This is a genomic window from Streptomyces sp. NPDC097640 (genome assembly GCF_040302705.1).
GTDB lineage: Bacteria > Actinomycetota > Actinomycetes > Streptomycetales > Streptomycetaceae > Streptomyces.
Genome location: NZ_JBEOSB010000006.1, coordinates 111,135 through 166,473, shown reverse-complemented (window position 1 = coordinate 166,473; position 55,339 = coordinate 111,135). Strand labels below are relative to the sequence as shown.

56 protein-coding genes, 7 tRNA genes and 1 pseudogene (2 of these 64 only partly in view) are annotated in these 55,339 nt (G+C 70.4%); 41 read left to right on the top strand and 23 right to left on the bottom strand.

All coding sequences use genetic code 11. The features are described from left to right. On the bottom strand, positions 1-8 hold the beginning of the coding sequence (locus ABTY62_RS11395) for a serine/threonine-protein kinase (protein ID WP_352129193.1). It extends 1,393 nt beyond the left edge of the window; the window shows 8 of its 1,401 coding nt (coding positions 1-8); it begins with the start codon at positions 6-8; its stop codon lies off the left edge, out of view. 253 nt (positions 9-261) lie between these two features. Between ABTY62_RS11395 and ABTY62_RS11390 the strand changes: the two genes are divergently transcribed. Beyond that, complete coding sequence (locus ABTY62_RS11390; protein ID WP_352129192.1) at positions 262-528, top strand: DUF8836 family protein; 267 nt, start codon at positions 262-264, stop codon at positions 526-528. 186 nt (positions 529-714) lie between these two features. Further along, positions 715-921 (top strand): hypothetical protein, encoded by a 207-nt coding sequence (locus ABTY62_RS11385; protein ID WP_352129191.1) that lies wholly within the window; start codon positions 715-717, stop codon positions 919-921. Positions 922-1,241: 320 nt separating this feature from the next. On the opposite strand, the gene ABTY62_RS11380 is transcribed toward ABTY62_RS11385, so the two are convergent. The 4 genes from ABTY62_RS11380 to ABTY62_RS11365 form a co-directional block, all read right to left on the bottom strand. Next, positions 1,242-1,598: an ASCH domain-containing protein gene (locus tag ABTY62_RS11380; protein WP_352129190.1), complete on the bottom strand. Its 357-nt coding sequence runs from the start codon at positions 1,596-1,598 to the stop codon at positions 1,242-1,244. After that, positions 1,595-2,710 carry a hypothetical protein gene (locus tag ABTY62_RS11375; RefSeq protein ID WP_352129189.1) on the bottom strand — a complete coding sequence of 372 codons (1,116 nt, stop codon included), beginning with the start codon at positions 2,708-2,710 and terminating at the stop codon, positions 1,595-1,597. Before ABTY62_RS11375 ends, ABTY62_RS11380 begins: the two co-directional genes overlap by 4 nt. Positions 2,711-2,892: 182 nt before the next feature. Beyond that, a complete protein-coding gene (locus ABTY62_RS11370) occupies positions 2,893-3,318 on the bottom strand; it encodes a hypothetical protein (RefSeq protein WP_352129188.1) in 426 nt (141 codons plus the stop codon). A gap of 47 nt (positions 3,319-3,365) precedes the next feature. Continuing rightward, positions 3,366-3,806, bottom strand: coding sequence for an ATP-binding protein (locus tag ABTY62_RS11365; protein ID WP_352129187.1), 441 nt, complete (start codon positions 3,804-3,806; stop codon positions 3,366-3,368). A gap of 153 nt (positions 3,807-3,959) precedes the next feature. Here ABTY62_RS11365 and ABTY62_RS11360 point away from each other — a divergent pair, with 153 nt between their 5' ends. Beyond that, entirely contained in the window at positions 3,960-5,318 is a 1,359-nt protein-coding gene (locus ABTY62_RS11360; RefSeq protein WP_352129186.1) for an NsdA family TPR-like regulatory protein, read from the top strand. Positions 5,319-5,383: 65 nt separating this feature from the next. On the opposite strand, the gene ABTY62_RS11355 is transcribed toward ABTY62_RS11360, so the two are convergent. From ABTY62_RS11355 to ABTY62_RS11345, 3 genes are all read right to left on the bottom strand, one after another. After that, entirely contained in the window at positions 5,384-5,719 is a 336-nt protein-coding gene (locus ABTY62_RS11355) for a hypothetical protein (protein ID WP_352129185.1), read from the bottom strand. Further along, the gene (locus ABTY62_RS11350) at positions 5,716-5,973 is read right to left on the bottom strand and encodes a hypothetical protein (RefSeq protein ID WP_352129184.1); all 258 of its coding nucleotides are present in this window, start codon (positions 5,971-5,973) and stop codon (positions 5,716-5,718) included. Before ABTY62_RS11350 ends, ABTY62_RS11355 begins: the two co-directional genes overlap by 4 nt. A gap of 67 nt (positions 5,974-6,040) precedes the next feature. Next, positions 6,041-6,823 (bottom strand): peptidoglycan recognition protein family protein, encoded by a 783-nt coding sequence (locus ABTY62_RS11345; protein ID WP_352129354.1) that lies wholly within the window; start codon positions 6,821-6,823, stop codon positions 6,041-6,043. Positions 6,824-7,295: 472 nt separating this feature from the next. Between ABTY62_RS11345 and ABTY62_RS11340 the strand changes: the two genes are divergently transcribed. Further along, positions 7,296-7,763 carry a hypothetical protein gene (locus tag ABTY62_RS11340; RefSeq protein ID WP_352129183.1) on the top strand — a complete coding sequence of 156 codons (468 nt, stop codon included), beginning with the start codon at positions 7,296-7,298 and terminating at the stop codon, positions 7,761-7,763. Positions 7,764-7,913: 150 nt separating this feature from the next. Here ABTY62_RS11340 and ABTY62_RS11335 read toward each other — a convergent pair whose 3' ends face one another. Continuing rightward, positions 7,914-8,777 (bottom strand): hypothetical protein, encoded by an 864-nt coding sequence (locus ABTY62_RS11335; RefSeq protein ID WP_352129182.1) that lies wholly within the window; start codon positions 8,775-8,777, stop codon positions 7,914-7,916. A 159-nt stretch (positions 8,778-8,936) separates the two neighbouring features. Beyond that, positions 8,937-9,850 (bottom strand): annotated as a pseudogene (locus ABTY62_RS11330) (IS982 family transposase). A 101-nt stretch (positions 9,851-9,951) separates the two neighbouring features. Here ABTY62_RS11330 and ABTY62_RS11325 point away from each other — a divergent pair. Both ABTY62_RS11325 and ABTY62_RS11320 read left to right on the top strand, forming a co-directional pair. After that, positions 9,952-10,809, top strand: coding sequence for a phosphotransferase (locus ABTY62_RS11325; protein ID WP_352129181.1), 858 nt, complete (start codon positions 9,952-9,954; stop codon positions 10,807-10,809). A 71-nt stretch (positions 10,810-10,880) separates the two neighbouring features. Beyond that, positions 10,881-11,165, top strand: a complete 285-nt coding sequence (locus tag ABTY62_RS11320; protein ID WP_352129180.1) for a TFIIB-type zinc ribbon-containing protein — start codon at positions 10,881-10,883, stop codon at positions 11,163-11,165. A gap of 54 nt (positions 11,166-11,219) precedes the next feature. On the opposite strand, the gene ABTY62_RS11315 is transcribed toward ABTY62_RS11320, so the two are convergent. The 5 genes from ABTY62_RS11315 to ABTY62_RS11295 all read right to left on the bottom strand — a co-directional run bounded on the left by ABTY62_RS11315 (position 11,220) and on the right by ABTY62_RS11295 (position 11,665). Then, positions 11,220-11,291 (bottom strand) — tRNA-Val (locus ABTY62_RS11315). Between the two features lie 34 nt (positions 11,292-11,325). After that, positions 11,326-11,397: transfer RNA gene (locus ABTY62_RS11310), tRNA-Val, on the bottom strand. A 23-nt stretch (positions 11,398-11,420) separates the two neighbouring features. After that, positions 11,421-11,492, bottom strand: a tRNA-Val gene (locus tag ABTY62_RS11305). 1 nt (position 11,493) lies between these two features. Next, positions 11,494-11,564 (bottom strand) — tRNA-Cys (locus tag ABTY62_RS11300). A gap of 28 nt (positions 11,565-11,592) precedes the next feature. After that, positions 11,593-11,665: transfer RNA gene (locus ABTY62_RS11295), tRNA-Gly, on the bottom strand. Between the two features lie 171 nt (positions 11,666-11,836). On the opposite strand from ABTY62_RS11295, the gene ABTY62_RS11290 reads away from it, so the two are divergent. The 3 genes from ABTY62_RS11290 to ABTY62_RS11280 are packed head-to-tail and all read left to right on the top strand — an operon-like array spanning position 11,837 to position 14,626. Continuing rightward, positions 11,837-12,895, top strand: a complete 1,059-nt coding sequence (locus ABTY62_RS11290; RefSeq protein ID WP_352129179.1) for a chorismate-binding protein — start codon at positions 11,837-11,839, stop codon at positions 12,893-12,895. Further along, on the top strand, positions 12,892-13,719 hold the full coding sequence (locus ABTY62_RS11285) for an aminotransferase class IV (protein WP_352129178.1): 828 nt from the start codon (positions 12,892-12,894) through the stop codon (positions 13,717-13,719). Before ABTY62_RS11290 ends, ABTY62_RS11285 begins: the two co-directional genes overlap by 4 nt. Before the next feature lie 58 nt (positions 13,720-13,777). Further along, entirely contained in the window at positions 13,778-14,626 is an 849-nt protein-coding gene (locus tag ABTY62_RS11280; protein WP_352129177.1) for a GNAT family N-acetyltransferase, read from the top strand. Positions 14,627-14,641: 15 nt separating this feature from the next. Here the strand turns inward: ABTY62_RS11280 and ABTY62_RS11275 are convergent, their stop codons facing one another. Beyond that, positions 14,642-15,190 (bottom strand): DsbA family protein, encoded by a 549-nt coding sequence (locus ABTY62_RS11275; protein WP_352129176.1) that lies wholly within the window; start codon positions 15,188-15,190, stop codon positions 14,642-14,644. Positions 15,191-15,379: 189 nt separating this feature from the next. Here ABTY62_RS11275 and ABTY62_RS11270 point away from each other — a divergent pair, with 189 nt between their 5' ends. Next, a complete protein-coding gene (locus tag ABTY62_RS11270; protein WP_352129175.1) occupies positions 15,380-15,808 on the top strand; it encodes a hypothetical protein in 429 nt (142 codons plus the stop codon). A gap of 67 nt (positions 15,809-15,875) precedes the next feature. After that, positions 15,876-16,046, top strand: coding sequence for a hypothetical protein (locus ABTY62_RS11265; RefSeq protein WP_311725771.1), 171 nt, complete (start codon positions 15,876-15,878; stop codon positions 16,044-16,046). A 29-nt stretch (positions 16,047-16,075) separates the two neighbouring features. On the opposite strand, the gene ABTY62_RS11260 is transcribed toward ABTY62_RS11265, so the two are convergent. Together ABTY62_RS11260 and ABTY62_RS11255 are read right to left on the bottom strand one after the other, a co-directional pair. Further along, on the bottom strand, positions 16,076-16,633 hold the full coding sequence (locus tag ABTY62_RS11260; protein ID WP_352129174.1) for a CGNR zinc finger domain-containing protein: 558 nt from the start codon (positions 16,631-16,633) through the stop codon (positions 16,076-16,078). 256 nt (positions 16,634-16,889) lie between these two features. Beyond that, positions 16,890-17,303 carry an SsgA family sporulation/cell division regulator gene (locus tag ABTY62_RS11255; RefSeq protein WP_003959770.1) on the bottom strand — a complete coding sequence of 138 codons (414 nt, stop codon included), beginning with the start codon at positions 17,301-17,303 and terminating at the stop codon, positions 16,890-16,892. A gap of 190 nt (positions 17,304-17,493) precedes the next feature. Here ABTY62_RS11255 and ABTY62_RS11250 point away from each other — a divergent pair, with 190 nt between their 5' ends. The 9 genes from ABTY62_RS11250 (at position 17,494) to ABTY62_RS11210 (ending at position 25,562) form a co-directional block, all read left to right on the top strand. Beyond that, positions 17,494-17,949 (top strand): TIGR02611 family protein, encoded by a 456-nt coding sequence (locus ABTY62_RS11250; protein ID WP_352129173.1) that lies wholly within the window; start codon positions 17,494-17,496, stop codon positions 17,947-17,949. Positions 17,950-18,021: 72 nt separating this feature from the next. Further along, a tRNA-Val gene (locus ABTY62_RS11245) sits at positions 18,022-18,093 on the top strand. Positions 18,094-18,315: 222 nt separating this feature from the next. Further along, positions 18,316-19,593, top strand: a complete 1,278-nt coding sequence (locus ABTY62_RS11240) for an ABC transporter substrate-binding protein (RefSeq protein ID WP_352129172.1) — start codon at positions 18,316-18,318, stop codon at positions 19,591-19,593. Between the two features lie 11 nt (positions 19,594-19,604). Continuing rightward, the gene (locus tag ABTY62_RS11235) at positions 19,605-20,606 is read left to right on the top strand and encodes a carbohydrate ABC transporter permease (RefSeq protein WP_352129171.1); all 1,002 of its coding nucleotides are present in this window, start codon (positions 19,605-19,607) and stop codon (positions 20,604-20,606) included. Further along, positions 20,603-21,460, top strand: coding sequence for a carbohydrate ABC transporter permease (locus tag ABTY62_RS11230; protein WP_311725776.1), 858 nt, complete (start codon positions 20,603-20,605; stop codon positions 21,458-21,460). The genes ABTY62_RS11235 and ABTY62_RS11230 overlap by 4 nt, the downstream gene beginning before the upstream one ends. A gap of 11 nt (positions 21,461-21,471) precedes the next feature. Continuing rightward, entirely contained in the window at positions 21,472-22,089 is a 618-nt protein-coding gene (locus ABTY62_RS11225; protein ID WP_352129170.1) for a DUF624 domain-containing protein, read from the top strand. 68 nt (positions 22,090-22,157) lie between these two features. Next, entirely contained in the window at positions 22,158-24,890 is a 2,733-nt protein-coding gene (locus ABTY62_RS11220) for an exo-rhamnogalacturonan lyase family protein (RefSeq protein ID WP_352129169.1), read from the top strand. A 67-nt stretch (positions 24,891-24,957) separates the two neighbouring features. Beyond that, positions 24,958-25,425 (top strand): SRPBCC family protein, encoded by a 468-nt coding sequence (locus ABTY62_RS11215; protein ID WP_352129168.1) that lies wholly within the window; start codon positions 24,958-24,960, stop codon positions 25,423-25,425. A 65-nt stretch (positions 25,426-25,490) separates the two neighbouring features. Then, positions 25,491-25,562, top strand: a tRNA-Val gene (locus ABTY62_RS11210). 81 nt (positions 25,563-25,643) lie between these two features. Here ABTY62_RS11210 and ABTY62_RS11205 read toward each other — a convergent pair. Further along, complete coding sequence (locus ABTY62_RS11205; protein WP_352129167.1) at positions 25,644-26,369, bottom strand: 3'-5' exonuclease; 726 nt, start codon at positions 26,367-26,369, stop codon at positions 25,644-25,646. A gap of 210 nt (positions 26,370-26,579) precedes the next feature. Between ABTY62_RS11205 and ABTY62_RS11200 the strand changes: the two genes are divergently transcribed. The 4 genes from ABTY62_RS11200 (at position 26,580) to ABTY62_RS11185 (ending at position 31,198) form a co-directional block, all read left to right on the top strand. Further along, positions 26,580-27,158 carry a DUF4365 domain-containing protein gene (locus ABTY62_RS11200; RefSeq protein ID WP_352129166.1) on the top strand — a complete coding sequence of 193 codons (579 nt, stop codon included), beginning with the start codon at positions 26,580-26,582 and terminating at the stop codon, positions 27,156-27,158. After that, the gene (locus ABTY62_RS11195; protein WP_352129165.1) at positions 27,158-28,402 is read left to right on the top strand and encodes a hypothetical protein; all 1,245 of its coding nucleotides are present in this window, start codon (positions 27,158-27,160) and stop codon (positions 28,400-28,402) included. Before ABTY62_RS11200 ends, ABTY62_RS11195 begins: the two co-directional genes overlap by 1 nt. A gap of 165 nt (positions 28,403-28,567) precedes the next feature. Continuing rightward, the gene (gene thrS, locus ABTY62_RS11190) at positions 28,568-30,547 is read left to right on the top strand and encodes a threonine--tRNA ligase (protein ID WP_352129164.1); all 1,980 of its coding nucleotides are present in this window, start codon (positions 28,568-28,570) and stop codon (positions 30,545-30,547) included. A gap of 90 nt (positions 30,548-30,637) precedes the next feature. Beyond that, positions 30,638-31,198: an HIT family protein gene (locus ABTY62_RS11185; RefSeq protein ID WP_352129163.1), complete on the top strand. Its 561-nt coding sequence runs from the start codon at positions 30,638-30,640 to the stop codon at positions 31,196-31,198. A 67-nt stretch (positions 31,199-31,265) separates the two neighbouring features. Here the strand turns inward: ABTY62_RS11185 and ABTY62_RS11180 are convergent, their stop codons facing one another. Both ABTY62_RS11180 and ABTY62_RS11175 read right to left on the bottom strand, forming a co-directional pair. Continuing rightward, a complete protein-coding gene (locus ABTY62_RS11180; RefSeq protein ID WP_352129162.1) occupies positions 31,266-32,921 on the bottom strand; it encodes an AbeC-like domain-containing protein in 1,656 nt (551 codons plus the stop codon). Positions 32,922-33,070: 149 nt separating this feature from the next. Then, positions 33,071-35,284, bottom strand: coding sequence for an elongation factor G-like protein EF-G2 (locus ABTY62_RS11175; RefSeq protein ID WP_352129161.1), 2,214 nt, complete (start codon positions 35,282-35,284; stop codon positions 33,071-33,073). 203 nt (positions 35,285-35,487) lie between these two features. Between ABTY62_RS11175 and pgsA the strand changes: the two genes are divergently transcribed. From pgsA to ABTY62_RS11100, 15 genes are all read left to right on the top strand, one after another. Continuing rightward, a complete protein-coding gene (pgsA, locus tag ABTY62_RS11170) occupies positions 35,488-36,156 on the top strand; it encodes a phosphatidylinositol phosphate synthase (protein WP_311725787.1) in 669 nt (222 codons plus the stop codon). Further along, complete coding sequence (locus ABTY62_RS11165) at positions 36,153-37,091, top strand: phosphatidylinositol mannoside acyltransferase (RefSeq protein ID WP_352129160.1); 939 nt, start codon at positions 36,153-36,155, stop codon at positions 37,089-37,091. The genes pgsA and ABTY62_RS11165 overlap by 4 nt, the downstream gene beginning before the upstream one ends. Further along, on the top strand, positions 37,088-38,248 hold the full coding sequence (locus tag ABTY62_RS11160; RefSeq protein ID WP_352129159.1) for a glycosyltransferase family 4 protein: 1,161 nt from the start codon (positions 37,088-37,090) through the stop codon (positions 38,246-38,248). The genes ABTY62_RS11165 and ABTY62_RS11160 overlap by 4 nt, the downstream gene beginning before the upstream one ends. A 56-nt stretch (positions 38,249-38,304) precedes the next feature. Continuing rightward, positions 38,305-38,844 carry a hypothetical protein gene (locus tag ABTY62_RS11155; protein WP_352129158.1) on the top strand — a complete coding sequence of 180 codons (540 nt, stop codon included), beginning with the start codon at positions 38,305-38,307 and terminating at the stop codon, positions 38,842-38,844. Between the two features lie 111 nt (positions 38,845-38,955). Continuing rightward, positions 38,956-39,870 carry a pyridoxal 5'-phosphate synthase lyase subunit PdxS gene (gene pdxS / locus ABTY62_RS11150; protein WP_352129157.1) on the top strand — a complete coding sequence of 305 codons (915 nt, stop codon included), beginning with the start codon at positions 38,956-38,958 and terminating at the stop codon, positions 39,868-39,870. 88 nt (positions 39,871-39,958) lie between these two features. Next, positions 39,959-40,540 carry a pyridoxal 5'-phosphate synthase glutaminase subunit PdxT gene (gene pdxT / locus ABTY62_RS11145; RefSeq protein ID WP_352129156.1) on the top strand — a complete coding sequence of 194 codons (582 nt, stop codon included), beginning with the start codon at positions 39,959-39,961 and terminating at the stop codon, positions 40,538-40,540. A gap of 62 nt (positions 40,541-40,602) precedes the next feature. Continuing rightward, positions 40,603-41,355 (top strand): YebC/PmpR family DNA-binding transcriptional regulator, encoded by a 753-nt coding sequence (locus ABTY62_RS11140; RefSeq protein WP_352129155.1) that lies wholly within the window; start codon positions 40,603-40,605, stop codon positions 41,353-41,355. 131 nt (positions 41,356-41,486) lie between these two features. Continuing rightward, a complete protein-coding gene (ruvC, locus tag ABTY62_RS11135) occupies positions 41,487-42,020 on the top strand; it encodes a crossover junction endodeoxyribonuclease RuvC (RefSeq protein WP_311725906.1) in 534 nt (177 codons plus the stop codon). Then, positions 42,017-42,628 carry a Holliday junction branch migration protein RuvA gene (ruvA, locus tag ABTY62_RS11130; RefSeq protein WP_352129154.1) on the top strand — a complete coding sequence of 204 codons (612 nt, stop codon included), beginning with the start codon at positions 42,017-42,019 and terminating at the stop codon, positions 42,626-42,628. The genes ruvC and ruvA overlap by 4 nt, the downstream gene beginning before the upstream one ends. 79 nt (positions 42,629-42,707) lie before the next feature. Beyond that, positions 42,708-43,784 carry a Holliday junction branch migration DNA helicase RuvB gene (ruvB, locus tag ABTY62_RS11125; RefSeq protein WP_352129153.1) on the top strand — a complete coding sequence of 359 codons (1,077 nt, stop codon included), beginning with the start codon at positions 42,708-42,710 and terminating at the stop codon, positions 43,782-43,784. Between the two features lie 191 nt (positions 43,785-43,975). Continuing rightward, positions 43,976-44,455, top strand: coding sequence for a preprotein translocase subunit YajC (gene yajC, locus ABTY62_RS11120; RefSeq protein WP_352129353.1), 480 nt, complete (start codon positions 43,976-43,978; stop codon positions 44,453-44,455). A 148-nt stretch (positions 44,456-44,603) separates the two neighbouring features. Beyond that, positions 44,604-46,424: a protein translocase subunit SecD gene (secD, locus tag ABTY62_RS11115; protein WP_352129152.1), complete on the top strand. Its 1,821-nt coding sequence runs from the start codon at positions 44,604-44,606 to the stop codon at positions 46,422-46,424. 1 nt (position 46,425) lies between these two features. Next, on the top strand, positions 46,426-47,559 hold the full coding sequence (gene secF / locus ABTY62_RS11110) for a protein translocase subunit SecF (RefSeq protein WP_352129151.1): 1,134 nt from the start codon (positions 46,426-46,428) through the stop codon (positions 47,557-47,559). Further along, positions 47,556-48,137 carry an adenine phosphoribosyltransferase gene (locus ABTY62_RS11105; protein ID WP_352129150.1) on the top strand — a complete coding sequence of 194 codons (582 nt, stop codon included), beginning with the start codon at positions 47,556-47,558 and terminating at the stop codon, positions 48,135-48,137. Before secF ends, ABTY62_RS11105 begins: the two co-directional genes overlap by 4 nt. 350 nt (positions 48,138-48,487) lie before the next feature. Then, positions 48,488-50,989 carry a RelA/SpoT family protein gene (locus ABTY62_RS11100; RefSeq protein WP_352129149.1) on the top strand — a complete coding sequence of 834 codons (2,502 nt, stop codon included), beginning with the start codon at positions 48,488-48,490 and terminating at the stop codon, positions 50,987-50,989. 138 nt (positions 50,990-51,127) lie between these two features. Here the strand turns inward: ABTY62_RS11100 and ABTY62_RS11095 are convergent, their stop codons facing one another. Both ABTY62_RS11095 and ABTY62_RS11090 read right to left on the bottom strand, forming a co-directional pair. Further along, positions 51,128-52,357 carry a DUF349 domain-containing protein gene (locus tag ABTY62_RS11095; protein WP_352129148.1) on the bottom strand — a complete coding sequence of 410 codons (1,230 nt, stop codon included), beginning with the start codon at positions 52,355-52,357 and terminating at the stop codon, positions 51,128-51,130. A 208-nt stretch (positions 52,358-52,565) separates the two neighbouring features. Continuing rightward, on the bottom strand, positions 52,566-53,441 hold the full coding sequence (locus tag ABTY62_RS11090) for a peptidylprolyl isomerase (protein ID WP_352129147.1): 876 nt from the start codon (positions 53,439-53,441) through the stop codon (positions 52,566-52,568). A gap of 146 nt (positions 53,442-53,587) precedes the next feature. Between ABTY62_RS11090 and ABTY62_RS11085 the strand changes: the two genes are divergently transcribed. Together ABTY62_RS11085 and hisS are read left to right on the top strand one after the other, a co-directional pair. Next, positions 53,588-54,304: an MBL fold metallo-hydrolase gene (locus ABTY62_RS11085; RefSeq protein WP_352129146.1), complete on the top strand. Its 717-nt coding sequence runs from the start codon at positions 53,588-53,590 to the stop codon at positions 54,302-54,304. 13 nt (positions 54,305-54,317) lie between these two features. Then, positions 54,318-55,339, top strand: the 5' portion of a protein-coding gene (gene hisS, locus ABTY62_RS11080; RefSeq protein ID WP_352129145.1) for a histidine--tRNA ligase. Its footprint extends 241 nt past the window's final position; the window shows 1,022 of its 1,263 coding nt (coding positions 1-1,022); it begins with the start codon at positions 54,318-54,320; its stop codon lies beyond the right edge, outside the window.

The following is a 55,339-nucleotide window of genomic DNA, read 5'->3' as shown; positions in this document are numbered from 1 at the left end:
ATCGCCATGTCCGTCCCCTACCTCCGGTGGGTAGGCCCCTTCCCAGTACCCCTGGAGGGGAGGCCCCATCCGCTGCCGCCGTCTGACGTGCACAGCTTACGGATTGACGGCCCGACGCGCTGCGAGGCCGCGCATGCGTCGGCAGATGGATTGTCAGTGGCAGGTGGAATCCTTGGAGAAGTGGGGCGGAAACGCGGCAATCCGCGCTCCGGTCCACGATGCGAGTTCTCAAGGGACCGTCGCAGAAGGGGGATTGAGCCCGTGAAGGGTGATCGTGTGGAGATAGTCGTGGATGCCGGTGACACGACCCGGACGTATGAAGTGGTGGCGACTCGGGCGGGCCGCAGGGTGGAGACCGCGGTGCGGCGAGGCGTGGTGGAAGTGAGCGAAGTCACCCGGAGCGGCACGGCGGTGCGCACCGCCCGCTTCATGGCCAACCGAGTGCTGGCGCTGGTCGAGCAGCCGGTGCCCCGCATCGACGACGGAGAGCGCGAGGAGAGCCCTCACAGGGAGGACCCCAAGTCCTGACTCCGGGTCTCCACCCAGGGGAGTAGTCGCCCGCGCAGGACGTCATCCTCCGGGAGGCCCGGCATCGGTACGAAGGCATGACGCCGTCTCCCGTCCCCGCGCCTAATGTGGTGGTCAAGCGGCGGGCGCAGCACTCGTCCCCCGAGGTCAGACGCTCGCCGCCCCAGATGTGACAGGAGAGGGACGATGGTGGATCCCGCTGGACGGACGACCACCCGGGCGCGCGGACACGGCGCGGCGGATGTGTTCGGCGAACAGCGGACCGGCACGCGTCACCCCCTGGTCGCGGCGGCCATGGTGCTGCCGCTGGCCACTCTCCTGGCCATCGTGTTCGGCGGCTGGGAAGCCGTCGTCACACAGGCGTCGTCCGTGGCGGGAATGCTGGGGCGCTGAGCGCCCCAAGCCCGGGAGAGCGGCCCGGGCGGGGACATCCCGTCATCAACCCCGTGGGGACGGGGGTGCGGCGGACGGCACGAGTGCCCGGACAGCTGGGGAGCTGTTGCGGTGAAACACCCGCAACGGGTGCCGAGCCTCTGACCTGCGAGAGCAGGTTGGGGGCGGCAGTCCGGGCATAGCAAAGGGCCCTGTTCGCACTCGCTGGGGAGCGAGAGCGAACGGGGCCCGCGTGCATGCATGGACCCCGTACCTCGTTCGGAGGACCGGGGCTGTTGGGAACCGCGCCGCCCCGCGGGGGAATGAGGGCGGCGCGGCTGTCAGGAGGCGAGTAGTTCGATCTTGATTGCGAGGGCGCCTAGCGCTTCCTTTTCGGGCGGGTAGATGGTGCGGATGTTCGCGAGCTGTTCCTCGCGGGTCGCCGTCGGGTTGACGTTCGCCGGCCCCTCGCCGTTAAGCAGGGCCTCAAAATCGGGATACTCCGTGACCTGCCTCACGAGCACGTCGCACGTCTCATCTGTGCCCTTGATCCGGAAGCGGATCACATCGCCTGCGGCAAGATCGGCGAGACGCGGGTACTTGACCCGTACCTCGGTCGTCTTCTTGCCCGCGGCGACCAGATCGAAGTATCGCCGGTAGAGGTTCAGCTCGCGGACGCGAGCGGCCGTATCCGTCATGAGGCGGAAATGCTCCTAGCTGCTGGTGCGGTCATCATCCGGCCGAGTTCCCCGGCGGAGTACGAGCGGAAGAAGTGCCGGGGGTCGGAGAGCACGATCTCGGTCGTGTTGAGCAGGCGGTCGATGTACTCGGACAACGACCCGGGCCACTCCCGAGTGTCGAGCATCCAAGGGGCCGCGCCCTCGGGCAAGGGCGCGCGCCCTTCCCGTATGAGCGACTTCGACAGCTTGGCGCCCGTGTCGCTGACGATCTGCGGGCAGAACAGGCGTGCGGGCAACTGCCCGCGAGTGAGGCCGACAGCCTGTAAGGCGCCGTCGACCAGGTGCGAGCCGAACACCCAGTCGCCGCCCTTCACCATCACGTACAGGGTGCCGCGCGCGCCGGTGACGGCGAGTTCCTTCACCAGGTTGCGGTACAGCGTGGCGAGGTCGAGGTACCCCTCGCTGGTCGGGTCGATGGTGACCTCGTACTCGCCGTGGTGCAGGCAGACAGCTGAGATCGTCGCGCGCTCTGCCTCGACGTGCTGCACATGTGTACGCTGCGCGTACTTCTCGGCCCACCCACAGGCGGGCCGCGGACAAGGAACCCGAAGGTGAGCCACGCCCGCGGATGGCGCGAGCCACCATCGGGCGGCGTCCATCCGTGGGAGCACGCGCAGCCACGTGCGGCGGAAGTCCTCGCCGGCCTGCTGCTGGCTGTATGTCTCGACGGAGTACGGCACGTGCAGTCGCTCGGACAGGGCGTTGAACAGCGGGCGGTACAGCTTGTCGACCTGCTCGGCGATGCCCTGCTCGCCGAGCGCCTGTGCGTATGCCCGCTGGTAGCGGTGACCGGTTTTATGGTCGGTGACGATGGCATATGGCGCGTTGTCGAGTGCGCCGAACTGGACCTCGGCAGGTACGCCGAACTTGTCCCGGAGGCGGGTCGCCGTAGCGAATGTGAGGGACTGCACCAGCGACGTGCCGATGTGCGGGGCCCCGTTGATCTGCGTCCCTACGACGAACACAATCCGCTCGGGCGCGGTGTCGAGGACTCGGGGTGTGAGCACGTCCTCGGCACGGCTGAGCGCGTTCGCGAGGACCGTGTTCGGTGATACGGGGTATGTGGTCACCCTGTCTTCCCCCTCGGTAGATGGGCAGGAGTGCGCCGCGGTTGCGGCGGGTGTGCTTCGGCGAGCTGGGGCCGAGCGGCGGTGTCCGGTTCGCTGTGTGCTGTCGGAGCACCTTGTACGCTCGGCCCCAGGGCCGGCCCGGGGTCCAATCCACCTCGGGGCGGCCCGTCCGTTGTGGTCGATCAGAAGCGGCGGCGGGCGAAGGTGCTCCCCCACATGACCTGACCGCGGGCGAGGCTGGCGCGTACGTGCGCGTCGGTTTCGGCCTGGTCGGCGGCCAGTGCGAGCGGGGCGATCACCAGACAGACACGGCACAGGGCTCCGTGCGCGACCAGGGCTAACCAGTCCCGTGACGGCGGGGGGATCGTCATTACGTACTGATCGTGGCCGTAGTCCAGTGCGGCGCACCCGCGGCGGATCGTGAGCCGTGCGCCGATCACGGGCGGCTCTTTATCGCCGGGGCCAAGGTGCAGCGCGGTTGCGAGGCGCCGCATTCCGTCTTCGACGGTCTCAGCAGACTCGTTCTGTCGGCGTGGTCCGGGGTGTGTGATGAGCAACTGGGCGAGGGCGAACCCGTCGGCGCGGTGAATGCCGGTCGCGGCGGCCACTGTGGCGACGAACCCGGGGCCCGGGGGAACGTCGAGATGCGGGGCAGTCACGATGCCTTCACCTCCGCCCATACGACCTTTCCGGGCGGGGCATCGGTGACTCCCCACGCCGTGCACAGGGCGTCGAGGATGATCAGGCCGCGTCCACGGTCGCGGTCGTGCGACTTGGGGCGCGGGTGGGGATGGCGTCTCACAGGGTCTTGTACCTCCACTTTGGTGCGGGTGTCGTCGGCGTCGAGCGTGACTCGTATCGAGTCGCCGGGTTCCGTGCCGTACCTGATTGAGTTGGTGACCATCTCGCAGGCCACCAGCACGACGGTTTCGAGGTAGTCGTCGGATGCGTCCGGCACGTGGTACCGGATGAACTCGCGTACGAACTCGCGTGCCGCGCCGGCCGATTCGGGGGCGCCCTCCAACAGCAGTACCGGTGGGGGGCCGCCGGGTGGGGCGCAGCAGACGGGAGCGGTGTCCCGTCGTCGTTCGATCATGTGTCTCCCCTTACGGGCGGACAGTCGCGGCCCGGGTCGCGGGCCGGATGGTTCCTCCGACTAGGCAACACGCGTGGTGAAAGTCGGGGTACCGTCTTGGGGGGTGTCGAAGGGTGTCGCTTCGACTACCCGTCGTCGCAGAAGGGTCTGAACATGAAGACGCCGAACGACAAGCTCGAACAGTGGTTAGACCGGTCGGGCATGAGCCGCGGAGAGTTGGCGCGGCGCGTGAAAACCAAGGCGGCCCAGTGGAACCAGCCGCATATTTCACCGGACGCGACGCGTGTTCGCTGCTGGCTTCAAGGTGAGACGCCGCGTGCACCGATTCCGGACATCCTTGCGGGCGTGTTCTCGGATCACTTCAGTTTTCGGGTCACGACGTACGATCTCGGGCTCGGGGACAGCGGCGCCGCCGACGCTGCGCTCGTTTACAACTCCTCGTACGCGGCTACGGTGGAAGTCGTCGCAGACCTGGGGAGAGCTGACGTGGACCGACGCAAGTTCCTTGCAGCCGCGCCGTTTGCGGCCGTCGCGGGGGTCGGTCCCTCGCGGGACTGGCTGTTGAACACCCTTGATCAGGAACCCGAACCGAGTCCGGGCCCGCGGGTGCGTCTTGAGGACGTGACCGCGGTGAAGAATATGTTCACGACCTTTCAGCGCATGGATATTTTCCAGGGCGGAGGGTCGGGCCGGATGGTACTCGCCGACTACATGAACGCCCACGTCTACCCGCTATTGCGCCGCGCCCATAGCGACGACGTGCGCCGCGCGCTGTGCGAAGCGGCGGCAGAGCAGACGTACCTCTTGGGCTGGATGGCCTACGACAACGGCGAGCACAGTGTCGCGCAGCGCTACTTGATCCAGTCGCTACGCCTTGCCGAGGAGTCGCGGAACCCGGCGCTCGGCGCGCACGTCCTCGCGGGCATGGCCGATCAAACGACGCTGCTCGGGAATCCGGCCGAGGGGAGGCGCCTCGCGCAGGCTGGTCGGCAAGGGCTGTCGCGAGCCACGTCGCCGGCCTGCATGGCTGACTTGTGGTGCCTCGAGGCGCGGGCGCTCGCGCTGCTCGGCGAGAAGTCGGCAGCAGCGCACGCGGTCGCCCAGTCGGAACGGGCGTACGAACACGTCAACCTCGATAAGGAACCGGACTGGGCGGCCTTCATCGATCCGGCGTACCTGCACGGGGAGCACGCAAACACCTTCCGCGATCTGGGCGACGCCGCGGCGGCCGAGGAACACGCCCGCCGGTCCATCGGGCACGCGCACATGCAGAAGCGCGCCCGCCGGGGCGCGATGTCGCAAGCTGCCCTTGCCGTATCCCACCTGCAACGGCGCGACCTCGAGGCCGCGTACTCCGCGGGTCTGCGGACGCTGAAGCTGTCGGGACTGGTCAAGTCGTCGCGGGCGGTCGAGGCGGTCGAGGATCTACAGCGGCGCATGCAGCCGTTCGGCGGGCATCGGCTCGTCGCTGACTTCAACGAGCGGGCCCGCGAGCTGGTCGCCGCGGCATAGGGCTCCGGAACGCACAGACACGCCCCCTGCGCGGCCGTGAGCGGCCGTACGGGGGGCGTGTCGTGTCATCGGCTGAGCTGCCACAGGGACAGCAGCAGGCCGTACAGGGCGACCAGGGCGGCGACGGACGGGAGCGGCCAGCGTGCGCGCTCGAGGGCGTCGAGGCGGCCGTCGCTGCGCTTCTGGCCCTCGGTCTCGCCGCGCTCGAGGGTGTCGAGGCGTGCGTCGTGGGCGTCGAGACGTCGGGCGTGCTCCTTCTGTGTTTCGTCGCTCTGGTCGTGGCGCTGCACCAGCAGGGCGAGGGCGCCGTCGGTGCGGGTGAACCCGACCTCGATGGTTCGCCGGATGCGCTCGAGCTCGAGGGCGACCGCGGCCGGATCGTTGGGCGAGGGCTCGGTCACTCGGTGCCGTCCCCGGTGTCGGGGAGGCCGATGCCGAGTCGGTCGAGCAGCTGCTCGACGGCGCGCGTGGCCATGATGCGGGCGACGATGCCCGCCGCGGCGGCGGCCGATCCGGCGGCGGCGACCAGCCATGGGGCGGCGACGGCAAGAGCGTCGTTATCGGCGATCACGGCGGCGAGGGCGGGCAGTACGGCGGCGACAGCGAGCAGGGTCTGTATCGCGGTGCGAATGGCGCGCTTGGTCTTGTCGCTCATGAGTGGGGGTGTCTCCCATCGTGCGGGGGGCGCCCCGAGGCGCGGTACCGGCGGGGCGGGCGAGGGCCTACTTGTCGTAGGCGAGGCGGAACAGGGCGGACCAGCCCTTCGGGCCGATCGCCGGGTCGTTGGGCTTGCCCTTGGCGCGGTACTGCGGGTGCGCGTTGTGGAACTTGATGACGGCGGCCTGAGTCTGGGGCCCGTAGTTGTCGGCCTCTTTCACGCCCTTGGGCATGTAGCCGGCGGCCTTGAGCGCGCGCTGAAGGGTGCGCGCGCACGGCTCGGCCTTGTTCGGGGCGAGGCCGGTCGGGAACTTCGGCGGCGTGTAGGTGCTGGGGTCGTCGTCGCTCGGAGCGGTTCCGCCGGCGAGCTTCCTCGCCCGGCGGACGATCTCGGCGAGCTGGGCGACAACGTGCGAGCCGGGGCATGACGTGTGCCCGCCCCACGCGCTACCGCCCATCGCGTGATAGCCGAGGCCGCGCCCGCTGGGGCCGTTGGCGACCTGAAGCGGCACGCTGTAGGTCTTGTGGGTCCACGCCAGTACCTCGGCGCATCGGTCGAGCTGGTCGTCGGTGAGGGCATCGCCCCCGCGGCCCTCGTTCTCGACAGACAGCCATGTACGGTTTCCGTCGGCCTGGGCCCACGCGCGGTCGGCGGTGTCGACCCACTGACACAGGTCGCCGGCGCGGCTGGTGCCGAAGTGCGCGGACGCCTTCGCCTTGAGGTCGCGGAACCACGAATCGGTACCGGCGTAGCTGCCATCCATGATGTGGACGACGACGCCGCGTACGTCGTCCTGTCCGCCCTTGGTGAAGTTGACGGGGATCGGGCGCCACTTGGCGCCGGGCATGCGTGTCACGGGGAACTCCAGACATGAGAAAACGCCCGCGGCGCGGTGCCGGGGCGTACGGGTGTGGAGGCGGGGTGGCCTAGGGCGCGTATCGGGCCGTGATCAACTGACGGTCCCGGGTGAGGTCCTTGATCCACATCATCGAGGCGCGCAGGTGGAGACTGGCGAGGTAGCTGTCCGGGGACCCGATATGCGCCCTAGAATCATGGCGTTAGGGGTAGGACACCGGTGCGTAGCGCCGGCACAGCACGCCGTAGGGCTCTCTTGACCGCCACGATACGGGGCGACCAGTATGAGTCAAAGAGTCACGGGTGGGGAAGCGGCGCTTTTGCCTCAGCCATGGAACTGCAATAACCAATCACAGTCGGCCCGAAACAGCTCGACTGGCCTGGCGTGTAACCACTCTGACGGAACCGTCGAGGTCCGGCGGTATGCGAGTTTCGGTTCTCAACCTGAACGAGAGGGAAACTGAATGACTTCCAGTGAGATCGCAAACATTTCCGAGGCTGAGTGGGAGGACCTCGTCGCCTTGACCGGACGGCCTGTTGACGAGATCAAGGCAGCTCTGGAAGCCGCGGACGAGTCCGCGGATTCCTTCGTTGACCCGCTGGAGCTGGTGAAGAAGGAATATGAGTTCCCGGTTATTCCGGGTGTTCTGACCTTCAAGGTCTCGGCGGAGTTTACTAGCGGCGACGACTGGAAGGCCGATGTAACTTTTAAAATCCAGGTCTTCGGCGAAGAGGTCTACTCCCAGGATTTCCGTGACTTCTCGAAGGAGAAGAAGGTCGTTCACGTCAAGCCGGGGACATCCCTCGTCCATGCCGATGTGGAATTCGGCTTCTATAGCGAACGTTACTGCTTCGGCCTGAGCGGTGAGGTGAAGGTGGTCGGGCTGAACAAGAAGGAGTTCGATTTCGAGGACCTGTTCTGCATCTATTAGGGCGCGTATCGGGTCCCCGGACAGCTACCTCGCCAGTCTCCACCTGCGCGCCTCGATGATGTGGATCAAGGACCTCACCCGGACCACCAATTGATCACGACCCGATACGCGCCCTAGATGATCGATTCCAAGGGGTAGGTGCTCGATGGGTCAGTGAGCAAGAGGTGTGAAGTGGTGGACATCCATGTGGCTCGTGGGAAATCCAAATTGCAGGTCCGTGAGCATGCGCAGGATGAACTCACCAACACCGCAGTCGAACTGCTCCCAATTATCGAAGTCATGCTGCACGAGCACCGGCCAGTCGTCAGGGCTGGCTGCCCCCGTCTGCCAGACGAAGCGGATCTCCTGCTCCGACGCCGCCCAGCGCAGCAGCCCATGTCGCGCCGGGTAGACGGCGTGTGGTCGCCACATTTCAACGGCGTGCACCGCATCACCCTTGGACCAGTCCACGAGGTCCATGCCAAGCACACCGGGAACGAGCAGATCAAGGTAGTCATCGAAGCCGCCGGCGCCGAACAGATCAACGATCTCCTTGTAGTCGCTCGGCAACGACGTGCCGAGGGCAGCCTCGGTTGCGGGCCAGTCGACGGCCGGTTTACGCATCGGTTCCCAGCCGACGACGACGCGCAGCTTCTCGGCCCAGGAGGCACCCTCCGGGAACCCGGTGGCCGCCGGGTTCTCACGATGGGCGACAACGATGACCGAACGTGTTCCCTCCGGGGAGGCAACCTGGCCGCACCCGATCCAGTAGGACCAGTAGGCCCACCCCCGCATTTCCAGCAGTTCCTCCCCGAACGGCTCGGTGAGCGGCAACCCGGTGCGCTCGGTGAGCGACGGGTCGGTGAAACCACCCGCAGCGAGATTCCGGGGCCGACCCGCCAGCCGACCGACTTCGGCGATGAGCTCCGCCAAGCTCGTACCGCCCGGCGCATCGAAGATGGTCGGAGCATCGCGAGCAGGCGAAGCCTGGTCGATCATCTTCCAGACACTGGCGACGCGTTCGGAATGTCCCATGGGTGTCAGTCAACCGCATGCCGCCGACATACCACGGCGGCATGGCCTTGCCGGTGGCGTTGAAACTCCGGCAGTCGACGATCCCATGCTCGTTGTCCGCTGGTAACGAAGGTCAGCCGCTACCACCTCATCCACCACCGAGCGTCTGTGCCCTCCGCGTCAGTGATCGAACCCGGTCAGCGAGCGGAGGGTGTCTTGTCCAGTGTGGTCGTTGTGCCAGACCGCGGCGGTCAGGGCGAGAATGCGTTGCATGACGCGGCGATGACGCCCCCAGGCGTGCGCCCTCGGTGCTGTTCGAGATTGAGCTGCCCCTTGAGCGTCTCGTTGATCGACTCGATGACTTGCCGCAAGGGCTTGAACAGGGATCCGCCGGGTCGTTGTCGTTCGCCCTTGCGGGTCGGTCGCAGCAACTGGATTCCGTGCTGGACAAGTTCGTGTTCGAAGGCGCGGCCGGAGTAGTTCTTGTCACCGATCAGTGTCTGCCCGGGCCGGCCTTGGAGGAGGTCCGGTTCGGCGGCGAAGAGGTCGAGGAGGGTTTCGCGTTCGTCGGCTTTGGCCCCGGTCAAAGCGAAGGTGACGGGTAGACCCTGAAGGGTGCATATGAGGTGCAGGCGCAGGCCCCAGAAGAAGCGGCTGTGGCTGGCGCAGTAGCCGTACTGGGCCCATCCGGCCAGGTTGGAGCGTTTGACGGTCTCGCGTGAGCGACCGCACTCCACGGGAGTGGAGTCCACGAGCCATACGTCGTCGCTCCACACCGAGGTGCTGGTGGCCAGGATCCGGGCAACTCGACGAAGCAGACTGGTGGCCTTGCGCAGTCGCTTGTTGTAGCCGGGTTGCTGCGGCAGGTACGGGAAGAGGTGCCGCAGGTGGGCCCGGGCATGCCGGAGCCACCTGGCCTCGGAGGTGAAGCCGAGCACAGCCTGCATCACTGCAAGGGTGACCAGTTCGGCATCACTCAGGCGAGGCGCGATGCCGACCGTCGGGCGCCACGGCGCAAGGTCCGGACGCTCCTTCAGTAGATCTTCGGTCGTCGCATAGGGAGCTGTCGCGAGGGTGTCCAGATCGTTCGCCATATAACGATCTTGAATGCCCTCGTTCTCACCACCGCAGGCACCCCTTGGAATCGATCATCTAGGATCCGGGAGAGTCACCACGCCGTACCGGATGGAGAGCCGTGAGCGGAATCGTCTCGCAGCTGGTTGACGTCGTCGGTCGGGGGGAGGCCGTCGTGTTGGCGGACCGGGACGACGGCACCGTCGTGCGGCGCGGTCCGGTCGTGGCCAAGGCGCACGCCCCCGGCGTGGATCCGGGGGAGCTGGCCGTCAGGGTGGGGGTCGCTGCTCGGTGTGAGGGCGTCCTGCTTCCGCCGCTGCGGGGGCCCGAGGTCCTGCCCGGCGGGCGGATGGTGACGGTGTGGCCGTATGGGGAGCCGGTGTCACCGGAGGAGCCGGAGGCCGCCCCGTGGGCGGAGGCCGGCGCGCTGCTGGCACGGCTGCACGCGGTGGCTCCTGGGGCGCTGCCGCCGATGCGCGGGCCAGCCAAGGCCGCCCGCGCCGTGGCCCGGCTGCGCGCGGTGGACGGAGGCGGGGCGGCGGCCGAGGCCGTGCTGCGGGCCTGGGCCGCGCTGCCGGGCTGGGCGCGGGGCGAGGACGTGGCCCCGGAGGGCGCGCTGTGCCATGGCGATTTCCATCTGGGCCAGTTGGTGAGGCGCGCCACGGGCTGGCTGCTGATCGACGTGGACGACCTCGGCCTCGGCGACCCCGCGTGGGACCTCGCGCGCCCCGCCGCCTGGTACGCCGCCGGGCTGCTCGCCCCGGAGGACTGGGCGCGCTTCCTGGAGGCGTACCGCGCGGCGGGTGGTTCGGCGGTGCGGGGCTGCCAAGAGGACCCGTGGGCGCGGCTCGATGTGCCCGCACGCGCGCTGACCGTGCAGATGTCGGCGCTGGCGCTCGCCAAGGGGCGTCCGTTGGACGAGGCCCAGGAGGCCATGGTGGAGTCCTGTGTCCGCATCGCCCGGCTTGCCGCGGCGTAGGGTGAAGTCAACGCCGCCGGACGGCTGTTCCGGCAGCGCTTTTGTCTGATTGCTGAGGAGTTGAGCGGACCATGCAGTGTCCCAAGTGCCATGCGCCGATGCACACGTACAACCGCAACGGCGTCCAGATCGAGCAGTGCAGCGGCTGCCGGGGGATCTTTCTGGACTACGGGGAGCTGGAGGCGCTGACCCGGCTCGAGTCGCAGTGGACCACGCAGGCCCCGCCCGCGCCGCAGGCCCCGCCCGCCCCTCAGGCGTACCCGGCCTCGCCCGCCTGGGGTGCCCCGCAGCATGGCCACCACGGCCACCACGGTCATCACAAGCGTGGCTTCGGCCACATGCTCTTCTCTTCCTGAGCGCGCATACGACTGAGGGCCGGGGCGAGATGCCCCGGCCCTCGGCCGATCATGTGGACGATACTGGGATTGAACCAGTGACCTCTTCCGTGTCAGGGAAGCGCTCTCCCGCTGAGCTAATCGTCCCGGGCACCGCGATGAAGATCGCGATGCCGTGGTGTGCGCGATACTGGGATTGAACCAGTGACCTCTTCCGTGTCAGGGAAGCGCTCTCCCGCTGAGCTAATCGCGCGGGCGGGCCCGTGAGGACCCGAGTGGACGATACTGGGATTGAACCAGTGACCTCTTCCGTGTCAGGGAAGCGCTCTCCCGCTGAGCTAATCGTCCGAGGTGGAGACGGGATTTGAACCCGTGTAGACGGCTTTGCAGGCCGTTGCCTCGCCTCTCGGCCACTCCACCAGACGCAGGGGCCGAAACCCCCACTCCGAGCGGACGACGAGATTCGAACTCGCGACCCTCACCTTGGCAAGGTGATGCTCTACCAACTGAGCCACGTCCGCAGGTGTCGTTTCTCCGGGGCGCTCCCGCGTCCCGGCGACGTGTTGAACTCTAGCGGATTCCCGGGCCAGCTCAAATTCCGTTTGCGCACCGTGCTCCCTCCGTTTCCGCAGCGTGCCGCCGTGAACGACCTCCCGCCGCACCGCCGGGGCGCCCGCCATACACTCGCAACCGTGTACGACCTGCCCCCTCTCGCCCGCTTCGGCGGCCTCCTCGCCACCGATCTGCGCGAGGTGACGAGCGATCCCGCGGCCCTGGACTCCAGGGGTTTCTGGGCGGTGGTCGCGGACTTCGAGGGCGGTCTGGTGTGCGCGCGCTTCGGGGACGTCAGGCCCGATCCGGTGCCGGACCCGGTGCCCGGCCGCTGGCGCGGTCCCGCTCCGGCGGACTGGACCTCGTCGCTGGACCGCGCCGCGTACACCGAGGGCGTACGGCGGATCCGGCGGCGCATCGCGACGGGCGAGGTGTACCAGGCGAACCTGTGCCGGGTGCTGTCCGCGCCGCTGCCCGAGCCCGGCCGGGCCGACGTGGACGCGCTGAGCGCGCTGCTGGCGCTGGGCAACCCCGCCCCGTACGCCGGCACCGTCCGTCTGCCCGCTCGGGGCGTGGAGGTCGCCACGGCCTCGCCCGAGCTCTTTCTGCGGCGGGACGGGCGGGTCGTCGAGTCCGGCCCGATCAAGGGCACCGGGCGCGAGGCGGCGGACCTGCTGGAGAAGGACCACGCCGAGAACGTGATGATCGTGGACCTGGTCCGCAACGACCTGGGGCGGGTCTGCGTCCCCGGGTCGGTGACGGTCCCCGCGCTCTGCTCCGTCGAGCCGCACCCCGGGCTGGTGCACCTCGTCTCCACGGTGCGCGGGGAGCTGGCGGAGGGCGCGGGCTGGCCGGAGCTGCTCGCGGCGGCGTTTCCGCCCGGGTCGGTCACCGGGGCGCCCAAGTCCAGTGCGCTGCGCATCATCGAGGAGCTGGAGACCGCGCCCCGCGGCCCGTACTGCGGCGGTGTCGGCTGGGTGGACGCCGACCGCGGCACCGGCGAGCTGGCGGTGGGGATACGCACCTTCTGGATCGACCGCGGGGCCGTCGGCGGCCCCGCGCTGCGCTTCGGCACCGGGGCGGGCATCACCTGGGGCTCCGACCCGGAGCGCGAATGGGACGAAACCGAACTCAAGGCCGCCCGGCTGCTCGAGGTAGCGTCGGGGGCACATCAGCCGACGGGAGGCACCGCACGATGACACTCGCCATCTGGCTCGACGGTTCGCTGCGTGAGGCGGACAGCGCGCGGGTGTCCGTCTTCGACCATGGGCTGACGGTCGGCGACGGCGTCTTCGAGACGGTCAAGGCGGTGGACGGGCGGGCCTTCGCGCTCACCCGCCATCTGCACCGGCTGGCCGGCTCGGCCCGCGGCCTGGGGCTGCCGGCCCCGGACCTGGACGAGGTGCGGCGGGGCTGCGAGGCGGTACTGGACGCCAACGCGGTGCCGCTGGGGCGGCTGCGGATCACCTATACGGGAGGGGTCTCACCGCTCGGCTCCGACCGGGGCACGGCGGGACCCACGCTGGTCGTCGCGGTCGTCGAGACCGAGCGGCGGCCCGATACGACGGCGGTGGTCACCGTCCCGTGGACCCGCAACGAACGCGGGGCGCTGGCGGGCCTGAAGACCACCTCGTACGGCGAGAACGTGGTGGCGCTCGCCCGGGCGCGGGAGCACGGCGCGAGCGAGGCGCTGTTCGGCAACACCGTGGGGCGGCTGTGCGAGGGCACCGGCACCAATGTCTTCGTGGTCCTCGACGGGGAGCTGCACACCCCGCCGCTGGCCTCCGGCTGCCTCGCGGGCATCACCCGGCAGCTGGTGATCGACTGGGTGGGGGCGAAGGAGACCGATCTGCCCTTCGACGTTTTGGAGCGGGCGGAGGAGATCTTCCTGACCTCCACCACCCGGGACGTCCAGGCCGTGCACCGGCTGGACGAGCGGCCGCTGCCGGGCGCGCCGGGCCCGGTGACCGCGGAGGCGATGCGGATCTTCACCGAGCGGGCGGCCGACGACCTCGATCCCTGAGGGCGGTTCGCCGCGAAAACCTGGTGACGATCGTGCGTCGGGTAGGTAGAACACCATCGTGACCACCACCCTGCGGCCCACCGGGCCGGAACAGCACACCGACGCGGGCGGCCGGGCCCGCGCGTACGAGGTCTGTGTCAACGGCCGCGCCGTAGGCACGCTCCGCCTCGCCACCGACGACCGGCTGGGCCCGGAGGTCGGGCGGATCGAGCGGCTGGAGATCGACGAGCCGGACCGGCACCGCGGCCGGGGCACCGTCGCCGCGCTGGCCGCCGAGGAGGTGCTGCGCGGCTGGGGCTGTACGCAGGTCGAGGTGAGCATTCCGGCGCAGGCCACGACCGGGCTCGGGCTCGCGGGCGCGCTCGGCTTCGGCGAGCGCAGCCGCAACATGGTCAAGGAGCTGTCCGAGGCGCCCGAACTGCCGCCGGGCAGCGAGGTGCGGGCCATGGGGGAGGCGGAGTACCCGGCCTGGTTCGAGCACGAGCGGACCGAGCACATCCGCAGCTGGACGGAGCGTGGGGTGGCCGAGGAAGCGGCCCGGGCCAAGGCGGACACCGCCTACGCGACCCTGCTGCCGGACGGCCCCGCGACGCCCGGTGCCCTGCTGCGCGTCCTCGCCCACGACGGCACCGACGTGGGCACCCTGTGGCTGGCGATACGCCCCGAGGAGGGGGCGGAGGCAGGGGACGCCCTCGAGGGCTATGTCTACGGCGTCGAGGTCGACGAGGAGCACCGAGGGCGCGGCCACGGCCGCACCCTCATGCTGGCCGCCGAGCGCGACAGCCTGGCGGCGGGGGCCCGCACGATCGGGCTGCATGTCTTCGGCGGCAACACCGCGGCGCTGCGGCTGTACGAGTCGCTCGGCTACCGGCCGACCGAGTACCACCTGTTCAAGCAGCTGCTCTGAGGCGCGGGCGCCCGCTCACCGGGCGAGCAGCCGGTCGGCGATCGCCTCGATGCGCTCGCGCAGGCCCTCCTGGCTCTTTCCGCCGTCCAGCCGCTCGCCGCCGATCACATAGGTGGGGGTGCCGGCCACCCCGATCGCCTTGCCCTCGGCCTGGTCCGCGTCCACGATCAGGATGTGCCGCCCGTCGATCAGCGCGGTGTCCATCTCCTCGGCGTCGAGCCCCAGCTCCCGCGCGACGTCGACCAGCACCACCTCGCCGCGCGCGCCCAGCTCCTCGGCGCGGGCCAGCACGGCCTCGGCGTACGGCCAGCCCCGGCCCTGCACGATGGCCTCCTCGAGGGCCTGGGCCGCGGCGTGGGCGTGCTTGTGCTTCTCCAGCGGGAAATGCCGTATGCGGATCTCCAGGGCCTCGCCGTAGCGGGCGCGCAGCGTGTGCAGGTCGGCCAGCGAACCGCGGCAGTCGGGACACTGGAGCTCGCACCACACGTCGAGCACGGCGGGCTCGGGGCTGTGGTGCTCGGCGGCTTCGCCGGAGGCGGGGCGGGCAGGCTGGGGGTCGCTCATGGGGTCAGTCTTCCAGCCCGGAGCCGACTCCTCCGAATCTGCGCCGGAGAGACTGGTCGGGGAGGGGCGTCGGCCCGGGGGAGGAGTCGTTTCCCGGAGATGTCCCTGATCCTCATCCCCGATATGGCCGGAATGGCGCCGCGAGGGTGCAGGATGGAATACCGATATTCGACGGGCAGGAGGCCCCCGATGCTGACTGACACGGTCTGCGCCGCGGCGTCCGCGGCGGGCCTCGCTGTCGCTTTTCTGACGGCGTACCGCAAGCGGTTCCTGGCCGCGACCCGGATCGCCGCCTATGCGCTGCTGCCGGTGGGCCTGGCGCTGACGGGCATCCTGGGCTGGATCGCCGACCTGGTCTTCAAGCCGAGCGTCTGGCTGGGCTTCGGGGTGCTCGGCCTGTCCTGGCTGCTGTTCCTGGTGGTCCGGGCGGTGGAGCACCGGGGCGACGGCACCCGCAAGGAGCGGCGCGCGGCGGCGGAGCGGGGCGGGGCGCAGGCCCCCGCGCCGGTCGCGGGCGGCCGGCCGAGGGGAATCAAGGGCGCGGCCAAGTCCGGAGGCAGCTCGGGCACGGAGGACTTCTCGGATATCGAGGCCATCCTCAAAAAGCACGGAATCTGACGCTCAAACGATCAATACAGCTCTCGGGTCGCAGGTGGGGTCCCCCTGCGCCATGATCATGCGCGAGATGCTGCAAACACCCGGGGAGCCATCCCCCCTCGAAAGACCCCCCGCACCGCCGAGCGAGGAGCCACGTGGCTGTCTCTTCGCCCTCTCCCAGCCGCCGCTGATGCTCTTCCTCGCGTTCATAGGCACCCTGCTGTTCGTCACCGCCGTCCACGACCTCTACCGGTGGTGAGGGCCGCCCTGGGCCCGGGTCGGGCGTGCTCAGCCCGCGGCCTCCCGGCGCCGGGCCCGGTAGGCCGCCACATGCAGGCGATTGCCGCAGGTGCGGCTGTCGCAGTAGCGCCGTGAGCGGTTGCGCGAGAGGTCGACGAAGGCGTGTCCGCAGTCCGGCGCCTCGCAGCGCCGCAGCCGCTCCCGCTCGCCCGCCACCACGAGAAACGCCAGCGCCATGCCGCCGTCGGCGGCCAGGTGCTCGGCCAGCGACGCCCCCGGGGCGAAGTAGTGCACATGCCAGTCGTAGCCGTCGTGGTCGGTGAGCCGGGGGGTGGTGCCGGCCGCGGCGATCATCGTGTTGAGCAGCTCGGAGGCGCGCCGGGAGTCGGGCGCCGCGAAGACCTCGGCGAATCGGTCGCGCACCGCGCGTGCGGCCTCCAGATCCCGCTCCCCGAGCGTGCCGATGTCGCTGATGGCGTGGTCCGCCACAAAGCTGCGCAGCGTGGCGACATCCGCGAGGGCGTCCGGGCCGTCGTCCTCGGGCGAGGTGTTCACCAGAGCGACGACCGCGTCGAGCGCGCACCGGGTGTCGTGGTTGATCAGCACGGTTGGCTCCCTGGCCGGCCGGATCGGAGGCTGCTGTCGCCTGCCCTTCGATCTGACCGACTCTAGCGGGCCGTCCGCCCGGCGTGCGGACGATACGGCGGCGGACGATAGGGCGGTGCCGTCGCCGCGGACCGCTCCGCGGCGACGGCACCGCCGCCTGCCGTATGTCGTTGTCGATATGTCGCTGTCTTCCTGTCGCGGCCGGGCTCGCGCCGTCTCCCCGAGTCGGACGGCCGCGCTCAGCTCTCGCCGGGGCTCAGCTCTCCGCCAGGATGTGGGAGAGCTCGGTGTCGAGATCGAAGTGGCGGTGCTCGGTGCCGGGTGGCACCGCGGCGTCGGTCCGCTTCAGGAACGACTCCAGGGCCCGCGCCGGGGCTTCGAGCAGTGCCTCTCCCTCTGGGGAGCTCAGGGCGATGCAGACGACGCCCTGCCCATGGCTGCGGGACGGCCACACGCGGACGTCGCCGGTGCCGGTGGGCCGGTGCAGGCCCTCGGCGAGCAGGTCGCGGGCGAACACCCATTCGACCGTCTCTTCGGCTCCGGTGTGGAAGGTGGCGTGCACGGCGTAGGGATCGGCCGTGTCGTACCGCAGGCCCGCGGGTACAGGCAGTGAGGACTCGCTCGACACAACGAGGCGCAGGTGCAGCTCGCAGCTGACCGTGGTGTTCATAAGCGCCAGGGCCTTTCGCTCAGTGTGCGCTCGGGGATTCGCACGTCGGCGAAATCGACATGCCACCTACGGTGCCGTTGTAAACCCCTCTGACCGTTTTGTGGTCCTTCCAGTAGCTCTAGCAGCGGAGTCTCCGGGCAGCGGGTACCGCCATTCCGGTGACTCTTTTTGATCAGGTAAGTTGGGTCACATGAACGCGGAGAGTGACGAGCGGCAGGAAGTCGCCAAATCGGCGGCCTCGCAGGCCGCAGCGGGGGAGAGCGCCTCTGATGGGCCGGGTTTCGGCTCGCGGGCGCCGCACTTCATCCAGAAGTCCCGGGCGCTGCATCTGAGCTGGCAGGTCGGGGTGTTCGTCGTCGGGCTCGCGGTCGTGATCATAGGCATCATCATGCTGCCGCTGCCCGGCCCGGGATGGCTGGTGATCTTCGCCGGCATGGCGATCTGGGCGACCGAGTTCGTCTGGGCCCAGCTGGTGCTGCGCTGGACCAAGCGGAAGGTCACGGAGGCGGCGCAGCGCGCCCTGGATCCCCGGGTGCGCAAGCGCAATCTGATCCTGACCACGATCGGGGTGGTGATCTGCGCGGCGGCGGTGACCGTGTACGTGTGGAAGTTCGGGCTGGTCATGCCCTGGAAGATCAAGGAGTGAGCCGCCCCTGGTGGGGGCGGTGCGGTTGGTGAAGGGCACCGTCCGGCATGCGCTAGGGTTGGGCGTGCGCCAGGGCGATTAGCTCAGTGGGAGAGCGCTTCGTTCACACCGAAGAGGTCACTGGTTCGAACCCAGTATCGCCCACCCTGGACCGAGGGCCCGGAGGCTTTGATGCCTCCGGGCCCTCGGCGTTGTCACCCGCGGTGACGACCTGATCGGGTCGCTCTGGTGAAGCGCTTCGAATCGATCCTGTCCGAACCGTTGACGTCTCCGGACCTACCTTCATAACTTAGCCCGGCAAGCGCTTGCCTAAAACGTTTCAAGGCTCGTTGGGCAGTCGGATGACATGCCCGGGAGGGGCGTCTCATGGGTGCTCGATGGGTGCGGGGCGGCAGAGGTTTGCGAGCGGCCGCGGTGGGTCTGCTCGGGCTGGGGCTGCTGGCCTCGGGATGCGGCGGGAACAGTGGCTCGGGCGACGGCAAGGTGACCATCCGCTACTCCTGGTGGGGCGCGAAGGACCGCGCCGAACTGATCCAGAAGACGGTCGCGCTGTTCGAGAAGAAATATCCGAATATCGAGGTGAAGACGGATTTCGCCGAGTACGCCGACTTCTGGAGCAAGTTCAACACCCAGGCCGCGGGCGGAAACCCGCCCGATGTCTTCCAGAACTCGGTCGCTTTCCTGCGCAAGTACGGCGAGAAGAACATTCTGCTGGACCTGAATCAGCAGGTGAAGTCCGGAAACCTGAGCATGAAGGACTTCCGGTCCGGCCTGGAGAAGGCCGGTGAGGTCGACGGCAAGCTCTACGGTGTGCCGGTCGGCGTCAACACCTTCGCCATGTTCTACAACCCCGCCGAGTTCAAGAAGATCGGGGTGACCCCCAAGGACGGGTGGACCTGGGACGAGTTCTTCTCCGCCGCCAAGAAGGTCAGCCAGGACAAGGGGGACCTCTACGGCGCCAGTGACAACGCCGGGGTGATGTACCTCTACGACCTGTATCTGCGCCAGGAGGGCAAGGCCTTCTTCACCGAGGACAAGAAGCTCGGCTTCACCGAGGACGACCTCAAGAAGTGGTGGGGCGACTGGTACGCGAAGAACAAGGACGGCGTGCTGGTCCCGGCCAAGAAGAGCGAGCAGGTCAAGCCGAAGGCCACGATCAGCGGCGACCTCGCCGCCGCCGAGTTCACCTGGGACAACTTCCTGGTCCGCTTCGCCGCCGAGACCAAGACCGAACTCGACCTCGGCCCGATCCCGACCCTGGACGGGAAGCGGACCGGACAGTACCTCTCCTCGCTGATGCTGAGCGGCTCCAACCGCACCAAGCACCCCAAGGAAGTCGCGCAGTTCATCGACTTCATGACCCATGACCCCGAGGTCGGCAAGACCATGGGCTACAACCGCGGGGTGCTGCCCACCAACGCGCAGTACGACGCGTTCAAGCCCACCGGCGTGAACGCCAAGATCGCCCAGTACGAGGAGAGCGTCACCGACAAGCTGGAGCCGATCACCCCGCACCCGGCCGGCGCGGATGTCGCCGAGGCCGCCTTCCTGCGTATCTACGGCCAGGTCAACCAGGGCAAGACCTCGGTGGACGACGCCGTGGACCAGTTCTTCAGCGAGGCGAAGACCGCGCTCGGCTCCTGAGGAGATCTTCCGTGACCCCTACCAAGACCTCCGTGGCGGACGACCTCGGCCGGAAGGGATCCGCGCCGCGGAAGGCCGAGGCCCCGCCGTCCGCGCCCGCCGCCCTCGCGCGGCGGCGGGCGCGCCGGGAGACGCTGGCCGGGTATCTCTTCCTGACGCCGTGGTGCATCGGGATCCTGCTGCTCACCCTCGGCCCGATGCTCGTCTCGCTGTACCTGGCGTTCACCGACTACAACCTCTTCGACTCGCCCAAGTGGGTCGGGCTGAAGAACTTCCAGGAGATGTTCGACGACGACCGGTGGTGGAACTCGGTCGACGTCACCCTGAAGTACGTCCTGATCGGCACCCCGCTGAAGCTGCTGATCGCGCTCGGCGTGGCGATGCTGCTGGTCAAGCCCCGCAAGGGGCAAGGCTTCTACCGCTCGGCCTTCTACGCCCCGTCCCTGATCGGCGCCAGCGTCAGCATCGGCATCGTATGGCGGTCGATCTTCCAGGACGATGCGATCGTCGACAAGTCGATGAGTCTCTTCGGCTGGGACGTGGGCGGCTGGATCGGTGACCCGGACTGGATGCTGCCCACGCTCATCACGCTGACCGTCTGGCAGTTCGGCGCCCCGATGGTGATCTTCCTGGCCGGGCTCAAGCAGGTGCCCCGCGAGCTGTACGAGGCCGCGGAGATGGACGGCGCGGGGCCCTGGCGCCGGTTCCGTTCCATCACCCTGCCGATGATTTCCCCCGTGCTCTTCTTCAATCTGCTGCTGGAGATCATCCACTCGTTCCAGGTCTTCACCTCGGCGGTGGTCATCGGCGGCACCGGAGGCTCCGGGGCGGGCGGTCCGGCCGACTCGCTGCTGGTCTACACCTGGTACCTGTACGAGCAGGGCTTCCGCAATATGCGCATGGGCTACGCCTCCGCGATGGCGTGGATGCTGATGCTCGGCATCGGTCTGGTGACGGTGGTGCTGTTCAAGACTCAGCGCGGCTGGGTGCACTACGAGGAGGATGCCCGGTGAGCGCGTTGACCAGTACGGCCCGGCGCAGGGTGCGGTCCGTGGGCTGGCATGTGGGGGCGCTCGCGCTGCTGGCCGTGATCCTGTACCCCGTGGTGTGGGTGATCGGCGCCTCGTTCAAGCCCGGCGACAAGATCGTCGGCAGTCTGGAGCTGCTGCCCACCGACCCCATCACCGACAACTACCGGCGGCTGTCGGAGGGCATCGCCGACATCCCGATCACCAGCTTCTTCTACAACTCGCTGTTCATCTCGGTGGGTTCGGTGATCGGCGTGCTGTTCTCCTGCTCCCTGGCGGCCTACGCCTTCGCCAGGATCCGCTTCGCCGGGCGCAACGCGCTGTTCACGGTCATGATCGCCACGCTGCTGCTGCCCTTCCAGGTGCTGATCATTCCGCAGTACGTGCTGTTCCAGAAGCTCGACCTGATCAACACCTTCTGGCCGTTGCTGCTCGGCAAATACCTGGCCGTGGACGCCTTCTTCGTCTTCCTGATGATGCAGTTCATGCGCAACCTCCCCACGGAGCTGGACGAGGCGGCCCGGATCGACGGCTGCGGCCATCTGCGCATCTACTGGAACATCGTGCTCCCGCTGTGCCGCCCGGCCCTGATCACCAGCGCGATCTTCAGCTTCATCTGGTCCTGGAACGACTTCATCGGCCCCCTGCTGTATCTGAACACCACGGACAAGTACACGGTCTCGCTCGGGCTGAAGATGTTCATCGACCAGGACACCGTCGCCGACTACGGCGGCATGGTCGCCATGTCGCTGGTGGCTCTGGCGCCCGTGCTGCTGTTCTTCCTCGCGTTCCAGCGCTATCTGGTCGAGGGCGCGGCGACCTCCGGGCTCAAGGGCTGAGGGGCGGCCCCATGGACGTACGGGAGATGAGCCCCCGGTCGCGGGGCGGGCGGGCGGCGTCGCGGCGGGAATCGCGGCTGTTCCTCTTCTCCGTGTTCGCCGAGAGCCTGCTGACCGGGGTGTGGGTGGTGCTCGCCGCACTGCCCGTGGTCACCCTGCTGCCCGCCTTCGCGGCCGGCTGCGCGCATCTGCGCCGCCACCTGGACGGCGAGCGCTCCACCTGGCGGGACTTCCTCTCCGGGCTGCGGGAGGCGACGCGCAGCGGCTGGCGGTTCTCCCTCCTGTGGTGGGCGGCGCTCGCGCTGCTCGCCTTCGATCTGCGCGTGGCCCGCTCCGGGGCGCTGCCCGGAGGGCCCGTACTGATCGCCGTGAGCGTGACGGGGACGCTCACGGTGATCGTGCTCGGACTGCGCACCGCGGCCCAGTGGCGGCCCGGCCTCGGCTGGCCCGCCGTGGCCCGGGCCGCCGCGCGCCGCGGCCTCGGCGCCGACCTGGGCGGGTCGCTGCTGCTCGTCGGCGGGCTCGCGGTGGTCACCGTCGCCACCTGGCAGCTGCTGCCGCTGGCCGCACCCGCGGTCGGGGCCCTCGCGGCCTGCGCCGTCGCGGTGGAACGGCGAGCCCGAGCCTGACGGGCCCGCCGCAGGGCCCCTGGCAAGCCACTCATGTGATGCACCTGAACCCCGTTGAAAGGTTGCACATGTCTCCGATCCCCCGACGCAACGTCCTCAAGGCCGCAGCCGTCGCCGGCGCCGCGGCCCCGTTCTCCTGGCTGCTGGCCGGCAACGCCCAGCAGGCCACGGCCGCCGACAAGGCGGCTGACGACTCCGTGGACATCACCTGGCTGGAGGACGGCGGCCTCGGCGCGGCCCCGGGCAGCACCTTCGGCGTGCCGTGGCCGAAGGGGGCCCGGCCCGCGGATCAGAAGTTCGCGCTGGCCACGGCCGACGGCAAGGACGTGCCCCTCCAGACCTGGGCCACCGCCTACTGGCCGGACGGCTCGCTCAAGTGGACCGCACACGCGGCGGCGGACGGGCTCGACGGCGCCAAGACGTACCGCCTCACGGCCGGCGAGCCCGCGGCGCCCCCCAAGAAGGTCACCGTCGCCGAGAGCGGCGGCAGGATCACCGTGGACACCGGGGTGATCAAGGCCGTGGTCGGCAAGGACGGCGGGAAGCTCATACGCTCCGTCACCCGCGGCGGCACCGAGATCGCCCGCGACGGCCGGCTGGTCCTGCTCCGCCAGGGCGACATCGACGACGGCGACCACGGCAGCGCCAAGTGGGAGCGGTTCGACGGCGAGATCAGCGGCGCCGAGGTCGAGCAGAAGGGCCCCGTCCGCGCCGTCGTCCGCATCGACGGCAAGCACCGCAAGGGCGGCCGCCGCTGGCTCCCCTTCAGCGTCCGGCTCTACTTCTACGCGGGCGCCGACTCCTTCCGCATGGTCCACACCATCACCTTCGACGGCGACCAGGAGAAGGACTTCATCCGCGGCCTGGGCGTGCGCTTCTCCGTACCCATGCGCGACGAGGCGTACGACCGGCACATCCGGATCGCGGGCGAGGGCAAGGGGTTTCTGACCGAGGCGGTCAAGGGCATCACCGGGCTGCGCCGCGACCCCGGCGCCGCCGTCCGCAAGGCCCAGTTCAAGGGCGAGAAGCTGCCCGACCCGGCCACCTGGGACCAGCGGGTGACCACCCGGCTGCACCTCATCCCCACCTGGGGCGACTACACGCTCTCCCAGCTGTCCGCCGACGGCTTCGCGCTGCGCAAGCGCACCAAGCCGGGCCACGGCTGGATCCCCGCGGGCGGGGGCGGCCGGGCGGGCGGCTTCGGCTATGTGGGCGGCGTCAGCGGCGGACTGTCCTTCGGGCTGCGCGACTTCTGGGAGAAGTTCCCCGCCCAGCTCGACATCCGGGGCGCCGCGGGCGACGAGGCCGAGGTCACCCTGTGGCTGTGGTCGCCCGAGGCCCAGCCGATGGACCTGCGCTTCTACCACGACGGCCTGGGCCAGGACACCTACCCCGAGCAGCTCGAAGGCCTCAACATCACCTACGAGGACTACGAGCCGGAGTTCGGCACCCCGTACGGCATCGCGCGCACCAGCGAGCTGATGTTCTGGGCCAACGAGACCACCCCCGCCGCCGAGGCCCTCGTCGCCCAGGCCGCCGCCGTGCGCACCCCGCCGCAACTGGCCGCCGCCCCCGCCGACCTGGCCCGCGCCAAGGTCTTCGGCGGCCTGTTCGCCCCCGTGGACCGCTCGACCGCCGCCAAGGCGAACATCGAGGACCACCTGGACTTCCTCTTCACCTACCACAAGGGCCAGGTCGAACAGCGCCGCTGGTACGGGTTCTGGGATTACGGCGACATCATGCACACCTACGACGAGGACCGGCACCAGTGGCGGTACGACGTCGGCGGCTACGCCTGGGACAACTCCGAGCTGTCCCCCGACCTGTGGCTCTGGTACGCCTATCTGCGCTCCGGCCGCGCCGACATCTTCCGGTTCGCGGAAGCCATGACCCGCCACACCGGCGAAGTGGACGTCTACCACCTCGGGAAATGGGCCGGCCTCGGCACCCGCCACGGCGTACAGCACTTCGCGGACAGCGCCAAGCAGCAGCGCATCTCCACCGCCGTCTACCGGCGCCCCTACTACTACCTCACCGGCGACGAGCGCGTCGGCGACCTGATGAGCGCCCTCGTGGACTCCGACGAGACCTTCCTCGTCCTCGACCCGCAGCGCAAGGTCCGCACCGACCCCGACTACGAGCCGGACCCGCACGCCCTGTCCATCGGCTTCGGCACCGACTGGAGCGGGCTCGCCGGGGCGTGGCTCACCGAATGGGAGCGGCGCGGCCCCAAGGCGGAGAAGGCCGAGGCCAGGCTGCGCAGCACCATGGAGACCATCGCCGCCCAGCCCAACGGCTTCGTCCAGGGCTCCGGGCTCTACGACCTCGCCACCGGCAAGTACGCCGTCGAGACCGAGGCGAAGGTCAGCGTCTCGCACCTGTCCGCCGTCTTCGGCCTGGTCGAGATGTGCGCCGAGCTGATCGACCTCATCGACCTCCCGAAGTTCAAGGAGGCCTGGCTGGACTACTGCCGCTACTTCAACGCCACCAAGGCCGAGCAGAAGGCCCGCTACGGCACGGACTTCGGCTCCCTGCTGCTCTTCCAGGGCCACTCGCGGCTCGACGCGTACGCCGGGGCGCAAGCGAAGGACGAGGCCCTGATCAAGCGCGCCTGGCAGAAGTTCTCCCAGGGGGACGGCTACCCCGACGCCACGACCGACTGGAAGACGGTCAAGGTGGAGGGGCCCGCGGTGCTGGAGCCGGGTGTCGAGGCCACCTGGGTGTCCACCAACTCCACCGCCCAGTACGGGCTGGCCGCCATCCAGAACCTCGCGCTGATCGGGGACAAGCTGCCGGGCTGACCGGAACCGGAGCGGCCCGTCGGCCCGGCGGGCCGCTCCCGGGCCGGATCCGCCGCAGACTGGTGGGATGGACTGGTGCCGTTACCGCTTCCGGAGCCACTGGGACCTCGACGCCCCGCCCGCCGCCGTCTACCGGCTGCTCGCGGCGGGCGACGACTACCCCGGGTGGTGGCCGCAGGTCCGGGAGGCGGTCAGGAGCGACGAGCGGACCGGCATCGCCCGCTTCCGCTCCATGATCCCGTACGACCTGGTCATCACCGTCCGCGAGGCGCGCCAGGACCCGGCGGCCGGGGTGCTGGAGATGACGTTCTCCGGCGATCTGGAGGGGTGGGCGCGCTGGACCGTGACCGCCCGCGGCAGCGGCGCGCGCGCCCTCTTCGAGCAGGATGTGGTGGTCCGCAAGCCGCTGCTGCGCCGCTTCGCGCTCCCCGGCCGCCCGCTCTTCCGCCTCAACCACGCGCTGATGATGCGCGGCGGGCGGCGGGGGCTGCGGGCGCGGCTGGCCGCGCGGCCGCCCGGCGCGCATTCGGTTTGAACGAAACCCACCACGACCTGTATTGTTCAGGTCGTTCCACCGGGGATTACCCCACCGGGACACCCGGGCGATTAGCTCAGTGGGAGAGCGCTTCGTTCACACCGAAGAGGTCACTGGTTCGAACCCAGTATCGCCCACCTCACGAGGCCGGGCCGCCAGCAGGCGGCCCGGCCTCGACGCATCTGGGGGCGCGTCCGCGGACACCGGGCACCGGACACCTACGCCGCGGCGGGCAGCTCCGGCCGCAGCGGCCAGGCCGGGTCACAGGTCTCCTCCGAGCCGTTGAGCGCGAACCACGCCTGGAGCCCGCGGGCCTGCGCCGCGTACCACACCGTCTGCCGGTCGTGCAGTTCGGTGGGCGTCATCGTCCCCAGGCGGGAGGTGAAGCGGCGGCCCACCGCCCGCACCACGTCCAGGGCGGCCGTGGCGTCCGCGGCCGCGTCGTGGGCGCCCGTCAACTCCACGCCGTAATGCGCACACAGGTCGGTGAGGGTGCGGCGGCCCTTGCGGTACCGGTCGAGGTGCTTGTCCAGCACCCGGGGGTCGAGGATGGCCAGCGAGCGCAGCGAGACATACGAGGACAGGCTCGAGTTGCGATGCCGCCGCAACTCCCGGTCCAGCAGGGTCAGATCGAACGGGGCGTTCATCACCACCACCGGGGTGCCCCGCGCGGCCTGCTCGGCGAGCGCCCGCGCCACCTCGTCCACCACCGGGGCGGGCCACCTGCCGTGCCGCTGGAGGTGGGTGTCGGTCAACCCGTGTATCGCGCTCGCCGCTTCGGGCACCGGTATGCCCGGGCTCACCAGCCAGCGCCGTGTCTCCGGCAGGCTCCCGGCCCCACGCTGGACCACCAGCGCGGCGGACACGATCCGGTCCTGCTCGATGTCGATTCCCGTGGTCTCCGTGTCGAATGCGGCGAGAGGCCCCTCGAACCAGGACGGCATGGCCTCAACTCCTCGTGCTCGCTCACCAGATGGCACCTACAACCCCGCCCCACCTGGTGATACCCGAGGACAACGGCTCGAACCGCCGCCGTTTGCAGACGGCCTGACGCGGAGACAACACACCTGTATGGGCTATAACGCCCCTGCCGTAGCCGGGGGAGGACCGAGCCCTGCGGAACTGACCGGCAACACCGGAAGGCGCTCGACGACATGGCGCTCGCGCAGCCCGACCCGGCCGCGTCGGCGAGCAGTCTGCTGCCCGAGCGGATCGCCCCGCCGCGAGGCTCCCTCGCCACCACCGCCTGCATGGAGACCCTTCAGGTGGGCTATCTGCACGCGGTCGCCGCGGCGGCCGGCTGCTCCCTGGCGCAGCCCTTCCCCGACCACGGCATCGACTGGCACCTCAGCCACAGCGCGCGCGGCCACACCGTCGACGACGAAGTGACGATCAAGGTGCAGCTCAAGGCCACCTACCAGCTCGCACCCCGGCCGCCCGGGCCGACCTTCTCCTTCACCCTCGACAACGACCACCTGATCAAGCTGGCCCGCACCCCGGTGTCGGTCCACAAGATCCTCGTCGTGATGATCGTGCCCCGCGCCCGCGACGACTGGGTACGTGCAAGCCACGACCGGCTCGCGCTGCTCCACTGCTGCTACTGGACCAATCTGGCCGGCCACCCCGTCACGGGCAGCCGCCGGACCACCGTGCGGATCCCGACCTCGCGGGTCTTCGACGACCGCGCGCTCTGCGAGATCATGGCCCGGGTCGGGGCGGGAGGGAGACCCTGATGGACCGGTACCGCCGCGAGCCCGTACCCACCCCAACCACCCCACCTGTCCCAGCCACACCGCCCGTCCCGTCCCCGGACGAGGTGGACCCCGCCGTGCTCGGCGCCCTGCTGGCCCGCCACGGCTGGCGGCGGCGTGGGGGAGCGGTGGGGCAGTACGGGCGGTGGACCCCGCCGGGCGACCCGGCCGGCGGCACCAGCCTGCTGGTGCCGCAGAGCCGGGAGTTCCCCGACAGCGCCGACCTGCTGGGCGAGGTGATGACCGCGCTGGCCCGCAGCGCCGCGCCGTCCGCCCGCGAGGTGCTGATCGGCCTGGCCGTGCCCAGCGACGAGATCCGCTGGCGGCGCGAGGTGCCCGAGCCCCGCGCGGGCGCCCCCGCCTGGAGCGCGCAGGAGCGGCTGCGCACCGCCGCCCGTGCCACGCTGCTGGCCGGTGCGCTCGCCGCCCGGGGGCGGGCGGGCTACCACGGGGCGCGGCACCGCCGCGAGGCCGAGGCGGCCCTGGAGCGCGTCCTCGTCGGCCCGGCCGGCCCCGACGGGCGCGAGCTGACCGTCTTCGTGCCGGTGGAGCGCGGGCGGGCCGTCACCGCGACCCTGCTGCGCGCGCTGTACGGGCTCCGCGACGCCGTGGACTACCAGCGGGCCACCGGCAGGCAGGAGGCCTTCGACGCCGCCGTCGAGGCGGGCGTGAGCCGTGAGCTGACCGAGGCGGTCGTCGCCCTCGTCGAGGGGACGGAGGGGGCCCGGGTGGCGCTGGAGTGGTCGCCCGGGGCCGGGCCGCCGCGCGGCTCTGCGGCCCGGCCGGACCCGGTGGAGTTCAGCCCCGGCGACCTGCCGGCCCTGCGGGAGGCCGGCGCCCGCTACGAGCGGGCCGAGCCGCCCGTGCCGGTGCGGGTCACCGGCGCGGTGACGCGGCTGCGCCGCACGGGGCCCGGCGGCCCCGGCACGGTCCGGCTGCGGGTGCTCGCCGGCGCCGAGGTGGCCCAGGTGCGGATCACGCTGGAGGAGGACGACTACCGGATCGCCGTCCACGCCCATCTGGTGGGGCTGCCGATCCGGGTGAGCGGCAGGCTGGAGAGCCGGGGCGGGTTCCGGCGGATCACCGGGGCCACGGACGTCACACCGGTGCAGGTCGACGAGGCCGAGCGGGACCGGCTGCTGAAATCGATGCAAGAGCATTTGGGCGTCGCGGCCTTCTTCGAGGAGGCGTGCGGCGGGCCCGAGGAGGCGCGCGACGAGCCCTGACACCCTGACCAGGACCGCCGGCGCCCCGAAGGCGGGCTCCGGCCGGGCCCATGGGGCGGCCGTGATCGTCCCGGTAACCGTTTCGCGGTCCGGCCCCCGGGCTCGGTACGATTCACGCTGCGCAGCAATCGCTGCTCCGAGTGATCCATCAGTCAGGAGAGACCGGTGTCAGACGTCCGTGTGATCATCCAACGCGATTCCGAGCGGGAAGAGCGCGTGGTGACCACGGGCACGACGGCGGCGGCCCTGTTCGACGGCGACCGCTCGATCGTGGCCGCGCGCGTGGGCGGGCAGCTGAAGGACCTGGCGTACGAGGTCGCCGAGGGCGATGAGGTCGAGCCGGTCGAGATCACCAGCCAGGACGGCCTGGACATCCTGCGCCACTCCACCGCGCATGTCATGGCGCAGGCCGTGCAGGAGCTCTTCCCGGAGGCCAAGCTCGGCATCGGCCCGCCGATCAAGGACGGCTTCTACTACGACTTCGACGTCGAGACCCCGTTCCACCCGGACGATCTCAAGCGCATCGAGAAGAAGATGCAGGAGATCATCAAGCGGGGCCAGAAGTTCTCCCGCCGCCCCGTCACCGACGAGGCCGCGCGCGAGGAGCTGGCGGCCGAGCCGTACAAGCTGGAGCTGATCGGGCTCAAGGGATCGGCCGCGGACGCCGCCGAGGGCGCGTCCGCCGAGGTCGGCGCCGGTGAGCTGACCATCTACGACAACCTCGACGCGAAGAGCGGCGAGCTGTGCTGGCGTGACCTGTGCCGGGGGCCGCACCTGCCCACCACCCGGAACATCCCGGCGTTCAAGCTGATGCGCAGCGCCGCCGCGTACTGGCGCGGCAGCGAGCGCAATCCGCAGCTCCAGCGGATCTACGGCACCGCCTGGCCGACCAAGGACGAGCTGAAGGCGTATCTGGACTTCCTGGTGGAGGCCGAGAAGCGCGACCACCGCAAGCTGGGCTCCGAGCTGGACCTGTTCTCCTTCCCCGACGAGCTGGGGTCGGGCCTCGCGGTGTTCCACCCCAAGGGCGGGATCATCCGCCGGGAGATGGAGGCGTACTCGCGGAAGCGGCACGAAGAGGCCGACTACGAGTTCGTCAACACCCCGCACATCACCAAGGCGAAGCTGTTCGAGACCTCGGGGCACCTGCCGCACTACATGGAGGGCATGTTCCCCCCCATGGAGTTCGAGGGGCAGGACTACTACCTCAAGGCCATGAACTGCCCGATGCACAACCTGATCTTCAAGGCGCGCGGGCGGTCGTACCGAGAGCTGCCGCTCCGGCTGTTCGAGTTCGGCACGGTCTACCGCTACGAGAAGTCGGGCGTCGTCCACGGCCTCACCCGGGCCCGCGGCTTCACCCAGGACGACTCGCACATCTACTGCACCAGGGAGCAGGCGCCGGACGAGCTGGACTCCCTGCTCACCTTCGTGCTCGACCTGCTCCGCGACTACGGCCTGAACGACTTCTACCTGGAGCTGTCCACCCGGGACGACAGCGACAAGTTCATCGGGACGGACGAGCAGTGGGCCGAGGCCACCGACCTGCTGCGACAGGCCGCCGAGAAGCAGGGCCTCGAGCTGGTCATGGACCCGGGCGGCGCGGCCTACTACGGGCCCAAGATCTCGGTCCAGGCGAAGGACGCGATCGGCCGCACCTGGCAGATGTCGACCATCCAGGTCGACTTCAACCAGCCCGCCCGGTTCGAGCTGGAGTACACGGCGGCGGACGGCTCGCGGCAGCAGCCGATCATGCTCCACCGGGCCCTGTTCGGATCCATCGAGCGCTTCTTCGCGGTGCTGCTCGAGCACTACGCGGGCGCCTTCCCGGTCTGGCTCGCGCCGGTCCAGGCGGTGGGCATCCCGATCGGCGACAGCCATGTGCCGTACCTCGAGGAGTTCGCGGCGGAGGCCAAGGCGAAGGGGCTGCGGGTTGACGTGGACTCTTCCTCGGACCGGATGCAGAAGAAGATCCGCAATGCTCAGCGCGCCAAGATCCCGTTCATGATCATCGCTGGTGACGACGACATGGCGGCCGGGGCGGTCAGCTTCCGCTACCGGGACGGCTCGCAGAAGAACGGGATTCCCAAGGCCGAGGCGATCGCCGAGATCCTTGACGCCGTGGAGCGCCGGATCCAGGTGTGATCTCGGCCCCGCACGCGCGGGGCTACGTATTCGAGGGGCGGCCCCGAACGGGGTCGCCCCTCACCGCATCCTCATCGGCCCTGGACGAATATGCTGGCCCGCATGACGAGTGAGCCGGAGCAGCAGATCGGAGTGGGGACGCCCGACGCGTTCCAGCGCCTGTGGACACCCCACCGGATGGCCTACATCCAAGGCGAGAACAAACCCACCGGCCCGGGCGCCGGGGACGGCTGCCCCTTCTGCTCGATTCCGGAGAAGTCCGACGAGGACGGGCTGATCCTCGCTCGGGGCCGGCATGTCTACGCCGTGCTGAACCTGTACCCGTACAACGGCGGACACCTCATGGTCGTCCCCTTCCGGCATGTGGCCGACTACACCGAGCTGGACGCCGCGGAGACGGTCGAGCTCGCGGAGTTCACCAAGGCCGCCATGGTCGCGCTGCGTGCCGCCTCGGGCGCGCACGGTTTCAATATCGGCTTGAACCAAGGATCCGCCGCGGGGGCCGGGATCGCGGCCCATCTGCATCAGCATGTGGTGCCGCGCTGGGGTGGGGACACCAACTTCATGCCCGTGGTCGGCCACACCAAGGTGCTGCCCCAACTGCTGGCCGACACCCGCCGGATGCTCGCCGAGGTCTGGCCGCGGGCCTGACGTTCCGGCCTTCCCGCGGTGACGGCCCCGGCCCCGGCCGTGCGGCCGGGCCGGGGCCATCGACGACCTACGCGTCGTACAGGTCGGCCTTCTTCGGGGCCGCGTCCTGGACCTGGCCGCTGAGCGCCAGGGAGCGGTTGCCGAAGCGCTCGGTGTCCACGCCGTGGTGCTTCAGCACGCCGATCGCCGCCTCGTGGACCACCCGCAGCACCGGGGTGGCGGTGCGCAGTGCGTCGTCCGCCATGAACCGGTGGCGCCAGGGCTTGTCCGCCCAGGCGTGGCGCAGGCCGAACGGCTCGGGCAGGGCCAGCTTGCCGCCCAGGTAGTCCAGCAGCGGCGGATACCAGGTGAAGGGGGCGCGGACGGCCAGCCGCACCACCTCCTTGGCGTCCACCAGCGGCAGCGGGATGGACTTGGTCTCCCAGAACCTGAAGGTCTTGCTGACCGTCTTGGAGGGCGCGGAGGGCTTGGAGGTGAACAGGGGGTGCACCGGGCCCAGGGCGTGGCCGGTGACCTCGATCCGCATGGTCTTGTGCAGGAGGGTCACCGTGATCAGCAGGGTGATCACCAGCTGGCCGTCCCAGAGGACGAACTGCACGCCCAGGTAGTGCCGGTCGCCGGAGTCGAACTGCTGCTCGTCGCAGATCCGCTGGAGCTCGACGCCCTTTATCTGGAAGCCCTCCCCTTCCGAGGTGCCGCCGCGCGCCACCGACTTGGCGCCCTCGCCGACCGCCGACACCACCCAGTGGCGCACCGATGGGGTGGGGAAGCCTCCGGTGTGCAGGGGGCTGCGCTCCAGCATCCGCAGCTGGTCATGGATCGCGCGTATCACGTCCCAGCTGCGGAACGGGTCGATCTCCTTGTCGGGGTCGGCCGACACCAGCTCCTCGGCGAGCTGCCAGCTGCCCCAGCGCGTGCCCATGCCGAGTATCCCCTTGGCACCGGCGTAGAAGACCACATTGCTGTGCTGCTCGGCGGTGAGCTTGTGCAGCGCCTTGCGCAGCTCCTCGGCCGAGGTCTGGCCGGGGTGGTTCGGCACGGTCTCGGGGACCTTCGCGCCGATCCCGCCGCCCGACAGCAGGCCGCTCCAGGCCTCCCGGAGGTTCTTGGCCGTGCGCTCGCTGATCTGCTTGGCCACGTACCACCCGATGACGGGGGCGACGATAACGCCGCGCAGATAGAGGCCCAAGAACCCGTCGAAGGGGAGCTTGATCAGGAAGATGAGGGTCACCACGGCGAGCACCGCCAGGAAGATGGTGCCGAGCGCCCCCATCCGCTTGTCCTGGGACCCGGCGACGGTGCGCCGCAGCTGGAAGGCGCCGAGCCACAGCAGCACCCCGGGGAGGAAGAGCAGCCCGAAGACCACCATGACCACGGTGAGCCGGGCATCCCGGGTCTTGCGGATGCGGTTGGCCGCCAGGCAGTGCTCGACCACCGTCTGAGGCTCCATGCCGAAGGACTGGATCACCTGGCCGCGGCCGCCGCCGAGCATCCGCATCTGCACCGCGCGCGAGAACGCCTCGCCCAGATTGGGCTCGAACAGAGAGATCTTCGGTGGTTTGACCTCGGAGACCGTCCACTCCGAGTTGGCATCGAGGAGCTTGGCCGCCGGGCCGTCGCGATAGGCGGCCGAGGCGAGCGCCTGCGTCGCCGCGGTCTGGCCTGCCGCGCCGGAGAGCGGGATCTGCGCCCCCGGGCTGAAGTCGAATACGTCCGCCGTCACCAACGCCCCCAATAGCGCATACTGCTTGAGCTGCGACCTCAGCGTATCGGGGTGTGCGGTCCCTGTCGCCAGGGCGTCGCAAGCCTGTGGACAACCGCGCCCGGCCGCCCGCCCCACGCGAGTTGGGGCGGGCGCTCGGCGAACGTGCCTCAGGCCTCGGACTGTTCCTGGATCCGGTCGGCCAGCTGCGCGGGCATCGGTTCATGGCGGGCGTACGAGCGGCTGAACCGCCCGGTGCCGTGCGACAGTGATCTCAGGTCGACGGCGTACCGGCCGATCTCGATCTCGGGGACCTCCGCCCGGATCAGCGTCTGGCCGCCGCCCGACTGTTCGGTGCCCACGACCCGGCCGCGCCGGCCCGACAGGTCGCTCATGACCGCGCCGACGTATTCGTCGGACACCAGGACCGACACCTCGACGACCGGTTCCAGGAGATGGATCCGGACGTCGGCGGCGGCTTCCCGCAGCGCGAGGGCGCCGGCCGTCTGGAAGGCGGCGTCGGAGGAGTCCACCGAGTGGGCCTTGCCGTCCAGCAGGGTGACCCGCACATCGACCAGGGGGTAGCCGGCGGCCACGCCCCGCGCCGCCTGCGCGCGCACGCCTTTCTCGACGGACGGGATGAACTGCCGGGGCACCGCCCCGCCGACGACCTTGTCCACGAACTCGATGCCGGAGCCCTCGGGCAGCGGCTCCACCTCGATCTCGCAGATCGCGTACTGTCCGTGCCCGCCCGACTGTTTGACGTGCCGCCCGCGTCCGGCGGACCGGCCGCCGAACGTCTCGCGCAGCGACACCTTGTACGGCACCGCGTCCACCTGCACGCCGTACCGGGAGCGCAGCCGCTCCAGCGCGACGTCCATATGGGCCTCGCCCAGGCACCACAGCACCACCTGGTGGGTGTCCTGGTTCTGTTCGAGGCGCATCGTCGGGTCCTCGGCGACCAGCCGGCCGAGCCCCTGGGACAGCTTGTCCTCGTCGGCCTTGCTGTGCGCCCGGATCGCGACGGGCAGCAGCGGGTCGGGCATCTCCCAGGGCTCCATCAGCAGCGGCTGGTCCCTGGCGGAGAGGGTGTCCCCGGTCTCGGCGCGGTTCAGCTTGGCGACGCAGGCCAGATCGCCCGCGATGGCTTGGTTGAGCATGTGCTGTGCCTTGCCGAAGGGCGTGGTGAGGGCGCCCACCCGCTCGTCCACGTCGTGGTCCTCGTGGCCGCGGTCCGTGAGTCCGTGGCCGGAGACATGCACGGTCTCGTCCGGGCGCAGCGTCCCGGAGAAGACCCGTACCAGGGAGATCCGGCCGACATACGGGTCCGAGGAGGTCTTGACCACCTCGGCGGCCAGCGGGCCCTGGGGGTCGCAGTCCAGCCGTGGGCGGGGCTTGCCCTCCGGGGTGGTGACGGTGGGGGCCTCCCGTTCCAGGGGGGTCGGGAAGCCGCCGGTGATCAGTTCGAGCAGTTCGGTGGTGCCCAGGCCCTGTTTCGAGCCCTCGGGGGCGGGCGCGGCGGCCAGCACGGGGTGGAAGGAGCCGCGGGCCACGGCCTTCTCCAGGTCCCCGATGAGCGTCTTGACGTCGATTTCCTCGCCGCCGAGGTAGCGGTCCATGAGGGTCTCGTCCTCGCTCTCGGCGATGATCCCCTCGATCAGCCGGTTGCGGGCCTCCTCGATCAGCGGCAGCTGGTCGGGCGCGGGCGCCGCGTCGGTCCGTACGCCCGAGGCGTAGTCGTACACCCGCTGGGAGAGGAGTCCGATCAGCCCGGTCACGGGGGCGTGCCCGGCTGCCCCTGCCTCTGGCCCATGCTCGCCGCGCAGCGGCAGATACAGCGGCAGCACCGCGTCGGGGTCGTCGCCGCCGAAGGTCTCCCGGCACAGCTCGGTCATCTCCTCGAAGGAGGCGCGCGCCGCCTCCAGGTGCGTGATGACCAGGGCGCGCGGCATTCCGACGGCCGCGCACTCGTCCCACACCATGCGGGTCGCGCCCGCGATGCCCAGGGCGTCCTGGGACGCCGAGACGACGAAGAGGGCCGCGTCCGCTGCCCGCAGACCGGCCCTCAGCTCCCCGACGAAGTCGGCGTACCCCGGGGTATCCAGAAGGTTGATCTTCACCCCGTCCCAGGCGACGGGGACGAGGGAGAGCTGGACCGAGCGCTGCTGCCGGTGCTCGATCTCGTCGTAGTCGGACAGGCATCCCCCGTCCTCGACCCTGCCCGCCCGGTTGATCGCTCCGGTGGCCAGCGCGAGGGCTTCCACCAGTGTTGTCTTTCCGCATCCGCTGTGGCCGACCAGCACCACGTTCCGTACGGAGCTGGGCCGGTCGGCCGTCGCCGCCCTTCCGGCGGCCCCTGATTGCGTGCTCGTTTTGTCGCCCATGTCTCGCCTCCAGGTCGAGATCCGCGATACTTCGAGCTTTCCACCGAGGCCATGGTGCGTCCATACGTCGCACATCCGGGCGTCGCCGGGGCGTCGGCCCCGCGCATCCCGATGCGTGCGCGGCGGCCCCTTGGGGCGTGGCTACGATGGGCCAGCCGGTGGCCCGTTGACCACCCGGTCCGTTTCGACCCCCCGGGAAGGCCATGCTGAACAAGTACGCGCGTGCATTCTTCACGCGTGTTCTCACCCCGTTCGCCGCCCTGCTCATCCGCCTGGGGGTCAGCCCCGACGCGGTGACCCTCGCCGGGACGGGCGGTGTGGTCGCGGGTGCCCTGGTCTTCTACCCGCGGGGGGAGTTCTTCTGGGGCACGGTCGTCATCACCCTTTTCGTCTTCTCGGATCTGGTCGACGGCAATATGGCGCGCCAGCTCGGGCGCTCCAGCCGTTGGGGGGCGTTCCTCGACTCCACGCTCGACCGGGTCGCGGACGGAGCGATCTTCGGCGGTCTCGCGCTGTGGTATGCCGGAGGCGGGAACGACAACGCGCTGTGCGCGGTGGCGATCTTCTGCCTGGCCAGCGGTCAGGTGGTCTCGTACACCAAGGCCAGGGGCGAGAGCATCGGGCTGCCGGTCAAGGTCAACGGGCTGGTCGAGCGCGCCGAGCGGCTGGTGATCTCGCTGGTGGCCTGCGGTTTCTCCGGGCTGCACAAGTTCGGTGTGCCGCATATCGAGGTGCTGCTGCCGATCGCCCTGTGGATCGTGGCCGTCGGCAGCGCGGTGACCTTGATCCAGCGCGTGGTGACGGTGCGCCGTGAGGCGGCCGAGGCGGACGCGGCGGACCGGGCGGTGGTCCAGGGAGGCGAGACGCGGTGAGCGAGAAGCTGACCGACGCGCTGTACGGGCTCGGCTGGAGCACGGTCAAGAAGCTCCCCGAACCGGTCGCGACGGCGCTCGGGCAGCGGATCGCCGATGTGGTGTGGAAGCGGCGCGGCAAGGGGGTGCTGCGCCTGGAGGCCAATCTGGCGCGCGTCGTGCCCGGTGCCTCCCCGCGGCGCCTGGCTGAGCTGTCCCGGGCCGGGATGCGCTCGTATCTGCGCTACTGGATGGAGTCCTTCCGGCTGCCGGCCTGGAGCGAGCGGCGCGTCCGCGGCGGCTTCGACCCCGAGGGCCTGCACAACCTCACGGACGGTCTGGCGAGCGGCCGCGGGGTGGTGCTGGCGCTGCCGCACATGGCCAACTGGGACCTGGCCGGGGCGTGGGTCACCACCGAGCTGGGCGTGCCGTTCACCACCGTCGCGGAGCGGCTCAAGCCCGAGGCGCTGTACGACCGCTTCGTGGCCTATCGGGAGGGCCTGGGCATGGAGGTGCTGCCGCACACCGGCGGGAGCGCCTTCGGGACGCTGGCGCGGCGGCTGCGGGCGGGCGGGCTGGTGTGTCTGGTCGCCGACCGGGACCTGTCGGCGTCTGGAGTTGAGGTGAAGTTCTTCGGCGAGTCGGCCAAGATGCCCGCCGGGCCCGCCATACTGGCGGCAAGGACGGGTGCGCTGCTGCTGCCGGTCACCCTCTGGTACGACGCGTCCCCGGTGATGCGGGGGCGGGTGCATCCGCCGATCGAGGTCCCCTCGATGGGCACCAGTGCGGAGAAGGCCGCGGTCATGACGCAGGAGCTCGCCGACGTGTTCGCCGCCGGGATCGCCGACCACCCACAGGACTGGCACATGCTTCAGCGGCTCTGGCTGGCGGATCTCGGGCCCCGTCCCGGTGGCGCTCCCGGCGCCGGCGACGGCTCCGGAACGGAGGAGCGGTGAGGATCGGGATCGTCTGCCCGTACTCGTGGGATGTCCCCGGTGGCGTCCAGTTCCACATCCGTGACCTGGCCGAGCATCTGATCCGGCGCGGGCACGAGGTGTCGGTGCTGGCTCCGGCGGACGACGAGACGCCGCTGCCGCCGTATGTCGTCTCAGCCGGGCGGGCCGTGCCGGTGCCGTACAACGGCTCGGTCGCGCGGCTCAACTTCGGCTTTCTCTCCGCGGCGCGGGTGCGGCGCTGGCTGCACGACGGCGCGTTCGACGTGATCCACATCCATGAGCCCGCCTCGCCCTCGCTGGGGCTGCTCGCGTGCTGGGCGGCGCAGGGCCCGATCGTGGCGACTTTTCACACCTCGAACCCGCGTTCCCGGGCGATGATCGCCGCGTATCCGATCCTTCAGCCCGCGCTGGAGAAGATCAGCGCCCGGATCGCGGTGAGCGAGTACGCGCGGCGGACGCTGGTCGAGCACCTGGGCGGGGACGCGGTCGTCATCCCCAACGGCGTCGATGTGCGGTTTTTCGCCGGCGCGGAGCCCAAGAAGGAGTGGCAGGGGGAGACGATCGGCTTCATGGGCCGCATCGACGAGCCCAGGAAGGGCCTGCCGGTCCTGATGCGGGCCCTGCCGGAGATCCTCGCCGCCCGGCCCGGGGCGCGGCTGCTGGTCGCCGGGCGCGGCGACGAGAAGGAGGCCGTGGCCACGCTGCCCGCGGAGATGCGCCGCCGGGTGGAGTTCCTGGGCATGGTGAGCGACGAGGACAAGGCGCGGCTGCTGCGCAGCGTGGATGTGTACGTCGCGCCGAACACGGGCGGGGAGAGCTTCGGCATCATCCTCGTCGAGGCGATGTCGGCGGGCGCGCCCGTGCTGGCCAGCGACCTGGACGCGTTCGCGCAGGTGCTGGACGGGGGAGCGGCGGGGCAGCTGTTCGCCAATGAGGACGCGGACGCGCTGGCGCGGGCCGCGATCGGGCTGCTGGGCGACCCGGAGCGGCGCGCGGAGCTGCGGGAGCGGGGCAGCCGCCATGTGCGCCGGTTCGACTGGGAGACGGTCGGGGCGGACATCCTGGCGGTGTACGAGACGGTGGCGGACGGGGCGGCGTCGGTGGCCGCGGACGAGCGCGCGGGGCTGCGGGCCCGGCTGGGGCTGGCCCGGGGCTAGCAGGGGTGGCCCGGGGCTAGCAGGGGTGGGCCGGGCAGCAGGTAGCGTGGCCCGGCGTGACCACTTTGATCTGGATCGTGGCCCTTCTGGTCGTCATCGCCGTCTATCTGAGCTGGACCGCGGGGCGGCTGGACCGGCTGCACAGCCGGCTGGACGCGGCGCGCGCGGCGCTCGACGCGCAGCTGCTGCGGCGGGCCTCGGTCGCGCAGGAGCTGGCCACCGCCGGGGTGTTCGATCCGGCGGCCTCGATCGTGCTGTACCAGGCCGCGCACGCGGCGCGGCAGGCGGAGGAGGAGCAGCGCGAGGTCGCCGAGAGCGAGCTGAGCCAGGCGCTGCGCGCGGTGTTCGCGGAGAGTGGACAGGCCGAGGCGGTGCGGGAGGCGCCGGGGGGCGAGGCGGCGCTGGGTGAGCTGACGGAGGCGGTGCGGCGGGTGCCGATGGCCCGGCGGTTCCACAATGACGCGGTGCGCGCTGCGCGGGCCCTGCGCCGGCACCGCAAGGTGCGCTGGTTCCGGCTCGCGGGCCATGCCCCTTTCCCGATGGCGTTCGAGATGGACGACGAGCCTCCGGCGGCCCTGACGGCGCAGGTCGGTTGAGGCCACCGGCCCGCGATTGGCCCTTGTCCGGGGACCACCCGGGCGGCTTTTGTCTATCGAACGGCCCTACGATGGGCTCATCGCACCATTCATCATCGAGTGAGGTCAAACGTGTCCATCACGCCCGTCAGCACGCCCCAGACCCCCGAGACCGGCACCGCGCGCGTCAAGCGCGGCATGGCCGAGCAGCTCAAGGGCGGCGTGATCATGGACGTCGTCACGCCGGAGGAAGCGAAGATCGCTGAGGACGCGGGCGCCGTCGCGGTCATGGCCCTCGAGCGCGTTCCGGCCGACATCCGCAAGGACGGCGGCGTGGCCCGGATGTCCGACCCGGACATGATCGACGGGATCATCAGCGCGGTCTCCATCCCGGTGATGGCCAAGTCCCGGATCGGCCACTTCGTCGAGGCGCAGGTGCTCCAGGCCCTGGGCGTGGACTACATCGACGAGTCCGAGGTCCTCACCCCCGCCGACGAGGTCAACCACAGCGACAAGTGGTCCTTCACCACGCCGTTCGTCTGTGGCGCCACCAACCTGGGCGAGGCGCTGCGCCGGATCGCCGAGGGTGCGGCGATGATCCGTTCGAAGGGCGAGGCCGGCACCGGCAACGTCGTCGAGGCGGTTCGCCACCTGCGGCAGATCAAGGGCGAGATCGCCCGGCTCAAGGGCCTGGACAACCACGAGCTGTACGCCGCGGCCAAGGAGCTGCGCGCCCCGTACGAGCTGGTCAAGGAGGTCGCCGAGCTCGGCAAGCTGCCGGTGGTGCTGTTCTCCGCCGGTGGTGTGGCCACCCCGGCCGACGCCGCTCTGATGCGTCAGCTCGGCGCCGAGGGCGTCTTCGTGGGCTCCGGCATCTTCAAGTCCGGCGACCCGGCCAAGCGCGCCGCCGCGATCGTCAAGGCCACCACTTTCTACGACGACCCGAAGGTCATCGCGGAGGTGTCCCGCAACCTGGGTGAGGCCATGGTCGGCATCAACTGCGACACCCTCCCCGAGGGCGAGCGCTACGCCAACCGCGGCTGGTAGCGGACCGGCTGGTACCCACCGACCCGCTTGCCGGTGGACGGCCCGCGGGGGCCGTCCGCCGCTTTCCCGTTCCGTCCCGAGAGGTTCCATGTCCATCGGAGTGCTCGCCCTTCAGGGCGATGTCCGCGAACACCTCGCCGCGCTCGCCGCGGCCGGCGCCGAGGCCCGGCCGGTTCGCCGGGCCGAGGAGCTCGCCGAGGTCAGCGGCCTGGTGATCCCCGGCGGGGAGTCCACCACCATGTCCAAGCTCGCCGTCATCTTCGGGATGCTCGAGCCGCTGCGCGAGCGGGTGCGGGCCGGGATGCCGGTGTACGGCACCTGCGCGGGCATGATCATGGTCGCGGACAAGATCCTCGACGGCCGGGACGACCAGGAGACCTTCGGCGGCATCGACATGACGGTGCGCCGCAACGCCTTCGGTCGCCAGAACGAGTCCTTCGAGGCCGCGGTCGAGGTCGCGGGCGTCGAGGGCGGCCCGGTCGAAGGCGTCTTCATCCGGGCGCCGTGGGTGGAGTCCGTGGGCGCGGGCGTCGAGGTGCTCGCCACGTACGGGGACCACGCCGTCGGCGTGCGGCAGGGCAATGTGCTCGCGACGTCGTTCCACCCCGAACTGACCGGCGATCACCGGGTACACGCGCTGTTCGTCGACATCGTGAGGTCCGCCGGATGACACGGTCCCGGTAGGATCTCAGACGTTCGTACAGCACTGGGTTAAGCGAAGGAGACAGGCGGATGTCCGGCCACTCTAAATGGGCTACGACGAAGCACAAGAAGGCCGTGATCGACGCCAAGCGCGGCAAGCTCTTCGCCAAGCTCATCAAGAACGTCGAGGTCGCTGCCCGCATGGGCGGCGCCGACCCCGATGGCAACCCCACCCTCTTCGACGCCATCCAGAAGGCGAAGAAGCAGTCCGTGCCGAACAAGAACATCGACAGCGCGGTCAAGCGCGGCGCCGGGCTCGAGGCGGGTGGCGCCGAATACGAGACGATCATGTACGAGGGCTACGGGCCGAACGGTGTCGCGGTGCTCATCGAGTGCCTGACCGACAACCGCAACCGCGCCGCCTCCGACGTGCGCGTTGCCATGACGCGCAACGGCGGATCCATGGCGGACCCGGGGTCGGTGTCGTACCTGTTCAACCGCAAGGGCGTGGTGATCGTCCCCAAGGGTGAGCTGACCGAGGACGACGTGCTGGGCGCGGTGCTGGACGCGGGCGCCGAGGAGGTCAACGACCTCGGCGAGTCCTTCGAGGTGATCAGCGAGGCCACCGACCTGGTCGCGGTCCGCACCGCGCTCCAGAAGGAGGGCATCGACTACGACTCGGCCGAGGCCAACTTCGTGCCCACCATGCAGGTCGAGCTGGAGGAGGAGGCGGCGCGGAAGATCTTCAGGCTGATCGACGCGCTGGAGGACAGCGACGACGTGCAGAACGTCTTCGCCAACTTCGACGTCTCCGACGAGGTCATGGCCAAGGTGGACGCCTGAGGCGAGACCAGCGGCGCACGGGCCGGCGGGGACACACCCCACCGGCCCGTTGTTGTCGGTGGGGCCCGTTGTCAGTGGCGCCCGCTACGCTGCCGAGCAGGTGATCGAAAGCGGCGATGGGGAGGGGCGCGGTGCGGGTGCTGGGCGTGGACCCGGGGCTGACCCGGTGTGGCGTCGGCGTGGTCGAGGGGGTCGCGGGGCGGCCGCTGCGCATGCTCGGGGTCGGTGTCATACGGACTCCGGCGGACGCTCAGATCGGCGACCGGCTGGTGCTCGTCGAGCGCGGCCTGGAGGAGTGGCTGGAGGCCCACCGGCCCGAAGTCGTGGCGGTGGAGCGGGTGTTCAGCCAGCACAATGTGCGAACGGTCATGGGCACCGCCCAGGCGAGCGCGGTCGCGATGCTCTGCGCCGCCCGCCGGGGGCTGCCGGTCGTGCTGCACACGCCGAGCGAGGTCAAGGCGGCCGTCACCGGATCCGGGCGCGCCGACAAGGCGCAGGTCGGCTCGATGGTCACCCGGCTGTTGCGGCTCGACGCCCCGCCGAAACCCGCCGACGCCGCCGACGCGCTGGCGCTGGCCATCTGCCACATCTGGCGGGCGCCCGCGACCAACCGGCTCCAGCAGGCCGTCGCCGCCCACCGCACCACGAAAGGCCGTATTTCATGATCGCGTTCGTCTCCGGCCCGGTTGCGGCCGTCGGCCCGGATATCGCCGTCGTCGAGGTCGGCGGGGTCGGCATGGCCCTCCAGTGCACTCCGAACACGCTGTCCGGGCTGCGCGTCGGCCAGCCCGCCCGGCTCGCCACCTCCCTCGTGGTCCGCGAGGACTCCCTCACCCTCTACGGCTTCGCGGACGACGACGAGCGCCAGGTCTTCGAGCTGCTCCAGACCGCCAGCGGGGTCGGCCCCCGGCTCGCCCAGGCGATGCTGGCCGTCCACTCGCCCGACGCGCTGCGGCTCGCCGTGGCCACCGGCGACGAGAAGGCGCTGACCGCCGTCCCCGGGATCGGCAAGAAGGGCGCGCAGCGGCTGCTGCTCGAGCTCAAGGACCGGCTCGGCGAGCCGGTGGGCCGCCCCGCCGCGGCCGCCGCCGCCCCGGGCTGGGGCGACCAGCTGCACGCCGCCCTCGTCGGCCTCGGATACGCGCCCCGCGAGGCCGAGGACGCGGTCGGGGCCGTCGCCCCGCAGGCCGAGGCCGCCGTGGCCGCGGGCGGCACCCCGCAGGTGGCGCAGCTGCTGCGGGCCGCCCTCCAGACCCTGAACCGGGCCCGCTGAGGGCCTTCGAACCGGGCCGGGCGACCGCCCCGTGCGCCCGGCCGCACTGCCCGATACGACATCGCGAGGCGAGACTTCCGTGAACTGGGACGAAACCGCACCGGCCGCCGCCGACGACGCCCTCGCCGGCCGGCTGGTGGGCGCCGACGCCGACGGCGAGGACCAGGCGGTCGAGGCCGCGCTGCGCCCGAAGGACCTGGGGGAGTTCGTCGGCCAGGAGCGGGTTCGCGTCCAGCTCGACCTGGTCCTCAAGGCGGCCCGGCAGCGTGGCGGCACCGCCGACCACGTGCTGCTGTCCGGCGCGCCCGGCCTCGGCAAGACCACCCTCTCGATGATCATCGCCGCCGAGATGGGCGCCCCCATCCGGATCACCTCCGGGCCCGCCATCCAGCACGCCGGCGACCTCGCCGCGATTCTGTCCTCGCTCACCGAGGGCGAGGTGCTCTTCCTCGACGAGATCCACCGCATGTCGCGGCCCGCCGAGGAGATGCTGTACATGGCGATGGAGGACTTCCGCGTCGACGTGATCGTCGGCAAGGGCCCCGGCGCCACCGCCATCCCCCTGGAGCTGCCGCCCTTCACCCTGGTCGGCGCCACCACCCGGGCCGGGCTGCTGCCGCCCCCGCTGCGCGACCGCTTCGGCTTCACCGGCCATATGGAGTTCTACGCCCCGGCCGAGCTGGAGCGCGTCATCCACCGCTCCGCCGGGCTCCTGGACGTCGATATCGAGCCCGCCGGTGCGAGCGAGATCGCCGGGCGCTCCCGCGGCACCCCGCGCATCGCCAACCGCCTGCTGCGCCGGGTGCGCGACTATGCCCAGGTCAAGGCGGACGGCGTGATCACCGCCGAGATCGCCGCCCGCGCCCTGGAGGTGTACGACGTGGACGGCCGGGGCCTGGACCGGCTGGACCGCGCGGTGCTGACCGCTCTGCTCAAGCTGTTCGGCGGGGGCCCGGTGGGGCTGTCGACGCTGGCGGTCGCGGTGGGGGAGGAGCGGGAGACGGTCGAGGAGGTCGCCGAGCCCTTCCTGGTGCGCGAGGGGCTACTGGCCCGTACGCCCAGGGGCCGGGTGGCCACCCCCGCGGCCTGGACCCACCTGGGGCTGGCCGCGCCCCAGCACGGCGGCGGTGCCCAGCCCGGACTTTTCGAGGGCTGAGCGGGCGAATAGCCGATTCTGGCCGGGTCAGGAACCCAACGGCCGCGCCGGGCGTTGTTCCATAGGCGCGGGCTCGCTTAGACTCCGCCGATGCCGTCCGTATGCCGTCCGTGTCCGGCTCGGCATGACCACCATCCCATAGCCCAGGTCGCGTCCCCGCGGTCATGTGAAGGAATTTCCGTCCCGTGTATATGACTCTCCTGCCGTTCATCGTGCTCATCGGGGCCATGTTCCTGATGACCCGGTCGGCCAAGAACAAGCAGCGCCAGGCCGCACAGATGCGTGACCAGATGGGGCCCGGCACCGGCGTGCGGACCATCGGCGGCATGTACGCCACGGTCAAGGAGGTCCATGACGACGCGGTCCTCCTCGAGGTCGCTCCCGGCGTGCACGCCTTCTACGCGAAGAACGCGGTGGGTGCCGTCCTCGACGACGCCGAGTACAACCGGATCGTGCACGGGATCGACCCTGACGACACTGACGACGACGCCCCCGTCGTCCCCGACGACGCCTCCTCGCTCACCGAGGCCGAGGCCGAGGGTGAGACCGGGGCGGCCGACGGCGACGCCGATGCGGCGGACGAGGGCAAGAAGACCGACCTCAGCAAGCCGTCGGCCGCGGCCGACGCGCCGAAGGAGGACAAGCGGGACGGCGACTCCGACGCCAAGTAATGCCGCTCCGGGGACCGCGGCGCACCACCGCTCGGTGCGCCGCGGTCCCCGGACGGTCTAGGCTCCGGCGGGGGTTCGTCCCACAAGACTTCGTGGCCGCCCGGCGCACACCCGGTGCCGGGCGGTTGGACAGGGAGATTACGAGAAGGTGGCAGCACCGAAGAAGGGCCGCAGGTCCTCCGGGTCACAGGGCAGGCCCGGGCGCGCCCTGGTCACGATCCTGGTCGCCATCGTGGCGCTCACCGCGGGGATGTTCATCTCCGGTCACACCACGCCACGGCTGGGCATCGACCTGGCGGGCGGCACCAGCTTCACGCTGGAGGCCAAGAACCAGCCGGGCAAGCCCAACGCGATCAACGCGGACAACATGAACACCGCCGTCGGCATCATCGAGCGGCGGGTCAACGGTCTGGGCGTGTCCGAGGCCGAGGTCCAGACGCAGGGCGACAAGCACATCATCGTGAACATCCCCAAGGGGATGAACGCGAAACAGGCCCGCACCCAGGTCGGCACCACCGCCCAGCTCTACTTCCGCCCCGTGGTGACCTACACGGACGGCAAGAAGACCGAGCCCACCACCAGCCCCTCGCCGAGCGCGACCGGCAAGGGCAAGAACGACAAGGGCAAGGCGTCGGACACCCCGACCGCCAAGGGCAGCTCGAGCGCGTCCAACAGCCCGAGCGCTTCGAACAGCCCCAGCGCGTCGAGCAGCGCGAGCGCATCGAGCAGCAGCCAGGGGCGGGCCGTCTCCGAGGGGCTCAAGGCCGACAAGACGCCGACCCCCTCGCAGAGCCCGAGCGCCTCGGGGAGCCCCAAGACGTCCAAGACCCCGAAGAGCGACTCCTCCAGCGCCGACGACCTGACCAAGCAACTCGCGGACCTGGACTGCTCCACCCCGGCGGCCCGGGCCAAGGCCCGGGAGAAGGCCGCGGGCACCAAGCCGACCGACTCCGTCGTCGCCTGTGACCGGGACGGCTCGCGCAAGTTCATCCTCGGCCCGTCCAAGGTGGAGGGCACCGACGTCAAGGACGCCTCCTCCGTCTACGACAGCCAGAGCGGCCAGGGCTGGATCGTCCAGCTGAACTTCACCGGCAAGGGCGGCAAGAAGTTCGCCGATGTGACCGGTCAGCTGGCCACGCAGCAGCCGCCGCAGAACCAGTTCGCGATCGTCCTGGACGGCGAGGTCTACTCCGACCCCAAGGTCGACGAGTCCATCGTCGGCGGCCGGGCCACCATCTCCGGTCCGGACTTCAACCAGCAGAACACCGGGGACCTGGCCAACGTCCTGTCCTACGGCGCGCTGCCGCTGTCCTTCGACATCGCGGACGAGACCACCGTCTCCGCCGCGCTCGGCGGTGAGCAGCTGGAGGCCGGTCTGGTCGCCGGCGCCATCGGCCTGGCGCTCGTGGTCATCTACCTGGTGGTGTACTACCGCGGCCTGGCGCTGGTCGCCATGGCCAGCCTCGGGGTCTCCGCCATCCTGACGTACACGATCATGGTGCTGCTCGGCCCGGGCATCGGCTTCGCGCTGAACCTGCCGGCCGTCTGTGGTGCGATCGTCGCGATCGGTATCACGGCCGACTCCTTCATCGTGTACTTCGAGCGCATAAGGGACGAGATCCGCGAGGGCCGCTCGCTGCGCCCGGCCGTCGAGCGCGGCTGGCCGCGAGCCCGGCGCACCATCCTGGTGTCCGACTTCGTGTCCTTCCTCGCGGCGGCGGTGCTCTTCGTCGTGACGGTCGGCAAGGTGCAGGGCTTCGCCTTCACCCTGGGCCTCACCACGCTGCTGGACGTCGTGGTGGTGTTCCTGTTCACCAAGCCGCTGATGACGATCCTGGCCGGGCGCAAGTTCTTCGCGAGCGGTCATCCGTGGTCCGGCCTGGACCCGCGGCGCCTGGGCGTCAAGCCGCCGCTGCGCCGCAGCCGCCGCACCCCCGCCCCCGCCCCCGCCGACCCGAAGGAGGCGTGAGATGTCGCGACTCGGCACTCTCGGCGCCAAGCTCTACCGAGGCGAGGTCGGCTACGACTTCGTCGGCAAGCGGAAGCTCTGGTACGGCGTCTCGATACTGATCACCATCACGGCCATCGTGGGCCTGGCGGTGCGCGGGCTCAACATGGGCATCGAGTTCTCCGGCGGAGCGGTCTTCACCACCCCGAAGACCAGCGTGTCGGCCTCCGACGCTCGCCATGTGGCGGAGTCGGCGTCCGGCGGCCACACCGCGGTCGTCCAGGAGCTCGGCCGCGGCGGTCTGCGGATCCAGATCAGCGAGCTGGGCACCAAGGAGGCCCTGCCGGTCCAGGAGAAGCTCGCCAAGGAGCTGAACGTCCAGACCAGCAAGATCGACACACAGCTGGTCGGCCCCAGCTGGGGCAAGGAGATCGCCGGCAAGGCCTGGCAGGGTCTGGCGATCTTCATGGTCCTGGTGGTGATCTATCTGGCCATCGCCTTCGAGTGGCGTATGGCACTGGCCGCCCTGATCGCGCTGATCCACGACCTCACCATCACGGTCGGCGTCTACGCGCTGGTCGGGTTCGAGGTCACCCCGGGCACCGTGATCGGTCTGCTGACCATCCTCGGTTACTCGCTCTACGACACCGTCGTCGTCTTCGACGGTCTCAAGGAAGCGTCGAAGGACATCACCAAGCAGAGCCGCTTCACCTACAGCGAGCTCGCCAACCGCAGCCTCAACTCGACCCTGGTGCGCTCCATCAACACCACGATCGTGGCGCTGCTGCCGGTCGGCGCGCTGCTGTTCATCGGTGGCGGTGCGCTCGGCGCGGGCATGCTCAACGACATCTCGCTGGCGCTGTTCGTCGGCCTCGCCGCCGGTGCGTACTCCTCGATCTTCATCGCCACCCCGCTGGTGGCGGATCTGAAGGAGCGCGACCCGCAGATGAAGGCCCTGACCAAGCGGGTGCGCGCCAAGCGCGCCTCGGTCGCGGCCAAGACCGACTCGGACGCCGAGCAGGCGCCGGAGGACGTCACCCCGCCGACCGACGAGGACGGCGACCCGCCGACCCCCGCGGCCGCGGGCGCGGGCCAGCGCCGTCAGCCCGCCTCGCGCAGCCGGGGCCGTGGCCGGCCGTCGGGGAAGCGCCGATGAGCGCTGCTACGACGGACCCCGCGCTCGGCGGCCTGGGCGGCGAGGAACTGCGCGGCCTGCTGCTCAGCCGGATCCTGGATGTGCCGGACTACCCGAAGCCGGGGGTGATGTTCAAGGACATCACCCCGCTGCTGGCCGACGCGGCCGCCTTCGGCGCGCTGACGCACGCGCTCGCCGAGCTGTGTGCCAAGCACGGCGCCACCAAGGTCGTGGGCCTGGAGGCGCGCGGCTTCATCCTGGCCGCCCCGGCCGCGGTGCGCGCCGGGATCGGCTTCGTACCGGTGCGCAAGGCGGGCAAGCTCCCCGGAGCGACCCTGGGCCAGGCGTACGAGCTGGAGTACGGCACGGCGGAGATCGAGATCCACGCCGATGCGCTGGAGCCCGGCGACCGGGTCCTGGTGATCGACGACGTGCTCGCCACCGGCGGCACCGCCGAGGCGTCGCTGCGGCTCATCCGCCGCGCGGGCGCCGAGGTCGCCGCGGTCGCGGTGCTGCTGGAGCTCGGCTTCCTCGATGGTCGTAGCCGCCTCCTCCCGGCGCTCGACAGCGCGCCCCTGGAGGCTCTGATCACGATCTGAGCCGCGCCATCACCCGAGGGTGGGGAGCTGCCTCACGGCGGCTCCTCACCCTTGTCTGCGCCAGCGGCTGAGCCAAGACGCTCCCCCAGCCACCGCTGGGAGGTGCCCCCTGCTGTCGACGGCGCTCGTCGCGCGGTCGCCCACGCCGCGGAGCGGCATATCGGATACGAGCCCTCGCTCCCTCCTCACCGCCCGGCGGTAGCCGGGGGAGGACCCCGAGCGCCCGGAGGCGAAGCCGCTTTGCAGGGGGTCCTGGGGCGGCCGGGAGGCAAGTGGCGTGGCGGGATCGATACCATGGCACCCCGGCCTCTTTGAGGCACGGAGATGCACGGACCGCCCGAGGAGTGCTCTTGCCAGACGAGGCCCAGCCGCTCTCCGCCGCGCAGCCGGCAGAGCCGACCGCCGTCACCGAGACCACGGCGGCCCCTGAGGTGCCCAAGAACAGCGGTGAGGCCCCGAAGCCCGCGGCCTCCAAGCCACGGCCCGCGGCCGAGCGCGCGGCGGGCGCACGGCCCGCCACGGCGGCCCCGCGCCCCCTCCAGAGCCCCGCACCCAGGGCGGGCTCCTCCAACCGCGTCCGCGCCCGCCTCGCCCGGCTCGGCGTGCAGCGCTCCAGCCCGTACAACCCGGTCCTGGAGCCGCTGCTGCGGATCGTGCGCGGGAACGACCCCAAGGCCGACGCCTCGACGCTGCGCCAGATCGAGCGGGCGTACCAGGTCGCCGAGCGCTGGCACCGCGGCCAGAAGCGCAAGAGCGGCGATCCGTACATCACCCACCCGCTCGCGGTGACCACGATCCTGGCCGAGCTGGGTATGGATCCGGCCACTTTGATGGCCGGTCTGCTGCATGACACCGTCGAGGACACCGAGTACGGCCTGGACACCCTGCGCCGCGACTTCGGCGACCAGGTGGCCCTCCTCGTGGACGGCGTCACCAAGCTGGACAAGGTCAAGTTCGGCGAGGCAGCCCAGGCCGAGACCGTGCGCAAGATGGTCGTCGCCATGGCCAAGGACCCGCGCGTCCTGGTCATCAAGCTCGCCGACCGGCTGCACAACATGCGCACCATGCGCTACCTGAAGCGGGAGAAGCAGGAGAAGAAGGCCCGCGAGACGCTGGAGATCTACGCCCCGCTCGCCCACCGCCTGGGCATGAACACGATCAAGTGGGAGCTGGAGGACCTCGCCTTCGCGATCCTCTACCCCAAGATGTACGACGAGATCGTGCGGCTGGTCGCGGAGCGGGCCCCCAAGCGCGACGAATACCTCGCCATCGTCACCGACCAGGTCCAGGGCGATCTGCGCGCGGCCCGCATCAAGGCGACCGTCACCGGCCGCCCGAAGCACTACTACTCGGTCTACCAGAAGATGATCGTGCGGGGTCGCGACTTCGCCGAGATCTACGACCTGGTGGGCATCCGGGTGCTCGTCGACACCGTCCGCGACTGCTACGCGGCGCTCGGGACCATCCACGCGCGGTGGAACCCGGTGCCAGGGCGGTTCAAGGACTACATCGCGATGCCCAAGTTCAACATGTACCAGTCGCTGCACACGACGGTCATCGGGCCCAGCGGCAAGCCGGTCGAGCTCCAGATCCGTACGTTCGACATGCACCGCCGGGCCGAGTACGGCATCGCCGCGCACTGGAAGTACAAGCAGGAGGCCGTCGCGGGCGCCTCCAAGGTGCGCACCGACGTCCCCCGCAAGGCCGGCAAGGACGACGCCGTCAACGACATGGCCTGGCTGCGGCAGCTGCTGGACTGGCAGAAGGAGACCGAGGACCCGGGCGAGTTCCTGGAGTCGCTGCGCTTCGACCTGTCCCGCAACGAGGTCTTCGTCTTCACGCCCAAGGGCGATGTCATAGCGCTGCCGGCCGGGGCCACCCCGGTGGACTTCGCGTACGCCGTGCACACCGAGGTCGGCCACCGCACGATAGGGGCCCGGGTGAACGGGCGGCTGGTGCCGCTCGAGTCGACGCTGGACAACGGCGACCTGGTGGAGGTCTTCACCTCCAAGGCTGCCGGGGCCGGTCCGTCCCGGGACTGGCTGGGCTTCGTCAAGTCCCCGCGCGCCCGCAACAAGATCCGCGCCTGGTTCTCCAAGGAGCGCCGCGACGAGGCCATCGAGCAGGGCAAGGACGCCATCGTGCGGGCCATGCGCAAGCAGAACCTGCCGATCCAGCGGATCCTGACGGGCGACTCGCTGGTCACCCTCGCCCATGAGATGCGCTACCCCGACATCTCCTCGCTGTACGCGGCCATCGGCGAGGGCCATGTCTCGGCGCAGAGCGTCGTCGGCAAGCTGGTGCAGGCCCTCGGCGGCGAGGAGGCCGCCAACGAGGACATCGCCGAGACCACACCGCCGATCCGCGGCCGCGGCAAGCGGCGCTCCAGCGCCGACCCGGGCGTCGTGGTCAAGGGCGTCGACGACGTGTGGGTCAAGCTGGCCCGCTGCTGCACGCCCGTCCCCGGCGACCCCATCATCGGCTTCGTCACCCGCGGCAGCGGCGTCTCGGTGCACCGCGCCGACTGTGTCAACGTGGACTCGCTCTCGCAGCAGCCGGAGCGGATCCTGGACGTGGAGTGGGCGCCCACCCAGTCCTCGGTCTTCCTGGTCGCCATCCAGGTCGAGGCCCTGGACCGGTCCCGGCTGCTGTCGGATGTCACCCGCGTGCTGTCCGACCAGCACGTCAACATCCTGTCCGCCGCCGTGCAGACCTCCCGCGACCGGGTGGCCACCTCGCGTTTCACCTTCGAGATGGGCGACCCCAAGCACCTGGGCCATGTGCTGAAGGCCGTGCGGGGCGTCGAGGGCGTCTACGACGTGTACCGGGTGACCTCGGCGCGCCAGCGCTGAGACAGACGGCAGCGGCCCCGGCGCCATCGCGCCGGGGCCGCTGCCGTTTGGCACCTCAGCCATCAATTGAGGAACCCCGATGGCGAGTAACCACCTCCGCGAGAGCGGCGGCGGCTTAGCCGCAGAGAGGTGTGCTCCTCAGCCGCCGAACTCCTCCAGGCCCTTGAGCGCCTGGTCCAGCAGCGCCTGGCGGCCCTCCAGCTCCTTGGCCAGCTTGTCGGCCTTGGCGTTGTTGCCGGCCGCGCGGGCGGCGTCGATCTGCCCGCGAAGCTTGTCCACGGCGTCCTGGAGCTGTCCGGTCAGCCCCTGGGCGCGCGCCCGCGCCTCAGGGTTGGTGCGCCGCCACTCGGCCTCCTCGGCGTCCTGGATGGCGCGCTCCACCGCGTGCAGCCGGCCCTCGATCCGCGGCCGGGCGTCCCGCGGCACATGGCCGATGGCCTCCCAGCGCTCATTGACCGTGCGGAAGGCCGAGCGCGCCGCCTTCAGGTCGGAGATCGGCAGCAGCTTCTCCGCCTCGACGACCAGCTCCTCCTTGCGGGTCAGGTTCTCCCGCTGCTCGGCGTCGCGCTCGGCGAACACCGCGCTGCGCGCCTGGAAGAAGACGTCCTGCGCGCCGCGGAACCGGTTCCACAGGTCGTCCTCGGACTCGCGCTGGGCGCGGCCCGCCGCCTTCCACTCCGCCATCAGCTCCCGGTAGCGGGCGGCGGTCGGACCCCAGTCGGTGGAGTCGGACAGCGACTCGGCCTCGGCGACCAGCTTCTCCTTGGCCTGCCGGGCCGTCTCGCGCTGCGCGTCCAGTGAGGCGAAGTGCGCCTTGCGCCGCTTGGAGAACGCCGAGCGGGCGTGCGAGAAGCGGTGCCACAGCTCGTCGTCCGCGCGGCGGTCCAGGCGCGGCAGGCCCTTCCAGGTGTCGACCAGGGCGCGCAGCCGCTCCCCGGCGGCCCGCCACTGCTCGCTGGCGGCCAGCTCCTCGGCCTCGGTGACCAGCGCCTCCTTGGCCTGGCGGGCCTCGTCGGCCTGGACCGCCTTGGCCGCGCGGCGCTCCTCGCGGCGCGCCTCGACATCGCTCGTGAGCTTGTCGAGCCGCTTCTTGAGCGCCTCCAGGTCGCCGACCACATGGTGCTCGTCGACCTGGTGCCGGATGTGTTCGATGGCCGCCGTCGCGTCCTTGGCCGACAGGTCCGTGGTCTGGACCCGGCGCTCGAGGAGGCCGATCTCGACGACCAGGCCTTCGTACTTGCGCTCGAAGTAGGCGAGGGCCTCTTCAGGAGATCCCGCCTGCCACGACCCGACGACCTGCTCACCGTCGGCCGTACGCACGTACACGGTCCCCGCCTCGTCGACGCGGCCCCAAGGCTCGCTGCTCACAGCGCCTCCTCCACATGATGCCGAGGCGGGCGCGCGGCCCGCCGGCATCGTCCACAGTTTCTTCCGGCCGGGATCCACCCGGACCGGCCTCGCAGCAGGGTGCGCCCGCCGAGGCAGCCTCCCTGCACAACGCCAACATAGGCGAACGGTGGCCCGGCTGTCCGTATCCTGCGCGACCGAAATTTCGCAGTACGCGCGCCGGAGGCGGTCAGGACGTGCCGACCGTCGCCTTGTTGATCAGCACGGTGGCGTTCGGGGCGGTGTTCCCGGTCTGCGGGTCCGGCGCCGCCGCGCCCCCGTCGGCGATCTTCTTGAGGACCTGCATGCTTTCCTTGTCGAGGGTGCCGAAGGGGGTGTAGTAGGGCGGGAGCTGGCTGTCCTTGTAGACCAGGAAGAACTGGCTGCCGCCGCTGTCCTTGCCCTTCTTGGTCTGGGGGTCGTACTGGTTGGCCATGGCGACCGTGCCGGCCGGGTACGTGTTGCCCTTGATGCTCGCGTCCTTCAGGTTCTCGTCCGGGATGGTGTAGCCCGGGTCGCCCATGCCGGTGCCCATCGGGTCACCGCACTGGAGGACGAAGATCCCCTGGTTCGTCAGCCGGTGGCACTTGGTGTGATCGAAGTAGCGCTTCCCGGCCAGGAAGTTGAACGAGTTCACGGTGTGCGGGGCCTTGGCCGCGTCCATGGTGATGGTCATGTCACCGCAGGTGGTCTGGAGCTTCATGGCGTACGAAGCCGACTTGTCGACAGTGAGCTCCGGCTCCTTCTTCCACGACATGGTCTTCGGCTTCTTGTCGCCCGCCTCCTTGGCCCCCTTGGCGCACGGGTCCGGCGCCTTGGTCGTGGGGGTCGGCGTGGGCGTGGGCATCGTGGGCTCGCTCGCTTTGTCGGACTTCTTGTCCCCATCGCCGCCGGACAGCGCGCTGACGGCGGTCACGACCCCGCCCGCCGCCAGGACCACGGCCAGTGTGGACGCGATCACCACATAGCGCCGGCGCTGCTTGTGCCGGGCGGTCTCCCGGCGCTGCTGCTGCCGAAGGTACTTCTCCCGTGCGAGCTGCCGCCGACGCTGCTCGTTACTGACCACCGGGTCGTCTCCCTCATGCCGTATGCCGTCGCTGACGTATGTGATGACTCGGCCGTACCGTATACGGGTTCGCTGTGGCGGGAGCGCCGCCGGTAGGCTCTGAACGGCCGACTTCCACCTTTGCCGGACGACTCTTAAGGACGATCGTGCTTATTGCCGGGTTCCCCGCCGGGGCCTGGGGGACCAACTGCTACCTGGTCGCCCCCGCCGCCGGTGAGGAGTGTGTGATCATCGACCCGGGCCATCAGGCGGCCCAGGGCGTCGAGGAGACACTGGCCAAGCATCGGCTCAAGCCCGTCGCCGTCGTCCTCACCCACGGCCACATCGACCACGTCGCCTCGGTGGTCCCGGTCTGCGGCGCCCATGACGTACCGGCCTGGATCCACCCGGCCGACCGCTACATGATGAGCGACCCGGAGAAGGCCTTCGGACGCTCGATCGGGATGCCGCTCATGGGCGAGCTGACCGTGGGCGAGCCGGACGACCTCAAGGAGCTGACCGACGGCGCGCGGCTGGACCTGGCCGGTCTCGAGTTCTCCGTCGCGCACGCCCCGGGCCATACCAAGGGGTCGGTGACCTTCGGGCTGCCCGAGCGGGCGGACATCCCGTCCGTCTTCTTCTCGGGCGACCTGCTCTTCGCCGGCTCCATCGGACGCACCGATCTGCCCGGCGGCGACCATGCCGAGATCCTCGAGTCCCTGGCCCGTGTGGTCCTGCCGCTCGACGACTCGACCGTGGTGCTGTCCGGCCACGGCCCCCAGACCAGCATCGGCCGAGAGCGCGCCACCAACCCGTTTCTGCGACAGGTGGCCGACGGCCTCGGAGACGGCGCCCCGGCGCCCGCTCCGCGACGAGGAATGTGACGAGAGACTTTCCGTGAGCACCTTCCAGGCCCCCCGGGGCACCTACGACCTGATCCCGCCGGACTCCGCGGCCTACCTCGCGGTGCGCGACGCCATCTCCGGGCCGCTCAAGCGCTCGGGCTACGGCTATGTCGAGACGCCCGGCTTTGAGAACGTCGAGCTCTTCGCGCGCGGTGTCGGTGAGTCCACCGACATCGTCACCAAGGAGATGTACACCCTCACCACCAAGGGCGGCGACCAGCTCGCGCTGCGCCCCGAGGGCACCGCGTCCGTGCTGCGCGCCGCGCTGGAGGCCAATCTCCACAAGGCCGGAAACCTGCCGGTCAAGCTCTGGTACTCCGGCTCCTACTACCGCTACGAACGCCCGCAGAAGGGCCGCTACCGCCACTTCTCGCAGGTCGGCGCCGAGGCGATCGGCGCCGAGGACCCGGCGCTCGACGCCGAGCTGATCGTCCTGGCCCACGACGCGTACCGCTCGCTCGGGCTGCGGAACTTCCGGATCCTGCTGAACTCGCTGGGCGACGCCACCTGCCGCCCCGCCTACCGGGCCGCCCTCCAGGACTTCCTGCGCGGCCTCGAGCTGGACGACGACACCCGGCGCCGGATCGAGATCAACCCGCTGCGGGTCCTGGACGACAAGCGCGAGGCGGTGCAGAAGCAGCTGGTCGGCGCGCCGATGCTGGGCGACCACCTGTGCGAGGAGTGCAAGCAGTACCACGAGCAGGTGCGCGAGCTGCTGACCGCCGAGGGCGTGGCCTTCGAGGACGACCCCAAGCTGGTGCGCGGCCTGGACTACTACACCCGCACCACCTTCGAGTTCGTCCACGACGGGCTCGGCTCGCAGTCCGCGGTCGGTGGCGGCGGCCGCTACGACGGCCTGTCGGAGATGATCGGCGGGCCCGCGCTGCCCTCGGTGGGCTGGGCGCTCGGCGTGGACCGTACGGTGCTGGCGCTGGAGGCCGAGGGCATCGAGCTCGACCTGCCGGCCGCCACCAGCGTGTTCGCGGTGCCGCTCGGCGAGGAGGCGCGCAAGGT

What these genes read in the sequence shown, in the direction of transcription:
- ABTY62_RS11385 (WP_352129191.1), top strand. Translation starts at nt 715, where the DNA reads ATGGTGGATCCCGCTGGACGGACGACCACCCGGGCGCGCGGACACGGC.
- ABTY62_RS11380 (WP_352129190.1), bottom strand. Translation starts at nt 1,598, where the DNA reads ATGACGGATACGGCCGCTCGCGTCCGCGAGCTGAACCTCTACCGGCGA.
- ABTY62_RS11365 (WP_352129187.1), bottom strand. Translation starts at nt 3,806, where the DNA reads ATGATCGAACGACGACGGGACACCGCTCCCGTCTGCTGCGCCCCACCC.
- ABTY62_RS11360 (WP_352129186.1), top strand. Translation starts at nt 3,960, where the DNA reads ATGAAGACGCCGAACGACAAGCTCGAACAGTGGTTAGACCGGTCGGGC.
- ABTY62_RS11350 (WP_352129184.1), bottom strand. Translation starts at nt 5,973, where the DNA reads ATGAGCGACAAGACCAAGCGCGCCATTCGCACCGCGATACAGACCCTG.
- ABTY62_RS11345 (WP_352129354.1), bottom strand. Translation starts at nt 6,823, where the DNA reads ATGCCCGGCGCCAAGTGGCGCCCGATCCCCGTCAACTTCACCAAGGGC.
- ABTY62_RS11340 (WP_352129183.1), top strand. Translation starts at nt 7,296, where the DNA reads ATGACTTCCAGTGAGATCGCAAACATTTCCGAGGCTGAGTGGGAGGAC.
- ABTY62_RS11335 (WP_352129182.1), bottom strand. Translation starts at nt 8,777, where the DNA reads ATGGGACATTCCGAACGCGTCGCCAGTGTCTGGAAGATGATCGACCAG.
- ABTY62_RS11320 (WP_352129180.1), top strand. Translation starts at nt 10,881, where the DNA reads ATGCAGTGTCCCAAGTGCCATGCGCCGATGCACACGTACAACCGCAAC.
- ABTY62_RS11285 (WP_352129178.1), top strand. Translation starts at nt 12,892, where the DNA reads ATGACACTCGCCATCTGGCTCGACGGTTCGCTGCGTGAGGCGGACAGC.
- ABTY62_RS11275 (WP_352129176.1), bottom strand. Translation starts at nt 15,190, where the DNA reads ATGAGCGACCCCCAGCCTGCCCGCCCCGCCTCCGGCGAAGCCGCCGAG.
- ABTY62_RS11270 (WP_352129175.1), top strand. Translation starts at nt 15,380, where the DNA reads ATGCTGACTGACACGGTCTGCGCCGCGGCGTCCGCGGCGGGCCTCGCT.
- ABTY62_RS11265 (WP_311725771.1), top strand. Translation starts at nt 15,876, where the DNA reads ATGCTGCAAACACCCGGGGAGCCATCCCCCCTCGAAAGACCCCCCGCA.
- ABTY62_RS11255 (WP_003959770.1), bottom strand. Translation starts at nt 17,303, where the DNA reads ATGAACACCACGGTCAGCTGCGAGCTGCACCTGCGCCTCGTTGTGTCG.
- ABTY62_RS11250 (WP_352129173.1), top strand. Translation starts at nt 17,494, where the DNA reads ATGAACGCGGAGAGTGACGAGCGGCAGGAAGTCGCCAAATCGGCGGCC.
- ABTY62_RS11240 (WP_352129172.1), top strand. Translation starts at nt 18,316, where the DNA reads ATGGGTGCTCGATGGGTGCGGGGCGGCAGAGGTTTGCGAGCGGCCGCG.
- ABTY62_RS11225 (WP_352129170.1), top strand. Translation starts at nt 21,472, where the DNA reads ATGGACGTACGGGAGATGAGCCCCCGGTCGCGGGGCGGGCGGGCGGCG.
- ABTY62_RS11220 (WP_352129169.1), top strand. Translation starts at nt 22,158, where the DNA reads ATGTCTCCGATCCCCCGACGCAACGTCCTCAAGGCCGCAGCCGTCGCC.
- ABTY62_RS11215 (WP_352129168.1), top strand. Translation starts at nt 24,958, where the DNA reads ATGGACTGGTGCCGTTACCGCTTCCGGAGCCACTGGGACCTCGACGCC.
- ABTY62_RS11205 (WP_352129167.1), bottom strand. Translation starts at nt 26,369, where the DNA reads ATGCCGTCCTGGTTCGAGGGGCCTCTCGCCGCATTCGACACGGAGACC.
- ABTY62_RS11200 (WP_352129166.1), top strand. Translation starts at nt 26,580, where the DNA reads ATGGCGCTCGCGCAGCCCGACCCGGCCGCGTCGGCGAGCAGTCTGCTG.
- ABTY62_RS11195 (WP_352129165.1), top strand. Translation starts at nt 27,158, where the DNA reads ATGGACCGGTACCGCCGCGAGCCCGTACCCACCCCAACCACCCCACCT.
- ABTY62_RS11185 (WP_352129163.1), top strand. Translation starts at nt 30,638, where the DNA reads ATGCTGGCCCGCATGACGAGTGAGCCGGAGCAGCAGATCGGAGTGGGG.
- ABTY62_RS11175 (WP_352129161.1), bottom strand. Translation starts at nt 35,284, where the DNA reads ATGGGCGACAAAACGAGCACGCAATCAGGGGCCGCCGGAAGGGCGGCG.
- pgsA (WP_311725787.1), top strand. Translation starts at nt 35,488, where the DNA reads ATGCTGAACAAGTACGCGCGTGCATTCTTCACGCGTGTTCTCACCCCG.
- pdxT (WP_352129156.1), top strand. Translation starts at nt 39,959, where the DNA reads ATGTCCATCGGAGTGCTCGCCCTTCAGGGCGATGTCCGCGAACACCTC.
- ABTY62_RS11140 (WP_352129155.1), top strand. Translation starts at nt 40,603, where the DNA reads ATGTCCGGCCACTCTAAATGGGCTACGACGAAGCACAAGAAGGCCGTG.
- ruvA (WP_352129154.1), top strand. Translation starts at nt 42,017, where the DNA reads ATGATCGCGTTCGTCTCCGGCCCGGTTGCGGCCGTCGGCCCGGATATC.
- yajC (WP_352129353.1), top strand. Translation starts at nt 43,976, where the DNA reads ATGACTCTCCTGCCGTTCATCGTGCTCATCGGGGCCATGTTCCTGATG.
- secF (WP_352129151.1), top strand. Translation starts at nt 46,426, where the DNA reads ATGTCGCGACTCGGCACTCTCGGCGCCAAGCTCTACCGAGGCGAGGTC.
- ABTY62_RS11105 (WP_352129150.1), top strand. Translation starts at nt 47,556, where the DNA reads ATGAGCGCTGCTACGACGGACCCCGCGCTCGGCGGCCTGGGCGGCGAG.